Origin of the sequence: Citrobacter sp. Cf088 (assembly GCF_030334295.1) — a bacterium.
GTDB classification, from domain to species: domain Bacteria; phylum Pseudomonadota; class Gammaproteobacteria; order Enterobacterales; family Enterobacteriaceae; genus Citrobacter; species Citrobacter freundii.
In genome coordinates this window covers 226,554-284,224 of sequence record NZ_JAOWEE010000053.1, presented here as the reverse complement: position 1 = coordinate 284,224, position 57,671 = coordinate 226,554, and the positions used below count along the sequence as shown (strand labels likewise).

Genomic DNA, 57,671 nt, shown 5'->3' with positions numbered 1-57,671 from the left:
AATCACCATTCCGTGGTTTGCCATCCTGTTCATTGTGGTCGCGATTTTTAACTCGTTCCACTTTCTGCCGCAGTCGGTAGTGAACATGCTGGTAACACTGGATACCATTTTGCTGGCAATGGCGATGGCCGCACTGGGGCTGACCACTCACGTTAGCGCCCTGAAAAAAGCCGGTGCTAAACCGTTACTGATGGCCCTGCTGCTGTTTGTCTGGCTGATTGTGGGCGGTGGCGCGATTAACCTCGCTATCCACGCGCTGATGGCATAAACGAGCACGACTCACCTCCATTAACCCGCTATACTTCCTCCTTTTGCATTTGAGTATGGCGGGTTTAATTTATGAAATACATCGGAGCGCACGTAAGCGCCGCTGGCGGTTTGGCTAACGCCGCTATTCGAGCCGCAGAAATCGAAGCGACCGCATTCGCCCTGTTCACCAAGAATCAGCGTCAGTGGCGTGCCGCGCCGCTGACCACCGAAATCATTGATGATTTCAAATCTGCCTGCGAGAAGTATCACTATACTTCCGCGCAAATCCTGCCTCACGACAGCTACCTGATTAACCTCGGTCACCCGGTCAGCGATGCGCTGGAAAAATCGCGTGACGCGTTTCTTGACGAAATGCAACGCTGCGAACAGCTTGGCTTATCCCTGCTTAACTTTCACCCGGGCAGCCATTTGATGCAGATTCCGGAAGATGAATGTCTGGCGCGCATTGCGGAATCGATCAATATCGCCCTCGCCCAGACCCAGGGCGTTACGGCGGTCATTGAAAATACCGCCGGACAGGGCAGCAACCTTGGCTTTAAGTTTGAGCACCTGGCCGCCATTATCGACGGCGTAGAAGATAAATCCCGTGTCGGCGTCTGTATTGATACCTGCCACGCCTTCGCGGCCGGTTACGATTTGCGTTCCGTTGAGGAATGCGAAAAGACCTTTGCGGAATTTGAACGAATTGTCGGCTTCAAATATCTGCGCGGTATGCACCTGAACGACGCCAAGAGCACGTTTGGCAGCCGCGTTGACCGTCACCACAGCTTAGGTGAAGGCAATATTGGCCACGATGCCTTCCGTTGGATCATGCAGGACAATCGTTTTGACGGCATTCCGCTGGTGCTGGAAACCATTAATCCAGATATTTGGGCAGAAGAGATTGCCTGGCTGAAAGCCCAGCAAACTGAAAAAGCGGTGGCCTAATCATGAACGACAGGGAAAAGCAGATCCTTAAGATCCTGCGCCGCAATCCGTTGATTCAGCAGAATGAAATCGCCGATATTTTGCAGATCAGCCGTTCACGCGTCGCTGCGCATATTATGGATTTAATGCGTAAAGGCATGATAAAAGGTAAAGGTTATATCCTTACCGAACAGGATTATTGCGTGGTTGTCGGTGCTATCAACATGGATATCCGGGGTGTTGCAGACATCCATTATCCGCAGGCAGCCTCTAACCCTGGCAGCATTCATTGCTCAGCAGGCGGTGTAGGACGTAACATCGCCCACAACCTGGCGCTGTTGGGCCGCGACGTACATTTAATTTCCGCTGTTGGCAGTGACTTCTATGGCGAAACATTGCTGGAACAAACGCGTCAGGCTGGGGTTAACGTTTCCAGCTGCATTCGTCTGCATGGACACAACACCTCAACCTACCTGTCGATCGCTAATCAACAGGAAGAGACCGTACTGGCCATTAACGATACCCATATCCTGCAACAATTGACGCCGCAGTTGCTTAACGGTTCGCGAGATTTGATTCGCCATTCCGGTGTCGTACTGGCCGATTGCAATCTGACCGCCGAAGCCATTGAGTGGGTCTTTACTATTGCCGATGATATTCCGGTATTCATTGACACCGTTTCAGAGTTCAAAGCGGAAAAAATGAAAACCTGGTTTACGCGTATTCATACGCTAAAACCCACGCAGAAAGAGCTTGCGATTTTATGGGGCCAACCTATTCATACTGATGCGGATCGCGTACTGGCCGTCAATAGCCTGCATCAGCAAGGGGTAAAACGCATTTTTGTCTGCCTGGAAGATGAATCCGTTTTTTGCAGCGAAAAGGACGGCGAACAGTTTTTATTGACGCCGCCTGAGCATACGGTGGTAGACAGTTTTGGTGCCGATGACGCTTTTATGGCGGGATTACTGTACAGCTTTCTGGAAGGCAGTGGGTTTCGTGAAAGCGCGCGCTTTGCCATGGCCTGCGCAGCATTATCGCGGGCCAGCGTCAGTATCAACAACCCAACGCTCTCTGCGGATAACGCTCTGTATTTGCTGCAAACAGCTTGAATGTCTGCCGGATAGCGCTACGCTTATCCGGCCTACAACTTTATTTTATGCCAGTCCGATAAAGAAACCGGCTATTGTGGCGCTCATCAGGTTTGACAGCGTTGCTGCTGCCAGCGCACGCATTCCAAGTTGCGCGATTTCCGGCGCACGCTGTGGCGCAATCGCCGAAAATGCCCCGACCACGACGCCAATCGAACCGAAGTTCGCGAAACCACACAACGCAAACGAGATAATCGCGATGGTCTTCACGTCCAGCGTTCCGCCCGTTTGCAGATACGGCGAGAAGTTGAGATAAGCGACAAATTCGTTGATCGCCAGCTTCTGTCCAATCAGACTACCTGCCAGCGTCGCATCGCTCCAGTCCACGCCCATAATCCACGCCAGCGGGGCTAACGCATAGCCAAAGATCCCTTCCAGAGTGGCGTGGCCAAAACCAAACCAACCGCCAATTCCGCCGATAATGCCGTTAATCAGCGCGATAATGGCGACAAATGCCATTACCACCGTCGCAACGCCTGCGGCGATCTTCAGCCCGGTCATAGCCCCACTGGCCGCCGCTTCGATGATGCTTTTCGGTGGTGTTTCAGTAAATGACAGGTTTTCAAAGGTGACGCGAGATTCTTCCGTTGCCGGACTCAGCATACGCGCGAACAAAATACCGCCAGGGATTGCCATCAATGATGCCGCCAGCAAATAGTCAATCGGGACGCCCATTCCGGCGTAACCAATCATCATTGAGCCAGCAATCGAGGCCATCCCGCTACAAATAGCGGTAAACAGTTCATTACGATTAAGGCGGTCAATAAACGGTTTCACGATTGCCGGGATCTCGTTTTGCCCGAGGAAAATCGTGGTTACTGCGACAAATGACTCGATCTTACTGATGTTCAACGCCTTCTGGAAAATACCGCCGAGGATGCGGATCAATAGCCCCATCACGCCAATGTAATAGAGCAGACTGATGAGTGCGGTCACAAAAATGATGGCCGGGAGCACCCGGAAGGCGAAGATAAACCCTGCCCCGTCAAACAGCACATCCATTTTTGGCCCAACCAGGGAGCCGAAGATAAATGCGCTACCCGCGTCACTATATGACATCACCTTGTGGACGCCGAGCGCGGCCTGTTCAACCAGCCATTTTCCCGGCGGGAAATAGAGCATAATACCGCCGATGGCAATTTGCAGTACCAGCGCAGCCCCAACGGTGCGCAGACTAATACGTTTTTTATTTACTGACAGCAGAAACGCGATGGCCAGTAATACCACCATACCCACAACACTTCTCATTATATCCATAATGAAATTCCCTTCATGCCAGGAAACCCGGCGTTATCGCCAGGTTTTGGTAGGTTTGATATTCGCGGGCGACCGCATTCTGCCCGGGAAATTCTGTCAGGCGAGGCGTTGATACTCCTTCGCAATTTCACAGGCCAGCACTGCGTTGTTGAACACCAGTTGAATATTTGATTTCAGGCTGTCGCCACCGGTCAGCTCCGCAACTCGCGCCAGCAGGAACGGCGTACTTTCTTTACCCACGACGCCCTGCTCTTCCGCTTCTTTTACCGCCCGATCTATTGCCGCATTAATTTTCTCTTCTGCCATGGCAAACTGCTCCGGGATTGGATTAGCGACAACCAGGCCTCCATTAAGACCCGTTTGCCATTTCACCGCCATCGCGCGGGCAATCTCTTTAGCGCTGTCCAGACGGATACTGACTTCAAACGGACTGGTACGACAGAAAAATGCCGGTAACGCTTGGGTTCGATATCCAATTAACGGCACGCCAAAGGTTTCTAAATATTCAGTCGTTAAGCCAAGATCCAGAATAGATTTAGCACCAGCACAAATTACCGTGACATTGGTATGTGCCAGTTCCTGCAGATCCGCGGAAATATCAAACGTATGTTCAGCACCACGATGAACGCCACCAATTCCCCCGGTCGCAAATACTTTAATTCCAGCCAGCGCGGCAATAATCATCGTAGAGGCAACGGTGGTGGCACCATTTTTCCCTGCCGCGACCACAAATGGCAAATCACGACGACTTACTTTCGTAACGCTATGTCCTTCTCGTCCAAGCAATTCAATTTCATCTTTACTTAAACCTACTTTCATTATTCCGCCGATAATGGCGATGGTCGCAGGAACAGCGCCGTGCTTACGAATAGTCTCTTCTACTTCAATCGCTGTCTGAGCATTCTGCGGAAATGGCATTCCATGAGAAATAATGGTTGATTCAAGCGCAACAATCGGTTTTTTACTGTTTAATGCTTCCTGGACTTCTGATGATATTTGTAATAATTCAGAGGAAAGAGTTAATTCAGACATTCTGTGTTCTCCACTATTGAGCTAACATTCGCAACAGACAAATCAGGGTTATTGGTATATTCACAGGCTAATGCCATTGATGAACACCCCTGCGCAAATCGAACCGAATCAATAAAGGGCATGCCGTCTACCCAGCAGGCGGCCAGTCCAGCCATCATCGCATCACCAGCCCCTGTGACATTAATGACGCGAGTTTTAATGGGGAGCGACCAACCACAACTCCCCGCAATATCACTGTAATAAACGCCGTCGCCGCCCATGCTGAGCACCAGCCGGTTTAAGCCGCGATCATGAAACCACGCGGCGACTTTGCTAACGTCATCACGCCCAGAAAGCGCAATACCGCTGAGCGTTTCGGCTTCAAGGCGGTTTGGTTTGAGGGTGTGAATTTTTGCAAAGCGGCCGCGAATTTTTACGCACTTCCAGGCCGACACCGGGTCAACAAACACCGGAACATCTCCGGCGTTTTCCAGTACCCATGCCAGAGCGTCTTCGCTGATATTGCAATCGGCGATAATGACTTTTGCCTGCCTAATAAAATCAAAATGCTGTGATAAAAATTCTGCTGAAATATGCTCGGTGATACTCATATCATTAATAGCCACCAGCATTTCACCAGTATTATCAAGCAGCGATAAATAACTGGATGTATTCTCTCCGGAAACGATAAGACACTTGTCGACATGTACTCCTGATTGATTGGTTTGTGCCAATAATGATTGACCATAAAAATCGTTACCAACCGCTGTTAGCAACCAAGAATTTTTACCCAGCAGCGCGAGATTATGTGCGATATTGCGTCCAACGCCACCGGGAGTGAATTTTATCTTACCTGGATTCGAATCCGCATAATTTAGAGAAGCATGCGAATACCCAGCAACATCCATATTGGCCGAGCCAATCGTTACGATGTATTCCTTTTCACGCATAGCACGTCCCCTGGCAATTAATTTGCCACAAATGAGTTCGTTAAAAATAACCAACGCCACACATCATGCTATTAGAGCATATGTTCACTATCAAACATGTGTTCATAGTAGGCGTGTTTTTGACAAAGTAAATCCATCCACAAGCTATAAAGTCGATAGATATGAACAGAATCACAATTTTTTATAGATACAGTTTGTCAGGGAGAGAGAAAATGAGAGGTAGTACACAAATTGATCAGGTTAAAAAGCATCTTTGGTCATAACCGAAGGTTTTTCAGACGCGCCAGGCGAACTGGCGCGTATCAACTAAGTGAAACCAGATCCTCTGGCATATGGTTGTACAAAATCCGCCAGAAGTGCTCAGCGGTTTTATTCAAACGTGTATCCATTCTATAAATATAGGCCTGAATAGGCACCATCAACTCCGGCGTGTCCAGACAAACCAGGCGTTTATCCCGTAGTTCGTTCACGATCGTCCACGCTGGCAGCCAGGCAATACCATGCCCATCCAATGCCATATTCTTCAATAGCTCACTCATCGAAGACATAAACAGCGTACGCGCCGAAATACTCCCCACCTCCGCCAGGTGACGGTTGACCAATCTTCCCATGTAGGATGTGCTGGTATAGTTCAGTATCGGCACCTGCGGCTGATAGATATCAAACAACGCCTGACCCTGTGAATCCGCAGCACAGACGGGATACAGCTCAGACTCAAACACCTTCAAGCCGCAGAAAGGTGACTGCATTAAGTCTTCATCGCGAAAGGAGATAATGAAATCACTTTTCCCCTCGCGCAGCGTATTCACCGCCTGAACAACATCGATAGCTTCGACGTGGTACACAAACTCCTCGCCCCATGCCGACATTGAATGTACTAATCTGGGCAACATCGTCAGCGACAGAGAATGCGCTGCCGCTATTTTGATATTGGGAACGCCAAGCAGGTTGTGACCACTAAGCTCATCTAAGTTACATTCCAGCTGTTGCAGCAGGCTACGAGTCTGCGAATGGAATAACTTACCCTCCTCCGTCAGCTGCAGTGGACTCGTCGTACGGTCAAACAGCAACACCCCAACGGCGGATTCGAGCGCCTTGATCCGCCGGCTAAATGCCGGTTGGGATAGGTTGCGCTCCTCCGCGGCCTGGGAAAAATGACGACACACTTCCAGCGTCAAAAAGTCATATAACCATTTTGTCTCGATATTTTTCATGCCTGTCACGCGGATGTTTAAATATGTCAATTAGTCTTAAGCATCATGCCTGAATATGCTCAGAGATGATATTCAACATCAGCATCAGGTGATTCGTTTTTTGCATAACACCTTCGTTTTTGACATTAACCTGTTTCTTTACCCATCGACCACGACCGCTTATCGCCGCGGAATTTCAGACACCTGCCTGATTACTGGCCTGCTGAGGTGGCAAAAGAAACTGCACCCATGCAGTTTTTGCATTGAACCATACATTATTGCATTTCTCCTCACGACACACTGCTGTTAAACATAGACACCAGACACACACCAGCCCTGATATTAAATATCGGTAATAGAGGTATATATCGTGAAAGGTTTAATTGGCGTACTTGGTGGTATGGGACCTGCTGCAACCGTCGATCTTTTTAATAAATTCGTCACCTTTACCGCAGCGCAACGCGATCAGGAACATATCCCATTAATTATTTCATCCATCCCTGATATTCCAGATCGAACCGATGCGTTAATGCATCATGGTCATTCCCCACTTCCGGCAATGCGTGATTATATGCATAAACTGGAAGATGCTGGTGCGGAGTGTATTGTGATCCCCTGTAATACTGCCCACTTTTGGTTTAATGAATTAAAAGAGTGCTGTCATACAGAGTTACTCAGTATCGTTGAAACCACCATGAATGAAGTCAAAAACTGCGGAAAATCGCGTATCGGTTTACTTGCTACCAACGCCACCCTTTACATGGGACTCTACCAAAAAGGCATAGAATCTCTTGGCTTAACCTGTGTCAGCCCTGATTCATCCGGTCAGGAAAAAGTCATGGATAGTATTTATTGCTTAAAAGCCGGCGATCTTAAGCGGGCACAAACGCTGATGAATGAACAGGCTGAAATGCTCTTTTCACGCGGTGCAGAAGTCATTGTACTGGGATGTACTGAAGTCCCCGTCATTCTTGCCAACGCAGTCAAAAACTCCCCAGATAAATATATTGACTCAACCGGTTCATTAGTACGCGCTGGTATTAAATGGTACGAAAAACGGGTTGGTAAACATCATCTTCTGGCGCAATAACAGCCGTCACCAGATTAATAAAGCATTAAACAAACACTTATTTTAATAACAAATTATTCTCTGGCGGAGGCCATTATGGTTTGGTTAGAAATTATCGTCGTGTTAGGTGCAATATTTTTTGGTATCCGCCTCGGCGGAATAGGTATCGGTTTATGCGGCGGGCTGGGGCTGGCTATTTTAACGTTGGGATTTGATCTACAAATTGGTTCGCCCCCCGTTGACGTTATTCTCATTATTATGACAGTTGTCGTGGCAGCATCGGCGCTACAGGCCGCCGGAGGTATGGATTATCTAGTTCGCGTAGCCGGTAATTTCATGCGGCGTAATCCTAAATATATCAATATTATTGCACCGATTATCACCTGGTCGATGACCATTATGGCCGGAACAGGGTTCATTGTATTTTCTACCCTACCGGTGATTGCCGAAGTCGCCAAAGAGTCCGGTATCCGCCCTTCTCGTACGCTCGCCGGCTCCGTGGTCGCCTCTCAGGTGGCGATATCCGGTTCGCCGATCAGTGCCGCAATGGCGGCGATGCTGACCATTATGGAAGGCAACGGTGTCACCTTTATCCAGGTTATGGCGGTATGTCTGCCAGCTTCGTTTGTTGCCGCGATGGCCGCCGCTTTTATCGCCTCACGTCAGGGATGCGAGCTACAAGATGATGAAGTCTATCTTGAACGCCTGCAAAAAGGGTTGGTGCGTAAATATGAAGGGCAAAACAGCACTGTACCGGGTGCCAAACTCTCAGTCGCCCTGTTCATGTTGGCAACGGTCGTCATCGTATTCTTGCCGCCTGCCCGCAGCTACGCCCAGGATTTGATGCCGGCAACCCAATGAATACCCGGGATATCATCATTATTTGTATGTTATCTGCCGCTTGCCTGATGGTGGTGTTATGCAAAACATCAACCGATGCTATTGTCCTGACCTCCACATTTCGAGCAGGGATGAGTTCACTGGCCGTCATTCTCGGGATTGTTACATTGGGAACGACCTTCATTGATGCCCACTTAGCGGAGATTAAGGATATCGCAGGCGATATTCTACGGGCTTATCCGATGCTGTTGGCGCTGGTGCTGTTTGGTACCTGCGCACTTCTCTACTCGCAAGGCGCCACAACGCCGCTGATTATCCCTCTGGCCGTTGCGCTCGGCGTACCTACATGGGCGATTCTGGCCTCCTATGTGGCGGTAACCGGGGTGTTTGTTCTACCAACATACCCGACTTCGCTGGCGGCAATGGAGTTCGACACCACCGGGACAACACGCGTGGGCAAGTATGTCTTAAACCATCCGTTTATGCTGCCAGGACTGGGTGGGATCATTGCTGGCGTTGCCTTTGGTTTTATCATCGCGCCAATGATTGCCTGAACCGTTTTACATATCCATCTTCAGGCAGCAGTTAATCGATAAAAAAAGGGGCAGAGAAATCTCTGCCCCTGATGTCAGCATTAAATCATGCCGCTTTTGCCACAACCTCATCTTCCGGGCGCTTCAGCACCGCGTAGGAGAGACCGGCTACCAGCGTACCGGCAATAATGGCCAGCAGGTAGCCCAGTACCGGCGTAATTGCGCCTGGAATTAACAGGACGAAAAGCCCGCCGTGTGGCGCCATCAGCTTCGCACCCACTGCCATCGAGATAGCACCGGTAATCGCACCACCAACGATACAGCAAGGCAGAACGCGCATCGGGTCACGGGCTGCGAATGGAATAGCCCCTTCGGTGATAAAGCACAGGCCCAGTACCAGCGCAGCTTTGCCGCCTTCCTGCTGCGCTTTGTCGAACTTACGGCGCGCAACCAGCGTTGCTAAACCCAGAGCCAGCGGAGGAACCATACCTGCCGCCATGATGGCCGCCATCGGCGCATAAGTTTGCGTACTCAGCAGACCCACACCGAAAGCATACGCCGCCTTGTTAACCGGACCACCCATATCGGTACACATCATGCCGCCAAGAATCGCTCCAAGCAGCACCGCATTCGCCGTACCCATGGTTTGCAGCCAGTGGGTCAGACCTTCCAGAATGCCAGCCACCGGTTTGCCGATCAGGTAAATCATGGCCAGACCAACCACCAGGCTTGAGAACAGCGGAATGATCAGGATCGGTTTCAGCGCTTCCATACTCTGCGGGAGTTTCAACTTCGTGCTGATAAGCTTCGCCACATAACCGGCAAGGAAACCAGCAATAATCCCGCCAATAAAGCCGGAACCGGTGCTCACCGCCAGCATACCGCCGATAAGACCCGGCGTCAGACCAGGACGGTCAGCGATGGAAAACGCGATATAACCTGCCAGAACCGGCACCATCAGCGCAAAAGCTGAACCACCGCCAATCTGCATCAGCGCCGCCGCCAGCGTACCCTGCTCTTTAAACGCTTCGATACCAAAAGCGAACGAGAGTGCAATACACAGACCGCCAGCAACCACCATCGGCAGCATGTAAGAGACGCCCGTCAGCAGGTGACGATATGCCCCCGCGCTCTCTTTCTTACTTTCGGTTGCTGAAGTCTGCGCTTTACCGGTTGGCTGGTACGGTGTTGCTTCTTCCAGCGCTTTGTCCAGCTCCTGCTTGGTTTTCTTCAACGCAAGACCCGTAGAGGTGCGGTACATCGGTTTGCCGGCAAACTTCGCCAGATCAACTTCAATGTCAGCTGCCACAATCACCAGATCCGCCTGAGCCACTTCTTCCGGCGTAATGGCATTGCCTGCGCCAACAGAACCTCGAGTTTCGACCTTCACCCACCAGCCACGTTTTTTCGCTTCTGTTTCAATCGCTTCAGCAGCCATAAACGTATGAGCAACACCGGTCGGACACGCCGTCACTGCCACCACGCGTTTTGGACCACTGCTGGCCACAGGTGCTGTTGCAACCGGGGCACTGTAAGGTTTTGCATGGCCCTTCGCTTCGCTGAGGAACAGTTCAGGGTGCGCAACCGCACGACCAATGTCGCCCAGCCAGACTTTTTTGCCGTTCAGCGAACTGTCGGCAGGCAGCGTATCGCCCAGAACAATTGCCAGTTCGGCATCATTCGGATTATCAATAATTTCCAGATGTGCTTTCTGTGCCGCCGATCCAAGCAGGGTTTTCGCCATGTAAGCGCGAGCCTGGCCGAGATTAGCGTCAATAATCAGCAGCGTTTTCATTATGCCTCTCCTGCTGTCAGTTAAACGGTTTTAAGTCGACACGCGCCATCATTGCGGCCAACTGAGGACGATCGGTAATGCCTACATTACTTTGGCTTACTGCCAGGGCGGCAACAGCCGTCGCCAGACGCAGGGTATGTTCACTGGACTCACGCATCAGCAGGCCGTAAATCAGACCGCCAACCATTGAATCACCCGCGCCGACGGTGCTGACCACCTCAACTGACGGCGGTTTAGCAATCCACTCACCTGAAGCGTTAACCCACAGCGCACCTTCCGCGCCGAGTGAAATCACCACATGAGCAATACCCTGCTCGCGTAGCGCATGCGCCGCATCAATCACATCTTTCATTTCCGGCAGTTTGCGGCCTGCCCAGATTTCCAGCTCACGACGGTTTGGTTTCACCAGCCACGGTGCCGCTTTCAGACCCGCCACCAGCGCTTCACGACTACTATCAAAGATAATGCAAGGACACTGACTGCGCAGGCGCGTCATCCAGTCGGTGAAGGCTTCCGGGCTCACGCCGGTCGGCAAACTGCCGCTGACGCACACCATGTCGAACTGGCCCAGCCAGCTCAGCGAGTCATTCACAAAGCGTTCCCAGTCAGCCGGGGTGACTTCAAAGCCGGAGAAATTAAAGTCAGATACTTCACCGTCTTTTTCGGTCAGTTTGACGTTGATACGGGTACGCCCTTGTACAACCTGAAAACGGTTGGCTATACCCAGCTCGCTGAACAACTGCTGAAAACCATCCTGGTTGTCTTTACCCAAGAAGCCGCCCACAGTGACATCGATACCTAAATCCTTCAAAACCTTAGCGACGTTAATTCCTTTCCCTGCCGCGTGCAGACCGGTGGTTTTCACCAGGTTCACTTCACCACGTTCAATTTCAGGGCAGAAACCCACCAGGTCGTAGGCCGGGTTAAGGGTGATAGTCGCAACACGTCTGCTCATTACGCGCCCTCCCCAAGACCTGCCGCTATGGCTTCGCCAATCGCTTTCAGCGCCTGTTCAGCATCTTCACCCTGGGCGGTAAAGCGCAGGTGATGTCCTTTCTTCACGCCTAATGCCACAACTTTCATCAGACTGCGTCCATTTGCCGGTTTGCCGGTTCCATCGAGATTTGTCACGGTAATTTCACTGTTAAATTGTTTAATCGCATTCACCAGCATGGTGCCCGGACGGGCGTGTAAACCATGCTCATTGCGCACAATAAATTCGGCGCTCAGTACATCATCAGTTAAGGCGTCATCACTGGTCAGCAGCGCCAGTACCGTTGCCGCATCGGCTTTCAACAAACGGTCAGCTTTATTATTCAGCAGCAGATCGCCAAGACGCTTCAGCACAGCAACCGGTTGATCGTCATTCATGGCGACGGTCACCAGCAGGGCTGCCGCTTCACCTTCTACATCGAATGTTGTTGCTGCACGGCTGACCGCAACAGCGCTACGCACGTTGCCTTCAGCACAGTCATTCAGCCAGATCCCCTGACCGAGATTCATCGGCTGCTCATTGATTGCTCTGGCCACAAAGGTGGCGTCAACCGCACCGACTTCTTTCAGTCGTGCCGCGTTGAGTGCCTGCAGCGTCACCAGCGAGTTGGCCACGACATCCAGCGACAGCGTTTCGTTATCAAGCTTCAGCTGTTCGCTTTGCTTTTCGCCCATCAGCAGCGCACGCAGTTCTTCCGCCGTGGTCGCAGATTTCAGCTGTTCAGCGACGGAGTCATCGCTCAGCACGTGTGTCAGCTGACGCAGTAAACCGAGATGTTCATCAGAGCTTGCGGCGATGCCGATTGCCACATAAGCAACCTGCCCTTCGCCCCAGGTCACGCCCTGCGGAAACTGAAAAACTTGCACACCGGTTTTCAGCACCTGATCGCGCGTGTCCGTCGTACCGTGAGGAATCGCAATACCGTTGCCGAGGAACGTGGACGTCTGTTGTTCGCGCGCCAGCATGCCATCGACGTAGCCTTCCGCGACGTTACCCGCCTGCACTAAGGCAGCGGCAACCTGGCGAATAGCCTCTTCTTTATTCCCGGCCTGTTCGCCCGGGTGAATATCCTGAACAGATAACTGGAACATGGTTCTCCTCTCCCGCTGATTTGAAACGATTCAGCTAACATGAGAAAAAAGGCGTCACCTGACTCCATCAGTTATGGCGAGATGACGCTGAAACGTTTCAAGAAGTCTTGATCTTTTTTCTTCAGCACACAAGTAAAGTTGACAAATTACTTGCTGAATTTAGAGATAACGCACATTTTCTCTGCGAGGGAGAAAAAACTGCTGACGGAAAAACGGCGTCAGCTTGTCAGATTCAGCAACGTCAGCAAACAGCATTCTTTGACTGAAATGCTATTTTGATTTTTGATGCCGATTTTGATTTGGCTCCCTGTTTATTTTCTGACAAGCGGCGTAAACTCCGCGTCTCTTCACATCATTGATATCAAAACATGCATAACACCCCCGTAGCCGCCACACCCAAGGCGTTTGATTTAACGTCTTCGGCGTTCCTGCTCGTCGCATTTCTGACGGGTATCGCCGGTGCGTTGCAGACGCCAACGCTTAGCCTTTTTCTGACGGATGAAGTCCATGCCCGTCCCGGCATGGTCGGGTTCTTTTTTACCGGCAGCGCCGTGATCGGCATTTTGGTGAGTCAGTTTCTGGCCGGGCGCTCGGATAAAAAAGGCGATCGCAAAAACCTGATTGTGTTTTGCTGCGTGCTGGGGATGCTGGCCTGCGTGCTGTTCGCCTGGAACCGTAACTATTTTATTCTGCTGTTTATCGGGGTATTCCTCAGCAGCTTTGGATCGACTGCCAACCCGCAAATGTTCGCTCTCGCCCGTGAACACGCCGACCGCACAGGTCGGGAAGCCGTCATGTTCAGCTCAATATTACGTGCGCAGGTTTCGCTGGCCTGGGTAATTGGCCCACCGCTGGCCTACGCGCTGGCCATGGGGTTCAGCTTTACGGTGATGTATCTCAGCGCAGCGGTGGCGTTTGTTGTCTGCGGCGTAATGGTCTGGTTATTTTTACCCTCGATGAGTAAAAACGTGCCTCTCGCAACAGGCGCAGTTGAGGCCCCGCGCCGCAATCGACGCGACACGCTGCTGCTGTTTGTTATCTGCACATTAATGTGGGGCACTAATAGTCTCTATATCATTAATATGCCGCTGTTTATCATCAACGAACTGCATCTGCCGGAAAAACTGGCTGGCATCATGATGGGTACCGCAGCCGGACTGGAAATCCCGACCATGTTGATTGCTGGCTATTTTGCAAAGCGTCTGGGCAAACGTCTGTTGATGAGAATTGCCGTCGTCGCCGGGTTCTTCTTTTATGCCGGTATGCTGCTGGCTCACTCTCCGGCGATATTACTTGGCTTACAACTGCTGAACGCGATTTACATCGGCATCCTCGGCGGGATTGGCATGCTCTATTTCCAGGATCTGATGCCAGGACAGGCAGGCTCAGCAACGACCCTGTATACGAATACCATTCGCGTGGGCTGGATTATTGCCGGATCGCTGGCGGGGATTGCCGCTGAAATCTGGAACTATCACGCGGTGTTCTGGTTTGCGCTGGTGATGATCGTCGCCACCGTTGTGTGCCTGGCGCGCATCAAGGACGTTTAAGGCGCGGTCAGCGCTTCAAGCTCGATGAGATAAACCATGGCCTGGTGCGTCATCTGTCCGCACATTTCCGCACTGGGCTGTAAACCGCCGCACACTTTTGGTCGTAGCGGCGAAGCAAAAATTTTGCAACGCAGGGATTCATCCAGCTGAACGCATGGCGTATTAGCAGGTTTGCCATCAGGCATGCCAGGGATGGGACTGGAGATTGAAGGCGCGGTGCAGCATGCACCACAATCCGGACGGCATTCCATACAGTACTCTCTTTATCGTAAACCATCGGATTGTGCGGGAAGCGCACAGTACCACCTTTTTGGCACCAGCAAAAGCATGAATTCCGCTTGCCTGAATGCCCCGGCGCGAGTAGTTTTACGCGATATTTTAGACACTCCTCACTACAGGATTTTTTCGATGCCAAGAGCGAACGAAATTAAAAAAGGTATGGTACTAAACTACAACGGCAAGCTGCTGATTGTAAAAGATATCGATATTCAATCACCATCCGCACGTGGTGCAGCTACGCTGTACAAAATGCGTTTTTCTGATGTGCGTACCGGTCTGAAAGTTGAAGAACGCTTCAAAGGCGACGATATCGTGGATACCGTCACCCTGAGCCGCCGCGGGGTTGATTTCTCCTACGTCGATGGCAACGAATACATCTTTATGGATAAAGAAGACTATACCCCGTATACCTTCACCAAAGACCAGATTGAAGAAGAGCTGCTGTTCATGCCGGAAGGCGGTATGCCGGATATGCAGGTACTGACCTGGGACGGCCAACTGCTGGCGCTTGAACTGCCGCAGACCGTAGACCTGGAAATCGTTGAAACCTCACCGGGTATTAAAGGTGCTTCAGCGAGTGCGCGCAACAAGCCAGCAACCCTGAGCACCGGTCTGGTGATCCAGGTTCCTGAGTATCTTAGTGCGGGTGAAAAAATCCGTATTCATATCGAAGAACGTCGCTATATGGGCCGTGCAGATTAATCTCCTGTCGTTACAGGTGAACCAAAGATAATGGCATGTTATCTCTGGCAAAATGTTCCGTTCACTTTAGTGGTATCACTTCTCTGAAACCATACTGCCTGTGAACGTGTTAAGGGTACTATCGCCGTACCCTTAACAATCCCGGCTCCCGGCGGGAAAATTGCCACTTCGTGGTTCCCTCCGCTTATTCCTCCAGGCTACCGGGCCGGGCGCGAGGTAGCGTCCCTGCAAAACGCGCCCTGAACCCGCATCCATGCGGGTTCTCCCGGCCTTACGGAAACACGTCGGCAATTTTCAGCCGGACCAGCCCACACCTGACCATCTGCGTTTTTTTTGAATATATCTGAACAGCAAATCAGATTTAACTGGAAGTCAGAGCATTACAGCGATGACCCCGGTCCGGCTGAAAATCGATGAGGCGTTGACGGCTGACCGGGGCTGCCCGCAGGGATGCGGGCAGAGGGGACGGCCTGCAAGGATGCAGGCTCGGCACCGACCCGACAGGCAGACGGCATAAGACGAATAACTCGCGCAGCGACGATTTTCCCGCCGGGAGCCTGGGATGCAAGGGAGGCGGCGGTGAGCCTCCCTTGCACGTTCACGGGTAACGGCGTTTCAGAGAAATGACTCCACTGAGGTGAACGGAACCCTATGCCGCAATCAAATATTCTCCATAATGCTTTACTGACTGGCATTACAGCGCAGGCTGTCCCTTTGTCATTTTTAGCGCTGACTGCTGAAATAAAAATCATCCATCAGCAGCGACTCCAGATACTGTTCATCCTCTTGCATAAAACGCACTATCAGATTAACCGCCTGAGGATAAAACCCCTCGTTATCCCGCACCAGACAAGCGTCGCAAAATAACGGTGCCCAGCACAGAATATGATGATGCAAAAAGTAATACTGCGCGGAGAATTTCTCCTCTTTAGCAACCATCCTCGCCATTAATGCCAACTGTACGGCAATATGATCGGAGGGTTCATTCTCCCGCGCCGCCAGCCCTTGCTCAACCAGCAGCACATTCATTTGCAGACGTTCTTCTGCCGCCGTCGTGTGTGGATAGTGCCCCGCATAGGGAGAAACACTAGCCGGCGGGGCCAGCAGAAACAACGAGGCAAAATCTGCGGCCAACTCCAGCTGTCGGGAGTCGCGCCGCAGAACCCGACCCAGGCTACGCTCAAAACGTTTAACATTGGCAGATAATCCGGGGATCGCCTCAAGTGAGGCAATCCATGCCTGGCTATTGCCATTTTCCAGACTGGCGAGCTGTTTTTCATCCAGCTCACGAAATAACAGTTGCGAAAACCACTGGTACACAGCCGCCCGCTGCTGATGAATTTGATTATGCTGCACTGGTCCCCTCCTCTTTCACAATCTGCGGACCACCGAAAGCCGTCACCTGAGGGGCTTTCTGCTGATAACGCTCGACCTCCACCAGCACGGTATGTGCTGAAGGCCCCTGGGCCAGCTGTGAAGTACCGATATCCGCACTCAGCACGTTCGGGTCGCCATAGGTGCATAATGTCCCGGCTTTCCCCCCTTCCTGCGGGGAGTACCACGCGCCTTCATGAATACGGACCACGCCAGGGGTAAAATCCGGACTGATTACCACGCCAGCCAGTACCTGACCACGAGCGTTAAAAACGCGGGCGATATCACCGGCTTTTAAGCCACGAGTGGTGGCATCCTGTTCGCTGATATAAAGCGGCTCTCTTCCGGCAACTGCATAGGTGTTGCGAAACGCCTCGCTTGAGCACAACTGGGAATGCAGACGTTTATCTGGATGGCAGGATTGCAAATGCAGCGGGTATTTATCTTTTTTGCCGCTATGGGTACGCTCAAAGGGTTCCATCCATACCGGATGCCCCGGACAATCATCATAGGCAAAACCCGCGATGGTTTTGCTATAGATTTCAATAAGACCTGACGGCGTTCCCAGCGGATTCAGGTCTGGCTGCTCACGAAACTCGCCGTGACGTACCCACGGCTGACCCGGCGGATATTCAATATATCCGTCACCCTGCCAGAACGTTGTGAAGTCCGGTAAGGTAACACCGAGCGACGCCCCCATCTTCACACCTTCGTCATAAAGAGCCTGTATCCACTGCATTTCATTCCGGTTTTCGCGGTACACCGCTTCCTTATCAAATCGCTTACACAGCCCGGCAAAGATGTCAAAATCATGCCGCGCTTCGTATTGCGGTTTAACAATCTGATGCAACGCCATCAGCCCTTTATTCGAATGCGTGCCAAACTGCTCAATATCGTTACGTTCAAAACGGGTAGTCACAGGCAGAACGATATCGGCAAAACGGCACGACGCGGTCCATTGGTGCTCTAACACCACCACGGTTTCCAGCTTCTTCCATGCCTCAATCATACGGTTCCTGTCCTGCTGGGCGTGGAATGGATTGGCCGCACTGTAGATCGCCATTTTGATGTCAGGATACGTTAACGTCTCACCGTTGAAGGCAATCTTGTTACCTGGCGCAAGCAGGCAGTCAACGATACGCGAAGTGGGGATATGCTCCGATGCGCCGCGAAAATCCGCTTTGTACTTCGCCTGCTGGGGATTAGTAATACTCCCCAGCCCGGAGAGCACTGGCCCGGTCGATGTTACCGTTCCACCGCCGTTATAGTGCCAGCCAAATCCGACCCCGCCGCCGGGCAAACCAATTTGACCGACCATGCTGGCCAGTACCACCAGCATCCACGGATACTGCTCACCGTGGTGCATGCGTTGTACGCACCAACCACCCATAAACTGTGTCCGGCCTTTCACCAACAGGCGGGCGAAGTCTCGGATCTGCTCTGCTGTCAGCCCGCAGATTTCTGCCGCCCATTCGGCATTTTTCGGCTGTTTATCACTCTCGCCCAGCAGGTACGGTAAAAACCGTTCAAAGCCGACGGTGTAATCGGTAATAAACGCCGTGTCATACAGTTTTTCTTCGTACAGGGTATGCGCCAGTGCCAGCATTAACGCGACATCGGTTTGTGGCCGCAACGCCAATTGCTCGCAGCCAAGATAGTTTTGAGATTTGCTACGCACTGGATCAACGCTGATAACGCGCATCTTATTCTGCGCTACCGCCTCTTTAATCTGCTGCCAGTAGCCAAACGCATCGTGATCGGGAACCAAAAACTCGATCTGCAAGTTCTTGATCGGATCGCAACCCCACAACACGATAGTATTGCTGTTTTGAATCACCAGCGGGAATGACGTCTGCTGCTCATAAACTTCCAGTGAACCAATCACATGCGGTAAAATGACCTGGGCCGCCGCCGCAGAATAGTCGCCGACAGTTGTCACATAGCTACCATGCAGGCCAAGTCCCCGGTCCATCGCCCCGCCCGCTTTATGGTATTTGCCTACCATTTGCCAGTCAGCAAGCCCGGTAAATACGCCTGATGAACCATAGTTTTTTTGCACCCGCTCCAGCTCTTCGTAAAACAAATCCAGCGCCTGATCCCAACTGACCCGTACAAAACGGTTATCTCCGCGCTGGCTGCGATCCGACTTCTCACGTTTAAGCAGCCAGTCCAGACGCACCATCGGGTAGCGCACCCGCGACGGGTTGTAGACCACTTCACGCACCGCGTTCAGCATATCGCAGGGATATTTGTCATGTTTGAACGGACGGGTTTCGGTCCACTCACCGTTGACCACTTTGGCTTCAAAAGCGCCATAGTGCGAACCTGATTGAATCCACTGTTCGGGATTTTCCCCCGCCGCCCACACTTTTGATATCAGCGGATTAGGCGCCAGTGCGCTGGCAGCACCCACCGCCAACATACCGCTGAGAAAACGGCGGCGGGACGGATTAAAGTCATGAATATCCATACATTATCCTTACTTTTTGTTGGTGTCAGACACATCGCTGGCGTGGGTCTGGAGGTATTTCAACAACGTACGTTCCTCCACCGGATTAAGCCGGTAATAGGTCGACATGGCTTTCAATCCAGCGATCCAGCCATTAGCGGTATATCGGGTCGTAGGAGGAGTGCTATGACAGGCGCTACAGGTGGATTGCAGCATTTGATCTGAGTACTCCCAGATTGGCGCAAGTGTGCTGATAAAGTTCTGATCGGTGGTCCAGGCGGTGACGCTCACCTGCTGCCATTCCTGATGTGAATCAGGATCGACCTGGGTTTGTAGCACTTTTACGTTCGCCATCAGGGGCTCATCGAGCACGGCGGAGAAAACGCGTTTCCCCATATACTGGGTGATCACCCGTCCACGCCCTTTGCTTTCACGCCAGCCCGTAATTTCGAGCTGGACGTTACTGCCTTCTTTTTTCAGCACCTTGGCCTCGGTGGCGGGAAATAACAGCGCCTTCCCTGCCGGACTTTCTGCCGTTGCCGCCAATGATTTTTCGCTTAATGAGAACAGTGTGGACGCATCCGTTGGCGTATCTCCCTGACGCTGTAGCTGCTTAAAGCGATCGCGAAAACCGCTGCTCATATCGGGTTTGTGATGGGCTATTCCTTTGTGGCAATCGATACAGTTACTGTCTTTTGCTGCCGCCGCGGTCATTTGCGCCGCCGCATTTGCCGATTGCTTGCCATGATCCATTGCCTCATAGCTATGGCAGGATTTACACGCCGCTGAATTATTCGCGCTCATGCGCGCCCACTCCCGCTGGGCCAGCTCCGAGCGTTTGGCTGCAAACTTTTCCGGAGTGTCGATAGAAGGAGAAATAAAGGTGTGATAGAGATCGTTTAAGGCTTCAGTTTTACGAATAAGCGTTGGAACAACGCCCGGTGGAATATGACAATCCTTACACTCAGCCCGCACGCCAGACGCGTTGCGAAAATGCACGCTGGTTTTATATTCCTCTCCAGCCGTGCGCATCGAGTGACACGATAAACAAAATTCGGTGGTACTGGTGTAATGAACGCCTTGCCACGTTCCCCAAATAGCCAAGGCCATTACTACCGCCCCGACGAATGCGCACCACAATGCGTTCTTTCTTATCCACGACATGCTTGCCTCCATTTTTTAATAGCGACACGCTAAGGGATAATAAAAATCAAAAATAGAGACAGCGAAAGCAGATTATAGGAACAGCAGCCACTCTATGAGGTGAGTCAAATAGTAAAGATCAGAAATTCGTAATATAGTGACCATCTGTAAATAAGGAATTTCTTATGCTAACACTGACGCTCAATAGAGAAAGCCGTACTCCGCTGCAACTGCAGATATTTCAATTTTATTTCCAGGCAATTCAGCAGGGTGATTTGCTTTGTGGAGACAAACTCCCCTCTATTCGCGAGCAGGCTCAGGTATTGCACGTTGCTAAAATAACGGTAGTGATGGCCTATGATAAGCTGATGGCGGCTGGGTTAATCAAGAGCCGACACGGCATTGGCTATGAAGTGATATTCACCACCCCTGTACGTATAACCCCAACTCATGTGCCCGTAACCCAAGGCTCCCCACCGGTAAAACCTAAAGCTGCCGGGGTCTCTACCGATGTTTACGCCGAGCCTGGACGAGAGTGCTACTGCCGGATGGGCGTCCCCGATCCCAACGCTTTTCCCTGGTCAAGCTGGCGGAAATGGAATAATGCTCCAAGCATACTTAAAGAACAATTATTTACCCGGTATCATTCACCAAATGGATTATTTTCACTACGTGAGCAACTGGTCAGATACCTTAATTTATCCCGCGGAATTAATACCCGAGCAGAGAACATCATCATTACCAACGGGATTCAGGAAGGATTATCACTGCTCAGCCAAATATTTACTATTCATCATGCTGTCAGTCAGCAAAAAAAGTGCCATATTGTGACCGAATCCCCTTGTTATTCTGGCGCATGGCATCTTTTTAATTATTACGGTGCAGACATTACGTCAATTGCCGTAGATAACCACGGGCTGCAAACAGATAATTTACCCGAGTATGAAACCCAGCTTTGTTATGTTACTCCAGCTCATCAGTATCCGATGGGAAGTGTGCTTTCGCTGGAGCGCCGTCAGTCATTATTAACGTGGGCGCAACGCGTCGGCGCTTACATCATTGAAGACGATTACGATGCCGTTTTTACCTATGGGGACAATCCCCTTCCCGCGCTGAAAGCCATGGATTATCACAACCGGGTTATCTATATGGGGACATTTTCTAAAACACTGGGGCCAGGCGCACGGCTTGGCTATCTTATTTGCCCTGATGAACTGCTTCCGGCGGTACAGAACATGAAAGCGCTCAATAACAACGGCAGTCAGTGGTTGTTGCAGCAATTTTTAGCCGAACTGATGCAAAATCAGGTTTTTTATACGCATATCAGCAAGCTGGCCTGCAGCTATGCGACGCGCCTCACTCTGTTACGCGATGGCCTGTCCACTCTGTTTCCCGAAGGGAAAATCGCTGGCGCAACGGCAGGTCTGCACCTCTCGTTACGCATTGCCAGACATACCGAATTCATCGCCAGGTTGCAACAAAGCTGCCTGTTGGCTGGGATCCGTTTCGACACTCTGCCGGATATAGAAAATGGATCAGAAGCCGCATGGCGCAAAGAAAACAGCGATGCTGTTATGTTTTTTGGATTTGGTGGATTGCAGATACAGCAGATCAATAAAGTGCTGACAGTGCTGGAGCAGGCGCTCGCGCAGCCTTGATGAATAACAGGGATTGCGCCTGTAGCGCAATCCCTGTTGTTAGACTTACAGCAGGTCGCGGAACTGCGTTTGTTTCAGCGCCAGCTCAACGCCGCGGACTTCTGCCAGTCCTTTCAGGCGACCAATCGCCGAGTAGCCCGGATTGGTTTTCTTGTGCAGATCGTCAAGCATCTGGTGTCCATGATCCGGACGCATCGGGATAGGACGCAGGTCGCCCGCCTTTTTACGCCGCTGCTCTTCGCTCAAAATGGCAGCCACCACCGATACCATATCCACATCACCCTGCAGGTGCGCACCTTCGTGGAACGTTTTCGGGTTATCTTCACGACAGGTCGAGCGCAGGTGCGTGAAGTGGATACGATCGCCAAAGGTTTCGATCATTTTCACCAGATCGTTATCAGCGCGCACGCCGTAAGAACCGGTACACATGGTGAAACCATTATTAATACTGTCGACGGTTTCTTTCAGCCACTGCATATCTTCGATAGTCGAAACGATACGCGGCAGGCCGAGGATCGGGCGCGGCGGATCGTCAGGATGCACGGCCAGACGCACACCGACTTCCTCTGCCACTGGCACAATCGCCCGCAGGAATACCGCCATATTTTCGCGCAGATCGTCTTTACTGATGCCGTCATATTCAGCAAGGCGAGCACGAAACTGATCCAGCGTATAGCCCTCTTCTGCGCCAGGCAGGCCAGCAATGATATTGCGTGTCAGCTTTTCAATTTCTGCATCGCTCATGGCATTGAAGTAGTCCAGCGCCTGGCGTTGTTCTTCGTCGGTATAATCCGCTTCAGCTCCCGGGCGTTGCAGAATGTGCAGCTCGAAAGCCGCAAAGGCAATCTGGTCAAAACGCAGCGCTTTGGAACCATCCGGCAGCTGATATTCGAGGTCGGTACGCGTCCAGTCGAGGATCGGCATGAAGTTATAGCACACGGTATCGATACCGCAGGTCGCCAGATTACGGATACTCTGCTGATAGTTGGCAATCCACGTTTGATATTGACCTGAACGCGTTTTGATATCTTCGTGGACAGGGATACTTTCCACCACCGACCAGGTCAGCCCTTTTTCAGCCAGAATGGCCTGACGCTGTTGAATTTCTTCTACCGGCCACACTTCACCGTTAGGAATATGGTGCAAGGCGGTTACAACACCCGTTGCGCCAGCCTGACGCACATCATCAAGCGATACCGGATCGTTAGGTCCGTACCAACGCCAGGTTTGTTCCATTGTTTTACCTCACAAGTTGTTATACCAAATTAAATCACCTTAATGACGACTACCATACAGGCATCCGTTAGATGATCAACACATTGCCGATGATTGGTTGATCAAGCTCACATTCCCCGGATAAATGAGGCACACCAATTCAATTTGCTGTCATATAACTTTATACTGCCATTGTTAATTAATGGTTAACCAGGTGTATTTAATGAAAACTATTGCCTCAGCGCCACTGGCGGAAAATGTCATGATGCCACAGTACGACCGCCAGCAATTAAAAACGCGGATTGTACATTTTGGTTTCGGTGCTTTTCACCGCGCCCATCAGGCGTTACTCACCGACAGGGTGCTGAATGCGCAGGGTGGAGACTGGGGTATTTGTGAGATCAGTCTGTTCAGCGGCGATCGACTGATGAGCCAACTGCGCGAACAGGATCATTTATTTACCGTGCTGGAGAAAGGGGCCAACGGCAACCAACCGATTGTTATCGGCTCCGTCAACGAATGTCTCAACGCCAGGCTGGATTCACTGGCGGCTATTATTGAAAAATTCTGCGAGCCTCAGGTGGCTATTGTCTCGTTAACCATTACGGAAAAAGGCTACTGCATCGATCCGGCTACAGGCTCGTTAGACCTCAGTAATCCACGTATTGCTCACGATCTGCAAACACCGACTGAACCGCACTCTGTCCCCGGAATTATTGTTGAAGCGCTACACCGCCGGCGTGAACGCGGGCTACAGCCGTTTACCGTCCTCTCTTGCGATAATATCCCGGACAATGGTCATGTGGTAAAAAACGCCGTACTGGGAATGGCGGAAAAACGTTCACCAGAACTGGCAACCTGGATTCAGGAGCATGTCAGCTTCCCGGGTACCATGGTGGATCGCATTGTTCCTGCCGCTACCGAAGAGTCACTGGCTGAAATCGCACGCGAGCTGGGCGTTGCCGATCCTTGCGCAATCAGCTGCGAACCGTTTATCCAGTGGGTGATTGAAGATAATTTTGTGTGTGGCCGCCCACAATGGGAAACGGCGGGTGTTCAGATGGTCGAAAACGTCTTGCCGTGGGAACAAATGAAACTGCGGATGCTGAACGGCAGTCATTCGTTTCTGGCTTATCTCGGTTATCTGGCCGGGTTCCAGCACATCAGCGACTGCATGCAGGACAGCACATTTCGTGAAGCCGCCTACCGTCTGATGCTCAACGAACAGGCGCCTACGCTGCAAATTATCGACGTTGATTTAGACCAGTATGCCCTTAGCCTGTTGGAGCGTTTTGCCAACCCAGCGTTGAAACATAAAACCTGGCAAATTGCGATGGACGGTAGCCAGAAATTACCCCAGCGCATGTTGGAAGGGATCCGCGTACATTTAGCCCGCCAAAGTGAGTGGCCATTGCTGGCGCTCGGTGTCGCAGGCTGGATGCGTTACGTGAGCGGCGTTGATGACTCAGGCGCCGCAATTGATATTCGTGACCCACTAAGTGAGAAAATTGCCGCTCTGGTTAAACAGAGTACTGAATCAGAACGTGTCAGCGCCCTGCTTTCGCTGCGCGAAATTTTCGCTACCGATCTCGTCCAGAATCCGCAGTTTGTCGCAGCGATTGAAAAAGCCTGGCAACGTATTACTCAATACGGAGCACATCAGGCTGTCATTGATACGTTAAAAAGTTAACGATTTCTGCCATTAAACAGGACGAAGCGCGTCTTCGTCCTCTCGCCCCTTCTCTTTTCCCCCGTTTTTCGCCAGGATTGTTAAATGCCATTACGGTAATTTATGATTCTGGAGTAAATGTGACTAAAACCAATCTCATCACCGGTTTCCTCGGCAGTGGCAAAACCACCTCTATTCTTCATTTATTGGCAAACAAAGATCCTGCTGAGAAGTGGGCCGTGCTGGTTAATGAGTTTGGCGAAGTTGGCATTGATGGCGCGCTACTGGCTAACAGCGGTGCGCTGTTAAAAGAGATCCCCGGCGGCTGTATGTGCTGTGTTAACGGTCTGCCGATGCAGGTTGGTCTCAATACGCTGCTACGTCAGGGAAAACCTGACCGTCTGCTCATTGAACCCACCGGCCTCGGCCACCCTAAACAGATTCTGGATTTACTCACCGCACCAGTTTACGAACCGTGGATCGATCTGCGTGCGACCCTCTGTATTCTTGACCCGCGGCTGTTACTGGATGAAAAAAGCGTCGCCAATGACAATTTCCGCGACCAGCTGGCCGCCGCAGATATCATTGTTGCCAACAAAACCGACCGTGCCACGACGGAAAGCAAAAACGCCCTACAAAGCTGGTGGCAACACTATGGAGGTAATCGCCAGTTAGTTCATGCCGACCATGGACAAATTGACGGACAGCTACTGGATTTGCCCCGACTAAACCTGGTAGAGCTTCCTGCAAGCGCGGAGCACGCCCATAGTCATGCCGACAAAAAGGGGCTGGCAGCGTTGAGTCTACCCGCACAGCAGCGCTGGCGTCGTAGCCTCAACAGCGGACAGGGCCATCAGGCCTGCGGTTGGATTTTTGACGCCGATACGGTGTTCGATACTATCGGTCTGCTGGAATGGTCTCGTCTTGCTCCTGTTGGACGTGTGAAGGGGGTAATGCGTATTAAAGAAGGACTGGTACGCATTAACCGCCAGGGAGACGACTGGCATATAGAGACGCAAAACGTCGCGCCACCAGATAGTCGTATTGAACTCATCGCCGATACCGAGACCGACTGGAATGCGCTGCAGAGCGCATTGTTGAGACTTCGTTTAGGCGCTAGCGCGTAAGGTTGCCTTCGTTTTTTAGCAATGGTAAACGACGATGAAAACCCGATACCCTCTAATCCTCCTGCTTAATATTGTGGGCCTGGCACTGTTTCTGTCCTGGTATATTCCAGCCGGGCATGGGTTCTGGTCTTCACTGGATACGGGCGTTTTCCGCTTCTTTAACCATAAACTGGTGGAAAGCCCGCTGTTCTTATGGGTTGTTGCTATAACCAATAACCGGGCATTTGATGGCTGCTCATTGCTGGCAATGGGCGCATTGATGCTGCACTTTTGGCTCAAAGAGACATCGGAAGGTCGCCGACGCATTGTGGCTATCGGTTTGGTTATGCTGCTTACCGCAGTGATATTAAATCAGCTGGGCCAGGCGCTTATTCCCGTTAAACGTGCCAGCCCAACTCTGATGCTGGATAATATTTATCGCGTCAGTGAACTGCTGCATATTCCGACCAAAGATGCGTCGAAAGACAGTTTTCCTGGCGATCACGGCATGATGTTGCTTATTTTTTCCGCATTCATGCTGCGTTATTTCGGAAAAGTCGCAGGAATAATCGGCCTTATTATCGCTGTGGTTTTTGCCTTCCCACGCGTAATGATTGGCGCCCACTGGCTCACCGATATCGTGGTTGGTTCCATGACGGTGGTCCTGATTGGCCTTCCCTGGTGGCTAATGACGCCATTAAGCGACCGCTTAGTCACTCTGTTCGTGAATTATCTACCCGGCAAAAACAAACAATTTTTAAACAAATAACGCAGAGTAATTAACATCATCAGGGATACTTCTGATTCCCTGATGATGCCTGGCAATATTTCATCATTCTGATTGTCATTCTCCTGTCATCTTATTCATGTTTAAAATGAGTAAGTTGCGTATTTTTTACCCTGATTGTTCTTAATTTAGACAATGCCGTTTATTCACTTTCTGTATCAATTTTTCTTATAAGAAATCACGTAAAATCACTCGCATTGACCGGAACGATCGGGTAATCTCGAACACGTTTTGCCTCGCGGGATAATTATTCCCTTTCAGAATAAATTTGTGCGTTCTGCCACAGATTTGACCTTAAGGAATTGTCTCATCGTGCGATGGTAATTAGTCTCGTCACGTTTGGCATTTTTTATAACGATATTTATCGTTAAGGACTTCAAGGGAAAACAAACAAAATGGTCAAATCTCAACCGATTTTGAGATATATCTTGCGGGGCATACCCGCGATAGCAGTTGCGGTTCTGCTTTCTGCATGTAGCACAACGAACACCGCCAGGAATATGCATTCTGAGACGCATGCTGTGGGCAATGGAGATAACTCTTCACTGCAAGCCTCTCAGGATGAATTTGAAAATATGGTACGTAATATCGATGTTAAATCACGTATTATGGACCAATATGCTGACTGGAAAGGCGTGCGTTACCGCCTTGGCGGCAGCACCAAAAAAGGTATTGATTGTTCAAGCTTCGTACAGCGTACGTTTCGTGAGCAATTTGGTTTAGAGCTTCCTCGCTCAACCTATGAACAACAGGAAACGGGTAAATCCGTTTCGCGCACTAATCTGCGTACAGGCGATCTGGTTCTGTTCCGTGCTGGCTCTACTGGCCGACACGTCGGTATTTATATCGGCAACAACCAGTTCGTACATGCCTCGACCAGCAGTGGCGTTATCATTTCCAGCATGAACGAGCCTTACTGGAAAAAACGTTACAACGAAGCTCGCCGGGTTCTGAGCCGCAGTTAATTTCGTTTGGCAGCTATCCCTTGGCTATCCTGATGAGACATATAAAAAAGCACTGCTACGGCGGTGCTTTTTTTTGCTTTGCCCTTGTGACTAAGAAAAATCTCACAACATGAGTCATTTCAGGTTATATTCATACAGGATAAGTGGTTACTTCAGGTAAACATAAGGAACTATGTTAAGGCGCTCCTCTTCTTCCGATCGGAAACTCCTGCTCACCTGCGTTATAACGGGGATAGTCGTCGCGTTACTCGTCAGCTCACTGCAGTTTTTTATGTCATGGCATCAACGAAACGCAAAGTACGACACGCTAACGTCTAACATACAAAACTATATTGAAAGTTTCTTCGCTGACCTTGAAACCACCACCAACACACTACAACCTCTGGTAAAAGACACCTGCTCGCAAGCTTCAGCTCAACTCACTTCCAGCGCCGCGTTTAGCCTGAATGTGCGGGCCTTTTTGCTGGTAAAAGACGGTATCGCTTTCTGCTCTTCAGCAACCGGTTCAATGAATACGCCTCTTCAGCAATTGGTTCCCGTGCTGGACATGACGAAAGATATCGATATGGATCTCCAGCCCGGTACGCCAATGATGCCGAATAAACCGGCAATACTCATTTGGTATCGCAATCATTCATTACAGAACAGCGGCGTTTTTGCCACCCTGAATGTTAACCTGGCACCCTATCTTCTCTATAACGCCCGGCAAGATGATTTCAACGGTGTGGCACTCATCGTCGGGAAGACGGCTATCACCACGTTTTCCAAACAATTAATCCCCGTGTCTGAACTCCCTGCTCTCCCATCATATAATGCAACCTTGTCTACATTCCCGTTGGAGGTGCGTTTTTACGCGGATCGGTGGACGTATAAAGATGTGGGATACGCCATCATGCTCGGATGCATGGCCGGGATCATGACCGCTCTCCTTCTTTGGTACTACATCTATGCCGTCCGTTTACGCCCGGGGAAAGATATCCTTAACGCCATCAAACACAATCAGTTTTATGTGGTGTACCAGCCCGTGGTAGAGGTGCAAACGCTGGAGGTGAAAGGTGTTGAGGTACTATTACGCTGGCATCACCCTACCACCGGTGAGATCCCACCGGATGCCTTTATTCATTACGCAGAATCACAGAAAATGATTGTGCCGCTAACCCAGCACCTCTTTAAGTTGATAGCCCAGGACGCGCCGATGCTGCAAAAAGTATTGCCCGAGGGCGCAAAACTGGGGATCAATATCGCGCCAACGCACTTACACGGCGAGACGTTTAAAGATGATATTCAACGCCTGTACGCCTGCCTTCCCGCGAACTATTTTCAACTGGTGCTGGAAATCACCGAGCGGGATATGCTGCATCAAAACAAGGCAATCGAACTATTTGAATGGCTGCATTCAGCAGGTTTTGAGATTGCTATTGATGATTTTGGCACCGGTCATAGCGCACTTATTTATCTGGAACGCTTTACCGTTGACTACCTGAAAATCGATCGCGGCTTTATTAACGCCATTGGGACGGAAACCCTGACCTCTCCGGTTCTGGACGCCGTGTTGACACTCTCTAAACGTCTTAATATGCTGACGGTTGCTGAAGGGGTAGAAACACCTGAGCAAGCCCGTTGGCTGCGCGAACGTGGAGTACATTTTTTCCAGGGATACTGGATTAGCCGACCATTAAAGCTTGCTGATTTCGTGCGTTGGATGGCACAGCCCAATAAGCCGACGTGGTAATCGCAGTATGCGATTCATATACTCTCACTCGCCACTACATCCCTTATCTTTCAGGCATGATGCCCGTCGGGTTGTGGCAGGAAAAGGAAATCGCTTTTATATGATCCCTCGCGTACTGCTTCTGTTTATCACCCTCATCGGGTTTAACGCTCAGGCGCAATCCATCAAAGAAAGCTATGCTTTTGCTGTACTGGGTGAACCTAAGTACGCATTTAACTTTAATCACTTCGATTATGTTAATCCCGCAGCCCCTAAAGGTGGTCAAATCACCCTCTCCGCCATTGGCACATTTGACAACTTTAACCGCTATGCAATGCGCGGTAATCCAGGCGCACGTACCGAAACGCTTTACGATACGCTGTTTACAACCTCTGACGATGAGCCTGGTAGCTATTACCCGCTCATTGCCGACAGCGCACGCTATGCTGACGACTATTCCTGGGTAGAAATTGCCATTAATCCACGAGCGCGTTTTCACGATGGATCACCCATTACCGCCCGCGACGTCGCATTCACCTTCCACAAATTTATGACTGAAGGCGTGCCACAGTTTCGTCTGGTCTACAAGGGAACAACGGTAAAAGCCATTGCGCCATTAACCGTACGCATTGAATTAGCCAAACCGGGTAAAGAGGACATGCTCAGCCTGTTTTCATTACCCGTGATGCCAGAGAAGTACTGGAAAGACCATAAGCTCAGCGATCCCTTATCATCGCCACCGCTCGCCAGCGGCCCTTATCGCATTACCAAATGGAAGATGGGCCAGTATATTGTCTATTCGCGCGTCAAAGATTATTGGGCCGCTAATCTACCCGTCAATCGTGGACGCTGGAACTTCGATACCATCCGCTACGACTATTATCTGGATGATAACGTCGCCTTTGAAGCGTTTAAGGCCGGTGCGTTTGATCTGCGTCTTGAAAATGATGCCAAAAACTGGGCGACGCGTTATACCGGGAAAAATTTTGCGAATCATTACATCATCAAAGATGAACAAAAAAATGAATCCGCCCAGGATACGCGCTGGCTGGCTTTTAATATTCAGCGTCCGGTGTTCAGTGACCGACGGGTGCGGGAAGCCATCACGCTGGCCTTTGATTTTGAATGGATGAATAAAGCCCTGTTCTATAACGCCTGGAGCCGGACCAACAGCTATTTTCAGAATACCGAATATGCTGCGACAAAATACCCCGATGCAGATGAACTGGTGGTACTCGCGCCCTTGAAAAAAGATCTCCCTCCTGAGGTCTTCAGCCAAATCTATCAGCCGCCAAAATCAAAAGGCGATGGCTACGATCGTGAGAACTTGCTGAAAGCCGATACCTTGCTGGAACAAGCCGGATGGGTACTCAAGGGGCAGCAGCGCGTAAACAGCGTCAGCGGTAAACCTCTGAGCTTTGAACTATTGCTCCCGGCGGGCAGCAACAGTCAGTGGGTGTTGCCGTTCCAGCACAACCTGCAACGCTTAGGCATTACCATGAACATCCGCCAGGTTGATAACTCACAAATTACCAACCGCTTACGCAGTCGCGACTATGACATGATGCCAAGGTTGTATCGCGCAATGCCGTGGCCGAGTTCAGACCTGCAAATTCTGTGGTCTTCTCAATATATTGACTCCAGCTATAACGCCCCCGGTGTGCAAAGCCCGGTTATCGATAAGCTGATCGGTCAAATCATTGCCGCGCAAGGTGATAAAGCCAAACTGATCCCACTCGGCCGGGTACTGGACAGAGTTTTAACCTGGAATTACTACATGTTGCCGATGTGGTTTATGGCCGAGGATCGTATCGCCTGGTGGGACAAATTTTCGCATCCGGCTATTCGCCCAATTTATACCATTGGCCTCGACAACTGGTGGTATGACGTCAACAAAGCGGCGAAACTGCCCGCAGCCAGACGGCAGGGAGAATAGATGGGCGCTTATCTGATTCGACGTTTGCTGCTGGTGATCCCAACGCTTTGGGCCATCATCACCATCAACTTTTTTATCGTGCAAATTGCCCCCGGCGGTCCGGTTGAACAGGCCGTCGCCGCCATTGAGTTCGGGCAAAGCGGGGCATTACCTGGCGCGGGTAGCGAAGGCGTTCGCGCCAGCCATGCGCAAACCGGCGTTGGTAACATCAGCGACAGTAATTATCGCGGCGGCCGGGGTCTGGACCCGGAAGTCATCGCGGAAATCACTCGGCGCTACGGGTTCGATAAACCCATTCATGAGCGTTATTTCAAAATGCTTTGGGACTATATTCGTTTCGATTTCGGCGACAGCCTGTTTCGTAGCGCCTCTGTGCTGACGCTTATCAAAGACAGCCTGCCGGTTTCCGTTACGCTGGGCCTATGGAGTACGCTCATCATCTATCTGGTGTCGATACCGCTTGGGATCCGCAAAGCGGTTCACAACGGCAGTCGGTTTGATGTCTGGAGTAGCGCATTTATTATTATTGGCTATGCCATTCCGGCCTTTCTGTTTGCCATTTTGCTGATCGTCTTTTTTGCCGGAGGCAGCTACTACGACCTGTTCCCGCTGCGCGGGCTGGTTTCCGCCAATTTTGACTCCCTGCCCTGGTATCAGAAAGTGACCGACTACCTTTGGCATATTACCCTGCCGGTGCTGGCGACGGTAGTTGGTGGGTTTGCCGCGCTGACTATGCTGACCAAGAACTCATTTCTGGATGAGGTGCGCAAACAGTATGTCGTCACCGCACGCGCTAAAGGAGTCAGCGAGAAAAATATTCTGTGGAAACATGTGTTTCGCAATGCCATGTTGCTGGTGATCGCCGGCTTCCCGGCGACGTTTATCAGCATGTTTTTTACCGGTTCGCTGCTGATTGAAGTGATGTTCTCGCTTAACGGTCTGGGACTACTGGGGTATGAATCCACCGTATCACGCGACTACCCGGTAATGTTTGGCACACTCTATATCTTCACCCTGATCGGTCTGCTGCTGAATATCCTCAGCGACATCAGCTATACGCTGGTCGATCCCCGTATTGATTTTGAGGGACGCTAATGTCGCGATTAAGCCCCGTCAATCAGGCCCGCTGGGCGCGCTTTCGCCACAACCGTCGCGGCTACTGGTCGCTGTGGATTTTTCTGGTGCTGTTCGGTCTTAGTCTGTGTTCAGAACTGATTGCCAATGATAAGCCGTTACTGGTGCGCTACGACAATAGCTGGTATTTCCCCCTGTTCAAAAACTACAGTGAAAGCGACTTCGGCGGACCGCTGGCGACCCGGGCTGATTATCAGGATCCGTGGCTACAGCAGCGCCTGGAAAACCAGGGCTGGATCCTGTGGGCACCAATACGCTTTGGGGCCACCAGCATTAACTTTGCCACCGATAAGCCCTTCCCTTCCCCGCCTTCTGCACAAAACTGGCTGGGAACAGACGCCAACGGCGGTGATGTACTGGCACGGATCCTCTACGGCACACGTATTTCGGTCTTATTTGGCTTAATGCTCACCCTGTGTTCGAGCGTGATGGGCATTATGGCTGGCGCAATACAGGGCTATTATGGCGGCAAGGTGGACCTGTGGGGGCAACGATTCATTGAAGTTTGGTCCGGTATGCCAACGCTGTTTCTCATCATTCTACTGTCGAGCGTTGTCCAGCCTAACTTCTGGTGGCTGCTGGGTATTACGGTGTTGTTTGGCTGGATGAGCCTGGTTGGCGTGGTGCGCGCGGAGTTTTTACGTACCCGAAACTTTGATTATATTCGTGCCGCTCAGGCGCTAGGCGTGAGCGATAGCAGTATTATTCTGCGCCATATGCTACCCAATGCGATGGTTGCCGCTCTGACCTTTTTACCGTTTATTTTGTGCGCCTCGATAACCACTCTAACCTCGCTGGATTTTCTTGGGTTTGGCTTACCGCTTGGCTCGCCATCGCTCGGAGAACTTCTGTTACAGGGTAAAAACAACCTGCAGGCGCCGTGGCTTGGCATCACCGCGTTCATCTCCGTTGCCCTGCTCTTATCGCTTCTGATCTTTATTGGTGAAGCGGTACGCGACGCGTTCGATCCCAACAAGGCGATTTAAGATGACACAACCTCTGTTAGCTATTGACAATTTATCGGTAGGTTTTCGTCAACAAGAGACCGTGCGCACCGTGGTCAACAGTCTGTCACTGCGCGTTGATGCCGGACAAACGCTGGCGCTGGTGGGTGAGTCCGGCTCAGGTAAAAGCGTGACCGCGCTATCTATTTTACGGTTATTGCCCTCCCCTCCAGTCGTCTACCTTTCCGGCGACATCCGTTTTCATGGTGAATCATTACTTCACGCCGATGAGCAAACGCTTCGCGGTGTGCGGGGGAATAAAATCGCCATGATTTTCCAGGAACCAATGGTGTCACTGAACCCGCTTCACAATCTGGAAAAACAGCTTTATGAAGTGCTGTCGCTGCATAGGGGAATGCGTCGGGAGGCCGCGCGAGCAGAAATCCTGACCTGTCTGGATCGCGTCGGCATTCGTCAGGCGGCCAAACGTCTCGCAGACTACCCGCACCAACTGTCCGGCGGGGAACGCCAGCGCGTGATGATCGCCATGGCATTGCTAACACGACCGGAGCTGCTGATTGCCGATGAACCGACTACCGCGCTGGACGTTTCCGTTCAGGCACAGATCCTGCAACTGCTGAGGGAACTACAGCGCGAGCTGAACATGGGATTACTGTTCATCACCCACAACCTCAGCATTGTGAAAAAGCTGGCCGATACCGTGGCGGTCATGCAAAACGGTCAGTGCGTTGAGCAAAATAAAGCAGCACAGTTGCTCACTGCGCCCACGCATCCCTACACGCAGAAGTTGCTAAACAGTGAACCTTCCGGCGACCCGGTACCTTTACCGGCCGGACAAGCCCCGCTGCTGGAAGTGGAAAAACTGCACGTCGCCTTCCCCATCCGCAAAGGTATCCTGAAGCGTGTGGTGGACCACAACGTCGTGGTTAACAATATCAGTTTCTCTCTGCGGCCCGGTGAAACGCTGGGGTTGGTAGGTGAGTCTGGGTCGGGGAAAAGCACTACCGGACTGGCGCTCCTGAGGTTAATCTCCTCACAAGGAAGTATTGTGTTCGATGGTCAGGCGCTGCATACCTTAAATCGTCGCCAGCTGTTGCCGGTCCGTCACCGTATTCAGGTGGTATTTCAGGATCCCAACTCCTCGCTTAACCCACGCCTGAGCGTGCTACAGATTATCGAGGAGGGGTTACGCGTTCATCAGCCAACCCTGTCAGCCGAACAACGCGAGGCGCAGGTGAAAGCAGTGATGACGGAAGTGGGACTGGATAGCGAAACGCGGCATCGTTACCCGGCTGAGTTTTCCGGCGGTCAGCGTCAACGTATTGCCATCGCCAGAGCATTGATTCTCAAACCTTCCTTGATTATCCTGGATGAGCCAACATCATCGCTAGACAGAACCGTACAGGCGCAAATCCTGACGTTATTAAAGTCCTTACAGGAAAAGCATCGGCTGGCTTATATTTTTATCAGCCATGATTTGCACGTAGTACGCGCGTTATGCCATCAGGTTATTGTGCTACGTCAGGGAGAGGTCGTGGAGCAAGGGCAATGCGAGCACGTATTTAACGCGCCACAGCAAGCCTATACGCGTCAGCTGCTTGCGCTAAGCTGACGCTCAAAACGGATTGTTATTTGAAAACGGCTCTGCGATGGCCACGCCGAAGTTTTTCAGTCTGCAGGTCGCGGCAAATTCATCCTGGCGATTCACAAACAGGCACGGCTCCCCTTCGCATTCCAGTACGGAACAAGGTACCTCAATGTCGCTGAGGGCCTGGCTGAGCTTATGCATGACTGACCATGCGCTGTCACCATCAGGGCTGAGCAATTTGAGCGCCACCAGGCTGTTCTCATTGCTCTGACCGTTTTGCGGAATCGGTTCAACCTTTGAACCTGCGAAACCCACCGACCAACGATAGCTCTGCGGCAGACGATGAACGATTGAGAGTTGTAATGTCATCACTTTCTTTCCCTGGAAGCACAATCACTTCACAATTATTTTACATCAATATTAACACATCATTGACAATACGTCTTCAGACAGTTGGTAAACGTTTACACCCTGTCTTTATGCCGTTTTCCGAACCAGGTAATTAAAATTATTCAATGGTTCTGGCATATTTCCGGGCTATATGTACTCGTTTCTGCGATCTAACTCAACCTTTTTAACTACAATGATGTGACTTTTTACATAAATTGATTTTACATAAAATAAACATAACCAGGGGAAATGATAGATTTGCGGTTGATGTATATCAACTCTGGAGGCCTTAAGGCCTCCAGGATGTGTAATAGATCACCGTTTTTGGGCGCGACTGGCGTAAAGACAGAAGAGAATTGAACAGGTAGCGCAAAATGCGATCGACCATATCATTGGCCAGGCCGAGTTAAAGGTCGCCAGAGACAACAGCGCCCCAACGATGGCACCAATGCCGAAGCGGAATGTCCCTGCCAGCGATGACGCCGTTCCTGCCATATGTGGAAATTCATCCAGAATAACCGCCATAGCGTTAGATGACACCATCGACACACAGCCAACAAACGCGGCAACGCCCACGACCAGGGCCCAGAACCCCAACCCAAACAGTGTGCTAAAGACCATCCAGCCTGCCATCACGAACTGGATCCACAGACCGGTACGGAACATATTCAATGCTCCAACCCGACGCACAAAGCGGCTGTTGATGATAGTCATCACGAACAGAAATACGATGTTCAGTGCGAAGTAATAACCGAAATGTTGCGGTGAAACGTGGTTGATCTCAATGTAGACAAAGGGTCCGGCGCTCAGAAACGAGAACATCCCGGCAAAACTGAATCCGCTGGCCAGCATATAACTCAGCACACGTTTATGACGAAACAGCGAGGCAAAGTTGCCAATAGTAGTACGCAGGCGAAACGGCTGGCGACGCTCTACCGGCAGAGTCTCTTTGATCAGTGTAAGGATCATCACCGACGCCAGAATAGCCGCCATGGCGAGGATCCAAAAGATATAGTGCCAGCTCAGCCATACCAGCACCCAGCCACCGATAATCGGTGCCATTAATGGCGCAATTGTCGTGACCAGCATGACGAATGACATCATGCGCGAAAACTCTTCTTTCGGATAGATATCACGCATCAGGGCGTTGATAACCACGCTCGCCGCCGCCGCAGCCAGGCCGTGGAAGAAACGCATCACGATCAGTTGATCGATGGTTTGCGCCAGTGCGCAGGCCACTGCCGCCGCCGCAAACACCAGCGTCCCGCCCAGGATCACTGGCTTGCGTCCAAGGCTGTCTGCCATTGGACCATAGAACAGTTGCCCCACTGCGAACCCCAGAATATAGGTACTGAGGGTCATCTGCGCGCTACCTGCTGGCACACCAAACTGTTCAGAGATAACAGGCAGCGCCGGAAGATACATATCAATCGACAACGGCATCAACATGGCTAACAAGCCAAGGATAAAGACAATGGCAATTGACGAGTTCTGCCGGGTGGTCACATTTAGCTCCTGAAATTAACGCGGGGTTAAGTTAACGCTGGCGATTTCTTCTTCAGTCAAAGGACGGTATTCACCTGGCGCCAGATCCTCATCAAGCCTGATGTCACCAATCCGTTCACGGTGCAGTTCCACAACGTGGTTACCCACCGCGGCAAACATACGTTTGACCTGATGATAGCGCCCTTCGCTGATGGTCAAGCGCACCTGAGTTGGCGTAATCACTTCCAGCACGGCCGGTTTGGTCAGGTCTTTCTCATTGTGCAACTGTACGCCATGGGCAAACTGTTCGGCGGTATCATCTGCCACTGGCGACTCCAGCGTCACCAGATAGGTTTTCTCACAATGGTGACGAGGAGAGGTGATGCGATGCGACCACTGTCCGTCATCGGTCATCAGCACCAGTCCAGTGGTGTCGATATCCAGACGCCCTGCCGCATGCAGTTTGTAGGCAACCGGTTCATCAAGGAAATAGAGCACCGTCGGGTGATCGGGATCATCCGTTGAGCAAACATAACCCTGAGGCTTATTCAGCATAAAATAGCGCGGGCCATTTTGTTGAACCAAGGAATTACCGTCATATTCTACGTCGTGTTCTGGCAGCAGCTTAAAAGCGCTATTTCTGACGATTTCACCGTCGACGGTAACGCGGTTAGCACGGATCTCACGCCCGGCAATAGCGCGGCTGACGCCGAGTTGCTGAGCGATAAATTTATCAAGTCGCATGTGTGTGATTTTGCCTGTAAAAATACGAGAATCGGGTTTACGCCCGAAAAGTGGGACCGTTATCCGCCCAGTATAGCGGCGTTACACCATCCCTCAAGAGAAATGATTCATGGCATACTACTCCTTGTTATTGTTTATTATAGTGAGCCCATGATTTTTACTCTTCGCCCGTACCAAAAAGAAGCCGTGGATGCCACGCTCAACCATTTTCGCCACCACCGCACCCCGGCGGTTATCGTCCTGCCAACCGGCGCGGGCAAAAGTCTGGTGATTGCCGAGCTGGCCCGCGTGGCGCGTGGTCGCGTACTGGTACTGGCGCACGTCAAAGAACTGGTCGCACAAAACCATGCGAAATATTGTGCGCTGGGGCTGGAAGCCGATATTTTTGCCGCAGGCCTGAAGCGTAAAGAGAGCCACGGAAAAGTGGTATTTGGCAGCGTACAGTCGGTAGCGCGTAATCTGGACGCCTTTCAGGGAGAATTCTCCCTGCTTATCGTCGATGAATGCCATCGCATTGGCGATGATGAAGAGAGTCAGTATCAGCAAATCCTCACTCACCTGACCAAAGTAAATCCTCACTTACGCCTGCTCGGACTTACCGCCACACCTTTTCGTTTGGGCAAAGGCTGGATTTATCATTTTCATTATCACGGAATGGTGCGCGGCGATGAAAAAGCACTGTTTCGCGACTGCATTTATGAATTACCGCTGCGCTACATGATTAAACACGGCTACCTGACGCCGCCAGAACGCCTCGACATGCCGGTAGTGCAATATGACTTCAGCCGCCTGCAGGCGCAAAGTAACGGCCTGTTTAGCGAAGCGGACCTGAATCAGGAGCTGAAAAAGCAGCAGCGAATAACGCCGCATATCATCAGCCAGATTGTCGAGTTTGCCCAGACGCGTAAAGGGGTGATGATTTTCGCCGCCACAGTTGAACACGCCAAAGAAATTCTGGGTCTGCTGCCTGCTGACGACGCCGCACTTATCACCGGAGACACGCCTGGCGCCGAACGCGACGTGCTGATTGAAGAGTTCAAAGCCCAACGTTTTCGCTATCTGGTGAATGTGTCGGTCCTGACCACTGGCTTCGATGCCCCGCACGTCGACCTTATCGCCATTCTGCGCCCGACCGAGTCAGTTAGCCTTTACCAACAAATTGTCGGTCGTGGGCTGCGCCTGGCGCCGGGTAAAACCGACTGTCTGATCCTCGATTACGCTGGTAACCCGCACGACCTGTACGCGCCGGAAGTTGGTGCGCCGAAAGGGAAAAGCGACAACGTTCCAGTACAGGTGTTCTGCCCAGCCTGCGGGTTTGCCAACACCTTCTGGGGCAAAACAACGGCCGACGGCACGCTGATTGAGCACTTTGGCCGCCGCTGTCAGGGATGGTTTGAAGATGATGACGGCCATCGCGAACAGTGCGATTTTCGTTTCCGTTTTAAAAACTGCCCGCAGTGCAACGCGGAAAATGACATCGCCGCCCGCCGTTGTAGGGAGTGCGACGCGGTACTGGTTGACCCGGATGACATGCTGAAAGCCGCGCTCAGGCTTAAAGATGCGCTGGTTCTGCGCTGCAGCGGGATGGCGCTACAAAATGGGCAGGATGAAAAAGGCGAATGGCTGAAAATTACCTATTACGATGAAGATGGCGCTGACGTCAGCGAACGCTTTCGCCTGCATACTCCCGCGCAGCGTACAGCCTTCGAGCAACTGTTTATTCGCCCGCATACCCGAACGCCTGGCATTCCCTTACGCTGGATAACCGCCGCCGATATCCTCGCCCAGCAGGCGCTGTTACGTCATCCTGATTTCGTGGTCGCGCGCATGAAAGGTCAGTACTGGCAGGTCCGTGAAAAGGTCTTCGATTATGAAGGACGCTTTCGTCGGGCACATGAATTACGCGGTTAATCGTACTTTTGATTGATGTACCAGCCGTTTGAGTATAGAATCTCGCCCGCTTTTGCATACGCAAAGCAGATCACTTACCTGTTGCTGGGTCGCCTGTAGCAGGAATTATTAAAGAGAGATTTAAATGTTTACTATCAACGCTGAAGTACGTAAAGAGCAGGGTAAGGGTGCGAGCCGCCGCCTGCGTGCCGCTAACAAGTTCCCGGCAATCATCTACGGTGGCGCAGAAGCCCCGATTGCTATCGAACTGGATCACGATGCAGTTATGAACATGCAAGCTAAAGCTGAATTCTACAGCGAAGTTCTGACCATCGTTGTTGACGGTAAAGAAGTTAAAGTTAAAGCTCAGGCTGTACAGCGTCACCCGTTCAAGCCGAAGCTGTCTCACATCGACTTCGTTCGCGCGTAATCGCAAACAAGTTGAAGAAAAACCCCGCCAAGGCGGGGTTTTTTTATGGGATTTTGTAATCGATACTGATGGTTCTCGTCGACCGGATAAGGCGTTTACGCTCTCACCCGGCAAACGGTTTATTTCCCGCCCGACGTGCGACGCTGCAGCTGGTCGCGCAGGTTCGGCGGCGTACCTTTGATGGTCAAGGTGTCCGTCGCCGGATCCCAGAAAATACGTTCACCCAGTAGCATGGCGTCGAAGTTGATGGTTAACCCACCGCCGCTTCCGGCAAATTTGGTTAACTGACGCAGCGTACTGCGATCCGCCGGGAAACTCTCTTCCAGCTCGTAGCCTTTATCAGCGGTAAATTCGCTGAAGCTAACTTCACTAACGCCGGAAAGCTCTTTGGACAGCGACTCCAGCTCGATCTCTTCACCGGCTTGTAGCTGTTCGTTGCAGTAGCTGTACACCTGCTGACGCACGTTCTGGCGTTCAGCTTTATCGAGCTGCGCCTCGGCAGTAAAGTCATCGACCGCCTGCAGTAGGCCACGGTTTTGCGCTTTGGCGTTCAGACCTTCGCTGGCACCGAGGAAATCCATAAAGAAATCGGCAACTTTGCGCCCAACCCGCCCTTTCAGGAACGTCAGATAGCGCGTGGACTCCGGATTGGTTTCCCATTCGGTTAAATCAATACGCGCCACGATATCCGCATGATTGATGTCCAGATAGTGCGTCGGATTGATATCCAGATTTTCATTGACGCGCATGCTGCTTAAATTGTTCAGCACGGCGACCAACAGATACTCTACCGCCAGATAGCGGTAATGGCAGAACAGGACAATGCCGCCGTCGGCAAAAGGATATTTCGCCAGCTCGTCCCGCAAGCGTCCGGTCGCGGCACGACTAAATGCCAGAAAATCCTCTTCGCCCTGACGCTGTAAACGCAGCGTTTGTGCCAGTTCACTCTCTTCGCTAAACAGGCCATAAGCTTTATTCTTGGCGCTATATACCCGATGCAGCTCAGCCATCATATCGACAACCGTCGCTGTCGGTTCCAGTAATGAATCGCGCAAGACCAGCTCAAGGTTCTGCTCGTCACGTTTGATAAGCTGGTGCAGGGCAATCTGGTTGATATCCAGACTCATGATAAACTCTCCTTTTAGACCGGGCGGTATTCAACCACCTGCCGGGCAGTGACGCAATAGAAGATAAAAAAGCAGAAAAAAAACTGTCTGTACGGTAATATGTTGCCCTTTCATGAACAGACTGATTTCGATTTATGCCACAAATTTCCCGCTATAGTGACGAACACGTTGAACAACTGCTGAATGAGATGCTCAACGTACTGGAAAAACATAAGGCGCCGACCGACCTTTCCCTGATGGTACTGGGAAATATGGTGACTAACCTTATCAATACAAGCATCGCACCGGCCCAGCGCCAGGCGATTGCCAACTCTTTTGCCCGCGCATTACAGTCTTCGGTAAACGACGACCAAGCGCATTAAGAGCCTGCTCCGGGGAAACGAACAACAGTTTATGGTAACTCATCGTCAGCGCTACCGTGAGAAAGTCTCCCAGATGGTTAGCTGGGGGCACTGGTTTGCCTTGTTCAACATTCTGTTGGCCGTGGTACTCGGTAGCCGTTACCTGTTTGTCGCCGACTGGCCGACAACGCTTGCAGGTCGTATTTATTCCTATGTAAGCCTGGTCGGACATTTTAGTTTTCTGGTGTTTGCCACCTATCTGCTAATCCTGTTTCCCCTGACGTTTATCGTCATGTCCCAGAGGCTGATGCGATTCTTATCAGCTATTCTGGCGACGGTGGGCATGACGCTGTTGCTAATCGACAGCGAAGTTTTCACCCGCTTCCATTTGCACCTCAACCCGATCGTCTGGGAACTGGTCATCAATCCTGACCAGAATGAAGCGGCGCGTGACTGGCAACTGATGTTTATCAGCGTGCCAGTGATTTTGTTAATTGAAATGCTGTTTGCGACCTGGAGCTGGCAAAAGCTGCGTAGCCTGACGCGTCGTCGCCACTTCGCCAAACCATTAGCCGCATTCTTCTTCATTTGCTTTATCGCCTCGCACGTGGTGTATATCTGGGCGGATGCCAATTTCTATCGCCCGATTACCATGCAGCGCGCGAACCTGCCGCTCTCCTACCCGATGACGGCGCGTAAGTTCCTGGAAAAACATGGTCTGCTGGATGCGCAAGAGTATCAGCGTCGCCTGATCGAGCAGGGGAATCCGGAAGCAGTTTCCGTGCAGTACCCGCTGAGCGAACTGCGCTATCGCGATATGGGCACCGGCCAGAACGTCCTGCTAATCACCGTCGACGGCCTGAACTATTCACGCTTTGAAAAGCAGATGCCTGCGCTGGCTGAATTCGCCGGGCAGAATATCTCCTTTACGCGTCACATGAGCACTGGCAACACCACGGATAACGGGATTTTTGGCCTGTTCTACGGCGTCTCACCAAGCTACATGGATGGGATTTTATCGACCCGAACGCCTGCGGCGTTGATTTCCGCGCTGAACCAGCAGGGTTATCAGTTAGGGCTATTCTCCTCGGATGGCTTTACCAGCCCGCTTTATCGCCAGGCGCTACTGTCAGATTTCTCTATGCCAAGCGTGCAAACGCAATCTGACGAGCAAACTGCCAGCCAGTGGATTAACTGGCTGGGACGCTACGCGCAGGAAGATAACCGCTGGTTCTCGTGGGTCTCCTTTAACGGGACGAACCTTGATGACAGCAACCAGAAGAACTTTGCCAAACGCTATGCCAGCGCCGCTCAGGATGTGGATGCCAACATCAACCGCGTTATTAGCGCCCTGCGCGACTCCGGCAAACTGAACAACACGGTGGTGATTATTACCGCAGGTCGGGGCGTGCCGCTGACGCAGGAAGAGAACAACTTTGCCTGGTCGCGAGGCCATCTGCAGGTTCCTCTGGTTATTCACTGGCCGGGAACGCCTGCACAGCGCATCAATAGTCTTACCGATCATACGGACCTGATGACAACGCTGATGCAGCGCCTGTTGCACGTCAGTACACCTGCTAACGAATACTCGCAGGGGCAGGATCTGTTCAATGCAACTCGCCGCCATTACTGGGTTACTGCCGCTGACGGCAGCACGATGGCCGTTACCACACCCGAGATGACGCTGGTGCTGAACAACAACGGTAATTATCAGACCTATAATTTGCGCGGCGAGAAAATAAAAGATCAGAAACCGCAGCTAAGTCTGCTGTTACAGGTTCTGACGGATGAGAAGCGATTTATTGCTAACTGATTAATTATAAATCAGTTAGCGAGACATGCTCTTGCATTCGTAGCGGAAAGCAGTAGTATTAGCAGCCATAGCGTCGGCACGTAGCGCAGCCTGGTAGCGCACCGTCATGGGGTGTCGGGGGTCGGAGGTTCAAATCCTCTCGTGCCGACCAAAAATCCTCGAAGAACCAGCCTGTTACGGCTGGTTTTTTTATGCCAGTTTTCTAAGTGGGGAAGCTCTGGGGAATGAATGGGGAGAAACACCGCTCAAATATAGAATTTGCCAGGCATGGTAGCTGCTGTGTGTAGTCGATGATGAAAAACCGGGTGCCTGCTGACATCCACAGACACCCGTAATCACACAGCAGTGCATATTGGATACGCTATATCCGTAGCGAGTGGGTAGATTTATAGTCATTTCAAAGACAATTGTCATTAAATCTTTGTGATTGATATCTAATATTTTTAACTAAAATATTACCAATTTCATGAGTGGTTAAATAACCATCAAACAAGCATAATTATCCTTTCCCATTGGTGTGTTTCTATCTACATAATCGGGCAGTCATCAAACTCCGCGTTCCTGGCATCATTAATGATGTACGTGATAACTCCAAATATTGCGCGTGAGGAATTGTAGCCATCACCATCTTCTGGCAGCGCTCCCGTTCTCCAGATTTATTAGGTGGGGCTGAAGGTGAGTTCGGTATCGCTTGCACATATCAGCAGCGAACCATCACAGGCTGAAAGCGACGCATCCACAACAAGTAGCGCCCCTGGATTATCCCTTCCCTGAAATGTGAACGCGATGCCCGCATGAAATAAGTCGCTGCGGGCTGGCTGATTAGCGGCTGATCGAGGGAGATCCTTGTTTCAACGTAATCACTGGCAGGTGAAGGGAAGCCCATGGCTATAGTCCTCCGTTTGGATTGAACAGCTGAAAGGTACGGTTCTCCCCTTCCTGCGTTGATACATCGGGAATGTTCTTACATACCACTCGATCCATTCGTTAGCCTGCTTCATTGTCCAGTTCCAGCTGACCTTGCTCAGTTCCTGGACAAACCGCTATGTGGTGACGGTCTTCCGGCCACTAGGTTCTTTCTGTATCGAAGCATGCCAGGCCATTTCAATATCGCTGCGTCGTGGCATCAATTAACCCCTCTTGAATACCGGATAAAAACACAGTATAAATACTGTATATACATCCAGCAAAAAAAGGCTACAAGCAATGTTCGTGGAACTCGTTTATGACAAAAGGAATTTTGATGGTTTGCCCGGAGCAAAAGATATCATTCTGGGAGAATTGACCAAGAGGGTTCAGCGGATCTTCCCCGATGCTGATGTCCGGGTTAAACCGATGATGACACTACCGGCGATCAATACTGACGCCAGTAAGCATGAGAAGGAGCAGATAAGCCGTACTGTTCAGGAAATGTTTGAAGAGGCTGATATGTGGCTGGTTTCAGATTAAACGCCTTGAACCGTCATATTGCTTAAGTACAATCCGCCGTGACTGGCAATCATTCAATACTCGCACTATCGAACGTTCGCCAGTCGGCCGCAATCATGCTCTTGCATACGGTGTGGTTGCGGCAACTCTCGTTACGACTCACCATCAATTGGCCAGCCAGGTCATCTTTAATGATTTCCGTTATTACGCCAAATATCGGCAAAGGAACACTGCTTGATATGATTCAGCAACCTATGGTTGTCATATATTAGAACAAAGCGACAATTTTAAAAAAAATAATACCAATGAAAATCATTCACCATTGAATAATCCTTTGCAACAACCAGTTATAGTAGGTGGCTTCAGAAATACCGGCCTCCCGGCAGACATCTTGAACGGTTCGTCCGGATTCAACCGATTTAATTACGGCAATGATCTGATGCTCAGTAAAACGGGCTTTACGCATAGTGATCTCCTTTGTTGGCAGATTGATTATGCCGAAGGATCTCTAAATATGAATGGCACGATTATGTGGGATACTTACATCTGTACAGGTTTTACTACTTACCCATGCACAAATTGGGGTAAAATTTATCCTCTCATCAGCGTGATGAATGTGGACGATTGATGCGCTGAAAACAATAATGATACTAATAAAAACTCAGGAGAATAGTATGCCTGAAGCAACGCCTTTTCGGGTGCTGATTGTTGACGACCACCCACTGATGCGGCGAGGAATTAGTCAATTATTGCAACTTGATCCCGCCTTTAATGTAGTCGCGGAAGCGGGTGATGGCGCCAGCGCTATCGACCTGGCAAACCGCCTGGACCTTGATGTGATCCTACTGGATCTCAATATGAAAGGGATGAGCGGACTGGATACCCTGAATGCGCTGCGTCGGGACGGCGTCACCGCGCAAATTATTATTCTTACCGTATCGGATGCCGCCAACGATGTGTACGCTCTAATTGATGCCGGCGCGGATGGTTATTTACTTAAAGACAGCGATCCTGAAGTCCTGCTGGAGGCTATTCGCAGTGGTGCCAAAGGTGGTAAAGCCTTTAGTACCCGCGTCAGCGAATATTTGCGCGAGCGCGACCTGTTTGGCGCTCAGGAAGACCCATTCAGCGTTCTCACCGAACGCGAACTGGATGTGTTACATGAACTTGCTCAGGGGCTGTCGAACAAACAGATTGCATCAGTGCTGAATATTTCTGAACAGACGGTGAAGGTGCATATTCGCAATCTGCTGCGCAAACTCAACGTGCGTTCTCGTGTAGCTGCCACCATTCTATTTTTACAAACACGCGGCATGCAATAATCAGATATTGCCCGATGGCGCTACGCTTATCGGGCCTACAAGTCACGTGCATCAGTAGGCCGGATAAGACGCTTTGCGTCGCCATCCGGCATCTTCCACTCTTACTTCTCCTGCGGCGTTAGCTGCTCCATCGCCTGCTTAATGCTGCGTTCTATCACCGCCCGACGGGTATCATTGGCCGGTAATAATTTCAGCATCATCTCCCATGCCGCAACCGCCTCGCCAAAGCGCTGCTGTTCAAAAGCGTTAAACGCATACATGCTGAGAACCCGCACGTTGGCATGTTCGCCGCGTACCAACTGGCGTAGCAGCTCCCCTCCTCGACGGTTATCGTCAGGATCGGAAGAACGGGTCAGCGCTTCCGCATAGCCCAGCGCAGCATCGCTGTTTTTCGGATCCAGTCGATAAGCATTGGCATAGGCTTCAGTGGCCGTACTGGCGTTACCAAGTACCATGCCAATGCGCCCAAGCATGATCCAACCTTCAACGTTGGTAGGATCGGCTTGTAAGCGAGTGCGCAAACCCAACGCCAGACGCGTCATATCTTCTTCATTGAGCGGATCAGCTTTTGGATCCAACGCCCGTTCCAGCAGCGCCGGAGCCTGAGCGGTGGCCTGTTGCCAGACCTGAACCTGCTTATAGTTGCCGGTTTCATAATAGCTCACTGCGCCAACCCCCAGCGCCACCACGATGCCGGGCACAAACAACCCGAACCCACCGCGCTTGCCATCCGGGATAACGTCATCAGGAAACTCTTCCTGTTTTACCCGGACACGTCGGCGAGTACGGGCGAAAATAATCCAGCCACCCAGACCAATCGCGACCACCGGCATCACCCACAAAAGCACAGTAAGCGGCGTCAACGGCGGATCGTAAGTGACGAAGTTGCCGTAGCGCGCCACCATGTAGTCGACAATCTCTTTCTGACTTTTTCCTTCCTGCATCAGTTCGTACACTTTCTGACGCAGGTCGGTGGCAATCATCGAGTTAGAATCGGCAATACTGTTGTTCTGACATTTAGGACAGCGCAACTGTTCGGTAAGCTGACGGAACTGCTGCTCCTGCGCTTCATCCTTAAACTGCATCACATCGATGGTCGCAAGCGCGGATCCCGAGATAACCAGCATCAGCAGGCCCAGTAAAAATCTCATTGCGCAGCCTCCTTACTGTACTTATCCCACAACGGTTTGATCTCGCTCTCCCACACCCTGGCATTCAAATCACCGGCGTGGCGATAGCGAATAATACCTTTACCGTCGATCAGGAACGTCTCCGGCGCGCCGTACACGCCAAGATCCAGACCAAGCATACCGTCGCCGTCAAACAGGCTTAATGAGTAAGGATTGCCCAGCTCTTTCAGCCAGACAATGGCTTTCTGACGATCGTCTTTATAGTTCAGACCCACTACCCGTACGCCCTGCGCAGACAGCTGATTCAGGTACTGATGTTCGGCGCGACAGGTCGGGCACCAGGTCGCCCAGACGTTCAGCAGTACCGGTTTGCCCTGGGTCAGCACATCGGCCTGATAATGCTGACCCGGATTTTCCAGCGACTCCAGGCGGAATGTCGGAACGGGTTTGCCGATCAGCGCCGACTCCAGATTAGTGGGATCGTCCCCCTGAGCGTTACGCGCCAGCTGCCACAGCAGCGCCGCCGCAATGATCAGAAAAATAATAAACGGAATTAACAGTGCGTTGCGCTTCATACAGCCTCCGACGCATTTTTTTGCACCGCGGCGCGAGGACGCGTGCGCTGACGATAGCGTGGATCAAACAGGCAGAACAATCCGCCCAGCGCCATCAGCAATCCTCCGGCCCAAATCCAACGAATAAACGGTTTGTAGTACAAACGCACAGCCCATGCGCCGTTATCCAGTTCTTCACCCAGCGCAGCGTACAGATCGCGTGTGAATCCGCCGTCAATTGCCGCTTCGGTCATCATCGAACTGGTGCTGTTATAGAAGCGTTTTTCCGCATGCAGCGTGGCTTCTGGTTTACCATCTCGGGTAACGCCAATAATGGCGACACCGCCCCGGTAGTTAGGTCCGGTAATATCTTTCACTTCGCGGAACGTGAACTGATAGTTATGGATACTGACGCTATCACCTGCCTTCATGCGCACATCACGTTCAACACTGTAGTTCTGGCTAAAGGCAATACCGACAATAGTAATCGCCAGCCCAACGTGGCCCGACACCATGCCCCAATAGCTTGGTGTTAACTTCGTTCCGCGGGAAACACGCAGGAACGCTTCGGACACCGCCAGCACAAATATCCAGCATGCCATCGCCAGACCCACCACCGTCATAGCGGCAATGCGATCCTCAAACAGCCACGGCAGCAGCAGCGACATAACAAGCGTGGTGACAAACGCGACAAGCAATAGTGTTTTCAGCTTACGCGGTCGGTCACGGCCCCAACGCACTAATGGCCCTATTCCCAGCAACAGCGCGAACGGTGCCATCAGCCAGGTAAACATGGTGTTGAAGAACGGCTCGCCAATCGAAATGCTACCCAACCCCAGCTGTTTGTGCACCAGCGGCAGCAGCGTACCCAATAGCACCACCAGCATGGCGGCAATCAGCAGAACGTTGTTGCCCAACAGCAGAGATTCACGCGACCACAGCGCGTTGTTTACCCGTGAGCGGACCTTGTGACCGCGAACCGCAAACAGCAGCAGGGAGCCGCCAATCACTAATACCATAAAGGCCAGAATAAACATCCCGCGCGACGGATCGGAGGCAAAAGCATGCACCGACACCAGCACGCCGGAGCGCACCAGGAAAGTCCCCAACAGGCAAAGCGAGAAGGCGCAGATTGACAGCAGCAGCGTCCAGGCTTTAAAGCTGGCACGCTGTTCGGTGACCGACAACGAGTGCATCAGCGCCGTTCCCACCAGCCATGGCATAAACGAGGCGTTTTCAACTGGATCCCAGAACCACCAGCCGCCCCAGCCCAGCTCGTAATAGGCCCAGGCGGAACCGAGCACAATACCCAGCGTCAGGAACACCCACGCCGCCAGCGTCCACGGACGCGAAAAACGGGCGAAGGTACTGTCCAGTCGGCCACTCATCAACGCGGCAATCGCAAACGCAAAGGCCACGGAGAAACCGACATACCCCATGTACAGCAACGGCGGATGGAAAATCAGCCCCGGATCCTGCAACAGCGGGTTCAGGTCGCGCCCTTCAATAGGGAAGTTGGGCAACGTACGGGCAAATGGATTGGAGGTAAACAGAATAAACAGCAGAAAGCCAACGCTGACCATCCCCATCACCGCCAGCACGCGGGCGACGATGTCCAGCGGCATACGCTGGCTGAATGCCGCAACGGCGAACGTCCAGCCGCTCATCAGCAGTACCCACAGCAGCAGAGAGCCTTCATGCGCGCCCCAGGTTGCTGCCACCCGATACCAGACCGGAAGCTGGGTATTGGAATTGCTGGCGACGTAGGTGACGGTAAAGTCATTAACCACGAAGGCGTTGACCAAAATCAGGAACGCGCCCATCACACAGATAAATAACACCCAGGCAAAGGGCCGCGCGGAAGCCATCATCCGCACATCGCCGCGCGCTACGCCCCACAGCGGATAGACCGACAGCAGTAACGCCACGCCTAGCGCAAGGCACAACAGCGCATTGCCAATTTCAGGCATCATGACGTTTTATCCTTATACACGCTTTCCGGACGACGATGGTTTTCCTGCATCGCTTTTTCAACTTCCGGCGGGGTGTAATTTTCATCATGTTTGGCCAGAACCTCTTTGGCCTGTACATGATTTCCCCCGTCCAGTTCGCCCTGAACAACAACACCCTGCCCTTCGCGGAACAGATCCGGCAGAATACCTTCATAGGTTACATCCACCACACCTTCGGCGTCATAGATGCTGAAATTCACCTTCAACGACTGCGGATCGCGCTTTACGCTACCGGGCATCACCATACCGCCCACGCGTAGGCGCTGACCGACTTCAGGCATCTGCTGCGTTTCGCGCTTACCGTAGAGTATCTCTCCCGGCGTATAGAACAGGTCAATATTGGAACGCAGCGCATAAAGCACCAGCGTAATGGTCAAAGCCAGACCCGCCAGTACCGCACAGGCTATCCATAACCGATTTTTACGTCGAATATTCACGCCGCCTCCCGTTGCACTTGCGCCGCACGCATACGTGCTTCTCTCGCCCGCTGCTGCGCTACACCGCGTAAAATTGCGCGATGCTGTAACGTGGAATGCACTACCAGCACCACCAGCGGGATAACACTCATCGCTACGGCAAGCCAGACATACAAGGCGTAGCCGCCCATCGCGAAAAAATCACTCCATGATGCAAATGCAGGGGTCATTGGCGGCCTCTTTTTAAGATCAGTTCGCTCACCCACGGGCGGCGTTTTTCCATCATCAAAATCAGGTTACGCATGCGCATCAGCGCCAGCGTGACAAACAGTAACAGGTAGCCGACGATCGCCAGACGCAGCGGCGTACGCATCGCCGGATCGATGCTTTGCTGCATGCGGGTAGAACCCTGATGCAGCGTATTCCACCACTCAACCGAGTAGTGAATAATCGGTAAGTTGACCACGCCAATCAGCACCAGAATACCGGCGGCACGACCTGCCAGACGGCGGTCGTCAAAGGCATGCCACAGCGCAATGGCGCCAACGTAGAGAAACAGCAGCACCAGTTCAGAGGTGAGTCGGGCATCCCAAACCCACCAGGTTCCCCACATCGGCTTGCCCCATGCGGAACCTGTCACCAGCGCAATAAAGGTAAACACTGCACCAATCGGCGCCATCGCAGCCAGCGCCAGATTGGCCATTTTCATCTGCCAGACCAGGCCGATAAACGCGGCAACGGCCATCGAGGCGTAAATGCCCATCGACCAGATTGCCGCCGGAACGTGCAGATAAATAATGCGATAGCTCTGCCCCTGCTGATAGTCTGCAGGCGCAAAACCAAAGCCCCAGATCCATCCCGTTATCAGTACCACCGCGCTGGCAATCGCCAGCCACGGGATAAACCAGCCACAGATCTGATAGAGCCGAGGGGGCATCGCCAATTGATGAAGTGTTTTCCACATAGTTCAGTCACCAGACTCCATAAATTAAAATCCGTTGTGCCGGAGCGCCTTGCCCGGCCTGCACATCTAATTCTCGTTACTGCACGCTTATCCGTAACGCCGCGGCTGTGGCAAACGGGCTTAACGTGGCGCTGCCGACCAGCAACGCACCCAGAATCGCCATGTACCCTTCAACCGGTAAGTGCATAGAAGCCGCATCCATCGCGGCGGTCGCAAAAATCAGTAAGGGTATGGTGAGCGGAAGTACCAGCACGCTTAACAGCACGCCGCCGCGCTTTAAGCCCACCGTCAACCCTACGCCCGGCGCGCCGAGAAAACCCAGCGTCGGCGTTCCGAGTAACAAGGTCAGCGCCATAATTTTCCAGCCGTACATATCCATGCCCAGCAGCAGCGCGACCAGCGGCGAGAGGATCAGCAACGGCAGACCTGTCACGACCCAGTGCGCCATCACTTTCGCCAGCACCACGGCCGGTAGCGGTAACGGCAGCAGCATCAGTTGCTCAAGGCTGCCGTCCTGCAGATCATCACGAAACAGGCGTTCCAGCGCCAGCAATGACGCCAGCAGCGCCGCAACCCAGATGATGCCCGGCGCTATGCGCGCCAGCAGCTGTGGCTCCGGCCCAATACTCAGGGGGAACAGCGTAATAACAATCAGGAAGAACCATAAAGGATTAGCAATTTCCGCACTATGACGAAACGCAACTCGCAGTTCTAAACGAAAGATTCGCCACATCATTGCGTTGCCCTCTCACTGGTCAGCGCAATGCGTCGCACTTTATCGGTCTCGACATTGAGCGGTTGGTGGGTGGTGAGAATAACAATACCGCCCTGCTCCGTATGCTGCGCCATACGCTGAGTCAGTCGCTCAACGCCGTTCACATCAATGGCGGTAAAGGGTTCATCGAGGATCCACAGTCGGGCGCGGGTTAGCCACAAACGGGCCAGCGCCACGCGCCGCTGTTGTCCGGCGGAAAGTTGGTTCACTGGGATATCTTCATATCCGGCAAGTCCCGCCTGCGCCAGCGCAGTCAAACACTGCGCGATGTCTCCGTCATGATGGAAGAAACGCAGGTTCTCCAACGCCGAAAGCCGGGTTTTTATCCCCGGCTGATGTCCGATCCACAGTAGTTGCTGATGGTAGCTGTCCCGCACGTGATGCAGCGGTTGCTCTTGCCAGCAAACCTCCCCTGCGTCGGGACGCGCCAGCCCGGTAAGCAACCGCAGCAGAGTGGTTTTCCCTGCGCCGTTGCTGCCGGTAATTTGTACCCATTCCCCTGCGTTGACGCGAAATGACAACTCGCTGAACAGTATTCTGTCATCCCGCTCGCAAAGTAATTCTCTGGCTTCAAGCATACCTGGTTATCTACATCCTGTTAAAAGCCCGGTTTGACTTCGCGCATATCAGGCAGTTTGTGCGCTATCCCTTTATGGCAGTCAATACAGGTTTGCCCGTCTTTCACGGCCTGGTCGTGCATTTTGGCCGCGACGCCTTTCTGGGCGGTTAAATCCATAAACTCGAAGTTGTGACAGTTTCGACACTCTTGCGAATTGTTATCTTTCATACGCCGCCACTCATTTTGCGCCATCGTTAAACGATGGTCTTCAAATTTCTGCGGTGTATCTATTAACCCCAGTGCTTTCGCGTACAGCTCTTTACTGGCCTTGATCTTACGGATCATTTTCGGGCCCCACTCGTGTGGGACGTGACAATCAGGGCAAGTCGCTCGCACACCACTGCGGTTGTTGTAGTGTACGGTTTCCATGTATTCCTGGTACACCGTATTGCGCATTTCGTGACAGCTAATGCAGAACTCTTCTGTATTGGCCTTTTCCATACCGGTATTAAAGCCGCCCCAGAAAATAATGCCGCCCACAAAGCCGATTAACAACAGCGTGCCGAGCGCCAGACGGCTGGGGCGACGCCACCATTGCCAGACGCGCTTAATCCAGCCTGGTTTACGGTTAGAATTTTCCATAATGACCTCTTATTTCCCGTAACCTTTCGAGGGGGTGAAGGTATTTTCAACAATCGGCGCGGCGTCAGCCTGCGGAACGTGACATTGCAGGCAGAAATAACGACGCGGCGCAACCTCAGCCAATACCTTGCCGTCGCTGTCCATAAAGTGCGTCGGACTGATGCGCGGCGCACCGGTGGTGCGATAGCTTTCCACACCGTGGCATTGCAGGCAGCGGTTAGTGTTCGTCGTTACCTGATACCCTTCAACGCTATGCGGAACCATCGGCGGCTGATTCACATAGTTCAGCGGCATGCGCTCTTGCTCTTTCGGCATGCGAATCGCCCCTTCCTGTGTTCCTGAGACTTCCGGTGACTGGCTCAGATCCACTCCGTTTGCAGCCCAAACTGCCCCACTGACTAGCAAGGCCAGCGCGGCCATCCATTGACTCAGCGCTTTAATCAGGTCATGGCTTTTCATGATTTCGCTCCCGAACTCCATCGTGTTGTTATTGTAAAAACATCCTCAGAACAGACATCCACACAGCGACCGCAGGCCATGCAATCGCGACTGGTTACCTGCACCGGACTTTGCTCATCCAGCACCGGCGCACGTAGCACATGCGGTTCCGGGCAAACATGAAAACAATCCATACAGCGGTTACATCTGTTACGTTCTTTTGCCGAAACGGTTAATGCACCTTTGCTTCCCACCACGCTATACAGCGCACCCAGTGGGCAGAGATGCCCGCACCAGCCATGCTCAACGACCAGTAAATCAAATAAAAACAGCGCGAGGATCAGCAACGCTCCGCTACCGAATCCCATTACCAGGCTACGTCCCAGCAAAGAAACCGGGTTTATCCACTCCCACAGCAGCGTACCAGTCAGCGCTGAACCGACCAGAATGACTACCAGCAGGACGTACCGTATATGGCGCGGCAGGGTTGCGGACTGATTCAGGTCAAACCTTCTGCGCAGCCAGCTGGCTAAATCGGTGACCGGGTTCATGGGACAAACCCAACTGCAAAACAGTCGCTTACCGGCCAGGGCATACAGCACCGTAATGATGGCTGCCCCCGTTAATGCCACCGTCGCTGGCAGATGCCCACTGGCCAGGCTTTGCAGAGTAATCAGCGGATCGGTGAACGGGATAGCGTCCAGCAACAGGCTGCTACTGTAGTTGCCATGCAGGATCCAAACACCTAGCCACGGGCCGCTAAGGAACATCGCCAGTATCAGAAACTGACTCAGACGACGCAGCAGCAGCCAGCGATGACTCCTCCACCATCCTTTTTTTGCCTGCGCTTCACGCCCGGCATCACGTTTACGATTTGCCATTGTTCCCCTCCAGCCAACCGAAGCGGTAATGGTGTCCTAACTCCCCTTTCGCCAGCGACAACGGCAGCACTTTTATTGCTGGCTGCTCCAGTACGCAGACTTTTTCGCATTTCCCACAGCCGGTACAGGCATCGCTGTGCACGGTAGGAATAAACCGCGCATGCTTGCCGGTACGCATGTTACGGTCCAGCTCCAGGGTGATCGCCTCATCGATTTTCGGGCACTCGCGATAGCAAACGTCACAGCGTAATCCCTGATAGTTGAGGCAGTTTTCGTGATCCAGCAGTACCGCCAGCCCCATACGCGAATCGTCAATGGATTCAATTTCTCTGTCCAACGCGCCGCTGGGGCAGACTTTGGCGCACGGAATGTCCTCACACATTTCGCAGGGAATATCACGGGCGATGAAATATGGCGTACCAGCCGCCAGCCCGGAGGCCAGCGTCGCCAGCTTCAGCGTGTCATACGGACATGCCTGAACGCACTGACCGCAACGTACGCAAGCGCTGGCAAATGCCTCCTCGCTTAGTGCACCTGGCGGGCGCAACCGCACGCCAGTTGCGCGTGCGGTTTGTTGTTGCAACCCCAGCGCCACGCCAACGACGGCCAGCCCGCCTGCTGCGCGAACCATATCGCGCAGAAAGCGGCGGCGGCCATTTTGGGGTTTTGCTGACCGGGACATAACGCGTTACACCTTCGCCAGTTTCACGGCGCACTTCTTGAAATCCGTCTCTTTGGAGAGCGGATCCGTCGCATCCAGCGTCAGGTTGTTCACCAGCTGTGCGGCGTCGAAGAACGGCATGTACACCAGCCCCTGCGGCGGACGGTTACGACCGCGTGTTTCAACAATCGAAATCACTTCGCCACGACGGGAAATCACTTTGACCTTATCGCCACGACGCAGATCGCGTGCTTTTGCATCCAGCGGGTGGATAAACAGCACGGCTTCCGGGAAAGCGCGGTGCAGTTCAGGCACACGACGCGTCATACTGCCGGTATGCCAGTGTTCCAGAACACGTCCGGTGGATAGCCACAGGTCATATTCTTTATCCGGCGCTTCAGCAGCAGGCTCAAACGGCAGCGCGAAGATAACCGCTTTACCGTCCGGTTTACCGTAGAACTTGTAGCTTTCACCTGCTTTCACGTAAGGGTCGTTGCCTTCGCTGTAGCGCCACTGGGTCTCTTTGCCTTCAACGACCGGCCAGCGTAAACCGCGGGCTTTGTGGTAATCGTCAAATGGCGCAAGGTCATGCCCGTGACCGCGACCAAACCAGGCGTACTCTTCGAACAACCCTTTTTGCAGATAGAAGCCCAGCTCGCGGGATTCATCATTCAGTTGATCTTCAGCCAGTTCAGTCACCGGAAATTTTGTCACTGCTGGCGTGGCAAACAGCACGTCATATAGCGTTTTGCCACGCAGCTCCGGTTTTTGTGCCAGCAGCTCTTCGGGCCACACTTCTTCTGTTTTGAAGCGACGAGAGAACTGCACCAGTTGCCACAGATCCGACTTCGATTCGCCCGGTGCTTTAATCTGCTGACGCCAGAACTGTGTACGGCGTTCAGCGTTACCGTAGGCACCTTCTTTCTCTACCCACATCGCCGTCGGCAGGATCAGGTCAGCAGACAAGGCGCTGACCGTCGGGTACGGATCGGAGACGATGATGAAGTTACGCGGATCGCGCCAGCCCGGCATACGCTCCTCATTGATGTTCGGACCGGCCTGCATGTTGTTGGTACACATCGCCCAGTAGACATTGAGCTTGCCATCTTTCAGCGCGCGGTCTTGCGCCACGGCGTGCAGACCGATTTTTGCCGGAATGGTCCCTGACGGAATATTCCAGTGCTTCTCGCAGATATCACGGTGTTTTTCGTTTGTCACCACCATGTCCGCAGGCAGACGATGGGAGAATGTACCGACTTCACGCGCGGTGCCGCAGGCGGAAGGCTGGCCGGTCAGAGAGAACGGGCCGCAGCCTGGCTGGGAGATTTTGCCAGTCAGCAAGTGCAGGTTATAGACCAGGTTGTTGGCCCATACACCGCGGGTGTGCTGGTTAAAGCCCATCGTCCAGTAGGAGATGACTTTTTTCTTCGGATCGGCATACAGCTGCGCCAGCTGTTCCAACTGATCTTTTGGTACGCCGGTCATTTCGGCGGTTTTATCCAGCGTGTACTCAGCAACGAAGGCTTTATAATCCTCAAAGCTCATCGGTTCAGAGGCATCGGATCCCGGGTTTTTCGCCGCTTTTTCCAGCGGATGGGTCGGACGCAGACCGTAGCCGATGTCCGTCACGCCTTTACGCAGGTTGACGTGCTTGCTAAAGAAATCCTGGTTAATCGCATTGTTTTGAATGATGTAGTTCGCGATGTAGTTGAGGATCACCAGATCGGTTTGCGGCGTGAAGACCATACCGTTATCCGCCAGCTCAAAGCTGCGGTGCTGGAAAGTGGAGAGAACTGCGACGTTGACGTTAGGATCGGACAGACGACGGTTGGTGATGCGCGACCACAGGATCGGGTGCATCTCTGCCATATTCGCGCCCCACAGGACGAAGGCGTCTGCATGTTCGATATCGTCATAGCAGCCCATCGGTTCATCCATACCGAAGGTACGCATAAAGCCGACTACCGCTGAGGCCATGCAGTGACGTGCGTTCGGGTCGATGTTATTGGAACGGAAACCCGCTTTAAACAATTTGGCAGCGGCATAACCTTCCCAAATCGTCCACTGGCCAGAGCCGAACATGCCGATAGATTCCGGGCCTTTCTCTTTCATCGACGTTTTGAATTTCTCTTCCATCACGTCAAAAGCCTGGTCCCAGCTAATCGGGGTGAACTCGCCTTCTTTGTGATATTTGCCGTCTTTCATGCGCAGCATCGGCTGCGTTAAACGGTCTTTTCCGTACATGATTTTCGGCAGGAAGTAACCTTTGATGCAGTTAAGCCCACGGTTAACCGGCGCATCTGGATCGCCCTGGCATGCCACAACACGCCCTTGCTGCGTTCCGACCAATACGCCGCAGCCCGTCCCGCAAAAACGGC

General features: G+C 52.0%; 51 protein-coding genes, 1 tRNA gene and 4 pseudogenes (2 of these 56 cut by a window edge). 25 read left to right on the top strand and 31 right to left on the bottom strand.

Features of this window, described 5'->3' with window-relative positions; all coding sequences use genetic code 11:
* The 3 genes from OGV71_RS14215 to OGV71_RS14205 all read left to right on the top strand — a co-directional run.
* Positions 1–268: the end of a YeiH family protein gene (locus tag OGV71_RS14215; protein ID WP_003027424.1), read on the top strand. Its footprint begins 782 nt before the window's first position; only the last 268 of its 1,050 coding nucleotides appear in the window; the start codon falls outside the window, past its left edge; the stop codon is at positions 266–268.
* A gap of 71 nt (positions 269–339) precedes the next feature.
* Complete coding sequence (gene nfo / locus OGV71_RS14210) at positions 340–1,197, top strand: deoxyribonuclease IV (RefSeq protein WP_003027428.1); 858 nt, start codon at positions 340–342, stop codon at positions 1,195–1,197.
* A gap of 2 nt (positions 1,198–1,199) precedes the next feature.
* Positions 1,200–2,288, top strand: coding sequence for a sugar kinase (locus tag OGV71_RS14205; protein WP_204583434.1), 1,089 nt, complete (start codon positions 1,200–1,202; stop codon positions 2,286–2,288).
* 45 nt (positions 2,289–2,333) lie between these two features.
* On the opposite strand, the gene OGV71_RS14200 is transcribed toward OGV71_RS14205, so the two are convergent.
* From OGV71_RS14200 to hypT, 4 genes are all read right to left on the bottom strand, one after another.
* Positions 2,334–3,584, bottom strand: a complete 1,251-nt coding sequence (locus OGV71_RS14200) for a NupC/NupG family nucleoside CNT transporter (protein WP_003027431.1) — start codon at positions 3,582–3,584, stop codon at positions 2,334–2,336.
* A gap of 96 nt (positions 3,585–3,680) precedes the next feature.
* Complete coding sequence (locus OGV71_RS14195) at positions 3,681–4,616, bottom strand: pseudouridine-5'-phosphate glycosidase (protein ID WP_086504344.1); 936 nt, start codon at positions 4,614–4,616, stop codon at positions 3,681–3,683.
* Positions 4,604–5,545: a pseudouridine kinase gene (locus tag OGV71_RS14190; RefSeq protein ID WP_003027434.1), complete on the bottom strand. Its 942-nt coding sequence runs from the start codon at positions 5,543–5,545 to the stop codon at positions 4,604–4,606. Before OGV71_RS14190 ends, OGV71_RS14195 begins: the two co-directional genes overlap by 13 nt.
* Positions 5,546–5,847: 302 nt before the next feature.
* Complete coding sequence (gene hypT, locus OGV71_RS14185; RefSeq protein ID WP_204583433.1) at positions 5,848–6,759, bottom strand: hypochlorite stress DNA-binding transcriptional regulator HypT; 912 nt, start codon at positions 6,757–6,759, stop codon at positions 5,848–5,850.
* 349 nt (positions 6,760–7,108) lie between these two features.
* Here hypT and cuyB point away from each other — a divergent pair, with 349 nt between their 5' ends.
* Positions 7,109–7,828 carry a cysteate racemase gene (cuyB, locus tag OGV71_RS14180; RefSeq protein ID WP_003027440.1) on the top strand — a complete coding sequence of 240 codons (720 nt, stop codon included), beginning with the start codon at positions 7,109–7,111 and terminating at the stop codon, positions 7,826–7,828.
* Positions 7,829–7,903: 75 nt separating this feature from the next.
* Positions 7,904–9,201 (top strand): annotated as a pseudogene (locus OGV71_RS14175) (anaerobic C4-dicarboxylate transporter).
* 85 nt (positions 9,202–9,286) lie between these two features.
* Here OGV71_RS14175 and fruA read toward each other — a convergent pair.
* The 3 genes from fruA to fruB are packed head-to-tail and all read right to left on the bottom strand — an operon-like array spanning position 9,287 to position 13,060.
* Positions 9,287–10,975, bottom strand: coding sequence for a PTS fructose transporter subunit IIBC (fruA, locus tag OGV71_RS14170; protein WP_204583432.1), 1,689 nt, complete (start codon positions 10,973–10,975; stop codon positions 9,287–9,289).
* A 16-nt stretch (positions 10,976–10,991) separates the two neighbouring features.
* Positions 10,992–11,930: a 1-phosphofructokinase gene (gene fruK, locus OGV71_RS14165; protein WP_003027446.1), complete on the bottom strand. Its 939-nt coding sequence runs from the start codon at positions 11,928–11,930 to the stop codon at positions 10,992–10,994.
* Entirely contained in the window at positions 11,930–13,060 is a 1,131-nt protein-coding gene (fruB, locus tag OGV71_RS14160; RefSeq protein ID WP_204583431.1) for a fused PTS fructose transporter subunit IIA/HPr protein, read from the bottom strand. Before fruB ends, fruK begins: the two co-directional genes overlap by 1 nt.
* Before the next feature lie 368 nt (positions 13,061–13,428).
* Here fruB and setB point away from each other — a divergent pair, with 368 nt between their 5' ends.
* Positions 13,429–14,610 (top strand): sugar efflux transporter SetB, encoded by a 1,182-nt coding sequence (setB, locus tag OGV71_RS14155; RefSeq protein ID WP_016150664.1) that lies wholly within the window; start codon positions 13,429–13,431, stop codon positions 14,608–14,610.
* Here setB and OGV71_RS14150 read toward each other — a convergent pair.
* Positions 14,607–14,861 (bottom strand): YkgJ family cysteine cluster protein, encoded by a 255-nt coding sequence (locus OGV71_RS14150; RefSeq protein WP_204583430.1) that lies wholly within the window; start codon positions 14,859–14,861, stop codon positions 14,607–14,609. The genes setB and OGV71_RS14150 overlap by 4 nt on opposite strands.
* A 157-nt stretch (positions 14,862–15,018) precedes the next feature.
* Between OGV71_RS14150 and yeiP the strand changes: the two genes are divergently transcribed.
* Positions 15,019–15,591, top strand: a complete 573-nt coding sequence (gene yeiP, locus OGV71_RS14145) for an elongation factor P-like protein YeiP (protein ID WP_003027452.1) — start codon at positions 15,019–15,021, stop codon at positions 15,589–15,591.
* 723 nt (positions 15,592–16,314) lie between these two features.
* Here yeiP and torD read toward each other — a convergent pair.
* Genes torD through torC form a run of 3 tightly spaced genes read right to left on the bottom strand, consistent with a single transcriptional unit; the run spans position 16,315 to position 20,578 of the window.
* Entirely contained in the window at positions 16,315–16,947 is a 633-nt protein-coding gene (gene torD / locus OGV71_RS14140) for a molecular chaperone TorD (protein WP_204583429.1), read from the bottom strand.
* On the bottom strand, positions 16,937–19,435 hold the full coding sequence (torA, locus tag OGV71_RS14135) for a trimethylamine-N-oxide reductase TorA (protein ID WP_204583428.1): 2,499 nt from the start codon (positions 19,433–19,435) through the stop codon (positions 16,937–16,939). Before torA ends, torD begins: the two co-directional genes overlap by 11 nt.
* A gap of 9 nt (positions 19,436–19,444) precedes the next feature.
* A complete protein-coding gene (gene torC, locus OGV71_RS14130) occupies positions 19,445–20,578 on the bottom strand; it encodes a pentaheme c-type cytochrome TorC (RefSeq protein ID WP_220393141.1) in 1,134 nt (377 codons plus the stop codon).
* Between the two features lie 164 nt (positions 20,579–20,742).
* Between torC and pdxR the strand changes: the two genes are divergently transcribed.
* Complete coding sequence (gene pdxR, locus OGV71_RS14125; protein WP_136396984.1) at positions 20,743–22,215, top strand: MocR-like pyridoxine biosynthesis transcription factor PdxR; 1,473 nt, start codon at positions 20,743–20,745, stop codon at positions 22,213–22,215.
* A gap of 45 nt (positions 22,216–22,260) precedes the next feature.
* On the opposite strand, the gene uxuA is transcribed toward pdxR, so the two are convergent.
* Positions 22,261–23,451 carry a mannonate dehydratase gene (gene uxuA, locus OGV71_RS14120; RefSeq protein WP_003845159.1) on the bottom strand — a complete coding sequence of 397 codons (1,191 nt, stop codon included), beginning with the start codon at positions 23,449–23,451 and terminating at the stop codon, positions 22,261–22,263.
* Positions 23,452–23,653: 202 nt separating this feature from the next.
* On the opposite strand from uxuA, the gene OGV71_RS14115 reads away from it, so the two are divergent.
* The 9 genes from OGV71_RS14115 to yejF all read left to right on the top strand — a co-directional run bounded on the left by OGV71_RS14115 (position 23,654) and on the right by yejF (position 35,315).
* Positions 23,654–25,120 carry a mannitol dehydrogenase family protein gene (locus OGV71_RS14115; protein WP_204583427.1) on the top strand — a complete coding sequence of 489 codons (1,467 nt, stop codon included), beginning with the start codon at positions 23,654–23,656 and terminating at the stop codon, positions 25,118–25,120.
* 119 nt (positions 25,121–25,239) lie between these two features.
* Positions 25,240–26,226 carry a CobW family GTP-binding protein gene (locus tag OGV71_RS14110; protein WP_204583426.1) on the top strand — a complete coding sequence of 329 codons (987 nt, stop codon included), beginning with the start codon at positions 25,240–25,242 and terminating at the stop codon, positions 26,224–26,226.
* 34 nt (positions 26,227–26,260) lie between these two features.
* The gene (locus OGV71_RS14105; RefSeq protein WP_003840063.1) at positions 26,261–26,974 is read left to right on the top strand and encodes a phosphatase PAP2 family protein; all 714 of its coding nucleotides are present in this window, start codon (positions 26,261–26,263) and stop codon (positions 26,972–26,974) included.
* Positions 26,975–27,387: 413 nt separating this feature from the next.
* Positions 27,388–27,957 carry a bifunctional murein DD-endopeptidase/murein LD-carboxypeptidase gene (gene mepS / locus OGV71_RS14100; RefSeq protein WP_003027474.1) on the top strand — a complete coding sequence of 190 codons (570 nt, stop codon included), beginning with the start codon at positions 27,388–27,390 and terminating at the stop codon, positions 27,955–27,957.
* A gap of 172 nt (positions 27,958–28,129) precedes the next feature.
* Positions 28,130–29,689 carry a cyclic di-GMP phosphodiesterase gene (locus OGV71_RS14095; RefSeq protein WP_204583425.1) on the top strand — a complete coding sequence of 520 codons (1,560 nt, stop codon included), beginning with the start codon at positions 28,130–28,132 and terminating at the stop codon, positions 29,687–29,689.
* 100 nt (positions 29,690–29,789) lie between these two features.
* A complete protein-coding gene (locus OGV71_RS14090) occupies positions 29,790–31,604 on the top strand; it encodes an extracellular solute-binding protein (RefSeq protein ID WP_204583424.1) in 1,815 nt (604 codons plus the stop codon).
* Positions 31,605–32,699: a microcin C ABC transporter permease YejB gene (locus OGV71_RS14085; RefSeq protein WP_003834575.1), complete on the top strand. Its 1,095-nt coding sequence runs from the start codon at positions 31,605–31,607 to the stop codon at positions 32,697–32,699.
* Positions 32,699–33,724 (top strand): ABC transporter permease, encoded by a 1,026-nt coding sequence (locus OGV71_RS14080; RefSeq protein ID WP_003840055.1) that lies wholly within the window; start codon positions 32,699–32,701, stop codon positions 33,722–33,724. The genes OGV71_RS14085 and OGV71_RS14080 overlap by 1 nt, the downstream gene beginning before the upstream one ends.
* Position 33,725: 1 nt before the next feature.
* The gene (gene yejF / locus OGV71_RS14075) at positions 33,726–35,315 is read left to right on the top strand and encodes a microcin C ABC transporter ATP-binding protein YejF (RefSeq protein ID WP_044701144.1); all 1,590 of its coding nucleotides are present in this window, start codon (positions 33,726–33,728) and stop codon (positions 35,313–35,315) included.
* A 3-nt stretch (positions 35,316–35,318) separates the two neighbouring features.
* Here the strand turns inward: yejF and OGV71_RS14070 are convergent, their stop codons facing one another.
* The 3 genes from OGV71_RS14070 to rsuA all read right to left on the bottom strand — a co-directional run bounded on the left by OGV71_RS14070 (position 35,319) and on the right by rsuA (position 37,910).
* On the bottom strand, positions 35,319–35,663 hold the full coding sequence (locus tag OGV71_RS14070) for a YejG family protein (RefSeq protein WP_085951589.1): 345 nt from the start codon (positions 35,661–35,663) through the stop codon (positions 35,319–35,321).
* Positions 35,664–35,996: 333 nt separating this feature from the next.
* Entirely contained in the window at positions 35,997–37,187 is a 1,191-nt protein-coding gene (locus OGV71_RS14065; RefSeq protein ID WP_003027494.1) for a Bcr/CflA family multidrug efflux MFS transporter, read from the bottom strand.
* A 15-nt stretch (positions 37,188–37,202) separates the two neighbouring features.
* A complete protein-coding gene (gene rsuA, locus OGV71_RS14060) occupies positions 37,203–37,910 on the bottom strand; it encodes a 16S rRNA pseudouridine(516) synthase RsuA (RefSeq protein WP_003027496.1) in 708 nt (235 codons plus the stop codon).
* 150 nt (positions 37,911–38,060) lie between these two features.
* Here rsuA and radD point away from each other — a divergent pair, with 150 nt between their 5' ends.
* Positions 38,061–39,821, top strand: a complete 1,761-nt coding sequence (gene radD / locus OGV71_RS14055) for a DNA repair helicase RadD (protein WP_044701147.1) — start codon at positions 38,061–38,063, stop codon at positions 39,819–39,821.
* A 124-nt stretch (positions 39,822–39,945) separates the two neighbouring features.
* Entirely contained in the window at positions 39,946–40,230 is a 285-nt protein-coding gene (gene rplY / locus OGV71_RS14050) for a 50S ribosomal protein L25 (RefSeq protein ID WP_003027502.1), read from the top strand.
* A 119-nt stretch (positions 40,231–40,349) separates the two neighbouring features.
* Here the strand turns inward: rplY and yejK are convergent, their stop codons facing one another.
* Entirely contained in the window at positions 40,350–41,357 is a 1,008-nt protein-coding gene (gene yejK, locus OGV71_RS14045; protein ID WP_003027504.1) for a nucleoid-associated protein YejK, read from the bottom strand.
* 134 nt (positions 41,358–41,491) lie between these two features.
* Here yejK and OGV71_RS14040 point away from each other — a divergent pair, with 134 nt between their 5' ends.
* The 3 genes from OGV71_RS14040 (at position 41,492) to OGV71_RS14030 (ending at position 43,662) form a co-directional block, all read left to right on the top strand.
* Complete coding sequence (locus OGV71_RS14040) at positions 41,492–41,719, top strand: YejL family protein (RefSeq protein WP_003027506.1); 228 nt, start codon at positions 41,492–41,494, stop codon at positions 41,717–41,719.
* A 31-nt stretch (positions 41,720–41,750) separates the two neighbouring features.
* Positions 41,751–43,511 (top strand): LPS biosynthesis-modulating metalloenzyme YejM, encoded by a 1,761-nt coding sequence (gene yejM / locus OGV71_RS14035; protein ID WP_194857557.1) that lies wholly within the window; start codon positions 41,751–41,753, stop codon positions 43,509–43,511.
* A gap of 74 nt (positions 43,512–43,585) precedes the next feature.
* Positions 43,586–43,662 (top strand) — tRNA-Pro (locus tag OGV71_RS14030).
* Between the two features lie 376 nt (positions 43,663–44,038).
* On the opposite strand, the pseudogene OGV71_RS14025 reads toward OGV71_RS14030, so the two are convergent.
* A pseudogene (locus OGV71_RS14025) lies at positions 44,039–44,397 on the bottom strand (HumD family translesion DNA polymerase).
* Between the two features lie 145 nt (positions 44,398–44,542).
* On the opposite strand from OGV71_RS14025, the pseudogene OGV71_RS14020 reads away from it, so the two are divergent.
* Both OGV71_RS14020 and OGV71_RS14015 read left to right on the top strand, forming a co-directional pair.
* Positions 44,543–44,623, top strand: a pseudogene (locus tag OGV71_RS14020) (DinI family protein); the annotation flags it as partial.
* Positions 44,624–44,717: 94 nt separating this feature from the next.
* Complete coding sequence (locus tag OGV71_RS14015) at positions 44,718–44,960, top strand: DinI family protein (protein WP_003845150.1); 243 nt, start codon at positions 44,718–44,720, stop codon at positions 44,958–44,960.
* A 322-nt stretch (positions 44,961–45,282) separates the two neighbouring features.
* Here the strand turns inward: OGV71_RS14015 and OGV71_RS14010 are convergent.
* Positions 45,283–45,405, bottom strand: a pseudogene (locus tag OGV71_RS14010) (transposase); the annotation flags it as partial.
* A 208-nt stretch (positions 45,406–45,613) separates the two neighbouring features.
* Here OGV71_RS14010 and narP point away from each other — a divergent pair.
* Entirely contained in the window at positions 45,614–46,261 is a 648-nt protein-coding gene (gene narP, locus OGV71_RS14005; RefSeq protein ID WP_003027518.1) for a nitrate/nitrite response regulator protein NarP, read from the top strand.
* 101 nt (positions 46,262–46,362) lie between these two features.
* Here the strand turns inward: narP and OGV71_RS14000 are convergent, their stop codons facing one another.
* From OGV71_RS14000 to napA, 13 genes are all read right to left on the bottom strand, one after another.
* A complete protein-coding gene (locus OGV71_RS14000) occupies positions 46,363–47,412 on the bottom strand; it encodes a cytochrome c-type biogenesis protein CcmH (RefSeq protein WP_003845145.1) in 1,050 nt (349 codons plus the stop codon).
* The gene (dsbE, locus tag OGV71_RS13995) at positions 47,409–47,966 is read right to left on the bottom strand and encodes a thiol:disulfide interchange protein DsbE (RefSeq protein WP_003834613.1); all 558 of its coding nucleotides are present in this window, start codon (positions 47,964–47,966) and stop codon (positions 47,409–47,411) included. Before dsbE ends, OGV71_RS14000 begins: the two co-directional genes overlap by 4 nt.
* Positions 47,963–49,918: a heme lyase CcmF/NrfE family subunit gene (locus OGV71_RS13990; protein WP_003027529.1), complete on the bottom strand. Its 1,956-nt coding sequence runs from the start codon at positions 49,916–49,918 to the stop codon at positions 47,963–47,965. The genes dsbE and OGV71_RS13990 overlap by 4 nt, the downstream gene beginning before the upstream one ends.
* Positions 49,915–50,394 (bottom strand): cytochrome c maturation protein CcmE, encoded by a 480-nt coding sequence (gene ccmE / locus OGV71_RS13985; RefSeq protein WP_032949674.1) that lies wholly within the window; start codon positions 50,392–50,394, stop codon positions 49,915–49,917. Before ccmE ends, OGV71_RS13990 begins: the two co-directional genes overlap by 4 nt.
* The gene (gene ccmD / locus OGV71_RS13980) at positions 50,391–50,603 is read right to left on the bottom strand and encodes a heme exporter protein CcmD (RefSeq protein WP_003027536.1); all 213 of its coding nucleotides are present in this window, start codon (positions 50,601–50,603) and stop codon (positions 50,391–50,393) included. The genes ccmE and ccmD overlap by 4 nt, the downstream gene beginning before the upstream one ends.
* The gene (locus tag OGV71_RS13975; RefSeq protein WP_032949675.1) at positions 50,600–51,337 is read right to left on the bottom strand and encodes a heme ABC transporter permease; all 738 of its coding nucleotides are present in this window, start codon (positions 51,335–51,337) and stop codon (positions 50,600–50,602) included. Before OGV71_RS13975 ends, ccmD begins: the two co-directional genes overlap by 4 nt.
* 76 nt (positions 51,338–51,413) lie before the next feature.
* Positions 51,414–52,073 (bottom strand): heme exporter protein CcmB, encoded by a 660-nt coding sequence (ccmB, locus tag OGV71_RS13970; RefSeq protein ID WP_003027542.1) that lies wholly within the window; start codon positions 52,071–52,073, stop codon positions 51,414–51,416.
* Positions 52,070–52,690, bottom strand: a complete 621-nt coding sequence (gene ccmA, locus OGV71_RS13965) for a cytochrome c biogenesis heme-transporting ATPase CcmA (protein ID WP_204583422.1) — start codon at positions 52,688–52,690, stop codon at positions 52,070–52,072. The genes ccmB and ccmA overlap by 4 nt, the downstream gene beginning before the upstream one ends.
* Positions 52,691–52,710: 20 nt before the next feature.
* Positions 52,711–53,313, bottom strand: a complete 603-nt coding sequence (gene napC, locus OGV71_RS13960; protein WP_003027548.1) for a cytochrome c-type protein NapC — start codon at positions 53,311–53,313, stop codon at positions 52,711–52,713.
* A gap of 9 nt (positions 53,314–53,322) precedes the next feature.
* Complete coding sequence (gene napB / locus OGV71_RS13955; RefSeq protein WP_003027550.1) at positions 53,323–53,772, bottom strand: nitrate reductase cytochrome c-type subunit; 450 nt, start codon at positions 53,770–53,772, stop codon at positions 53,323–53,325.
* Positions 53,769–54,632 carry a quinol dehydrogenase ferredoxin subunit NapH gene (gene napH / locus OGV71_RS13950; protein WP_003839440.1) on the bottom strand — a complete coding sequence of 288 codons (864 nt, stop codon included), beginning with the start codon at positions 54,630–54,632 and terminating at the stop codon, positions 53,769–53,771. Before napH ends, napB begins: the two co-directional genes overlap by 4 nt.
* A complete protein-coding gene (napG, locus tag OGV71_RS13945; RefSeq protein ID WP_003027555.1) occupies positions 54,619–55,314 on the bottom strand; it encodes a ferredoxin-type protein NapG in 696 nt (231 codons plus the stop codon). The genes napH and napG overlap by 14 nt, the downstream gene beginning before the upstream one ends.
* A 6-nt stretch (positions 55,315–55,320) precedes the next feature.
* On the bottom strand, positions 55,321–57,671 hold the 3' portion of the coding sequence (napA, locus tag OGV71_RS13940) for a nitrate reductase catalytic subunit NapA (RefSeq protein WP_003027558.1). The gene runs 136 nt beyond the window's last position; only the last 2,351 of its 2,487 coding nucleotides appear in the window; the start codon falls outside the window, past its right edge; it ends in the stop codon at positions 55,321–55,323.

Bases quoted from the DNA above. Each gene is read 5' to 3' on its own strand.
- nfo (WP_003027428.1), top strand. From the start codon at position 340: ATGAAATACATCGGAGCGCACGTAAGCGCCGCTGGCGGTTTGGCTAAC.
- OGV71_RS14205 (WP_204583434.1), top strand. From the start codon at position 1,200: ATGAACGACAGGGAAAAGCAGATCCTTAAGATCCTGCGCCGCAATCCG.
- OGV71_RS14200 (WP_003027431.1), bottom strand. From the start codon at position 3,584: ATGGATATAATGAGAAGTGTTGTGGGTATGGTGGTATTACTGGCCATC.
- OGV71_RS14195 (WP_086504344.1), bottom strand. From the start codon at position 4,616: ATGTCTGAATTAACTCTTTCCTCTGAATTATTACAAATATCATCAGAA.
- OGV71_RS14190 (WP_003027434.1), bottom strand. From the start codon at position 5,545: ATGCGTGAAAAGGAATACATCGTAACGATTGGCTCGGCCAATATGGAT.
- hypT (WP_204583433.1), bottom strand. From the start codon at position 6,759: ATGAAAAATATCGAGACAAAATGGTTATATGACTTTTTGACGCTGGAA.
- fruA (WP_204583432.1), bottom strand. From the start codon at position 10,975: ATGAAAACGCTGCTGATTATTGACGCTAATCTCGGCCAGGCTCGCGCT.
- fruK (WP_003027446.1), bottom strand. From the start codon at position 11,930: ATGAGCAGACGTGTTGCGACTATCACCCTTAACCCGGCCTACGACCTG.
- fruB (WP_204583431.1), bottom strand. From the start codon at position 13,060: ATGTTCCAGTTATCTGTTCAGGATATTCACCCGGGCGAACAGGCCGGG.
- setB (WP_016150664.1), top strand. From the start codon at position 13,429: ATGCATAACACCCCCGTAGCCGCCACACCCAAGGCGTTTGATTTAACG.
- OGV71_RS14150 (WP_204583430.1), bottom strand. From the start codon at position 14,861: ATGGAATGCCGTCCGGATTGTGGTGCATGCTGCACCGCGCCTTCAATC.
- yeiP (WP_003027452.1), top strand. From the start codon at position 15,019: ATGCCAAGAGCGAACGAAATTAAAAAAGGTATGGTACTAAACTACAAC.
- torA (WP_204583428.1), bottom strand. From the start codon at position 19,435: ATGGATATTCATGACTTTAATCCGTCCCGCCGCCGTTTTCTCAGCGGT.
- torC (WP_220393141.1), bottom strand. From the start codon at position 20,578: ATGTCGTGGATAAGAAAGAACGCATTGTGGTGCGCATTCGTCGGGGCG.
- pdxR (WP_136396984.1), top strand. From the start codon at position 20,743: ATGCTAACACTGACGCTCAATAGAGAAAGCCGTACTCCGCTGCAACTG.
- uxuA (WP_003845159.1), bottom strand. From the start codon at position 23,451: ATGGAACAAACCTGGCGTTGGTACGGACCTAACGATCCGGTATCGCTT.
- OGV71_RS14115 (WP_204583427.1), top strand. From the start codon at position 23,654: ATGAAAACTATTGCCTCAGCGCCACTGGCGGAAAATGTCATGATGCCA.
- OGV71_RS14105 (WP_003840063.1), top strand. From the start codon at position 26,261: ATGAAAACCCGATACCCTCTAATCCTCCTGCTTAATATTGTGGGCCTG.
- mepS (WP_003027474.1), top strand. From the start codon at position 27,388: ATGGTCAAATCTCAACCGATTTTGAGATATATCTTGCGGGGCATACCC.
- OGV71_RS14095 (WP_204583425.1), top strand. From the start codon at position 28,130: ATGTTAAGGCGCTCCTCTTCTTCCGATCGGAAACTCCTGCTCACCTGC.
- OGV71_RS14090 (WP_204583424.1), top strand. From the start codon at position 29,790: ATGATCCCTCGCGTACTGCTTCTGTTTATCACCCTCATCGGGTTTAAC.
- OGV71_RS14085 (WP_003834575.1), top strand. From the start codon at position 31,605: ATGGGCGCTTATCTGATTCGACGTTTGCTGCTGGTGATCCCAACGCTT.
- OGV71_RS14080 (WP_003840055.1), top strand. From the start codon at position 32,699: ATGTCGCGATTAAGCCCCGTCAATCAGGCCCGCTGGGCGCGCTTTCGC.
- yejF (WP_044701144.1), top strand. From the start codon at position 33,726: ATGACACAACCTCTGTTAGCTATTGACAATTTATCGGTAGGTTTTCGT.
- rsuA (WP_003027496.1), bottom strand. From the start codon at position 37,910: ATGCGACTTGATAAATTTATCGCTCAGCAACTCGGCGTCAGCCGCGCT.
- radD (WP_044701147.1), top strand. From the start codon at position 38,061: ATGATTTTTACTCTTCGCCCGTACCAAAAAGAAGCCGTGGATGCCACG.
- rplY (WP_003027502.1), top strand. From the start codon at position 39,946: ATGTTTACTATCAACGCTGAAGTACGTAAAGAGCAGGGTAAGGGTGCG.
- yejK (WP_003027504.1), bottom strand. From the start codon at position 41,357: ATGAGTCTGGATATCAACCAGATTGCCCTGCACCAGCTTATCAAACGT.
- OGV71_RS14040 (WP_003027506.1), top strand. From the start codon at position 41,492: ATGCCACAAATTTCCCGCTATAGTGACGAACACGTTGAACAACTGCTG.
- yejM (WP_194857557.1), top strand. From the start codon at position 41,751: ATGGTAACTCATCGTCAGCGCTACCGTGAGAAAGTCTCCCAGATGGTT.
- OGV71_RS14015 (WP_003845150.1), top strand. From the start codon at position 44,718: ATGTTCGTGGAACTCGTTTATGACAAAAGGAATTTTGATGGTTTGCCC.
- narP (WP_003027518.1), top strand. From the start codon at position 45,614: ATGCCTGAAGCAACGCCTTTTCGGGTGCTGATTGTTGACGACCACCCA.
- OGV71_RS14000 (WP_003845145.1), bottom strand. From the start codon at position 47,412: ATGAGATTTTTACTGGGCCTGCTGATGCTGGTTATCTCGGGATCCGCG.
- dsbE (WP_003834613.1), bottom strand. From the start codon at position 47,966: ATGAAGCGCAACGCACTGTTAATTCCGTTTATTATTTTTCTGATCATT.
- OGV71_RS13990 (WP_003027529.1), bottom strand. From the start codon at position 49,918: ATGATGCCTGAAATTGGCAATGCGCTGTTGTGCCTTGCGCTAGGCGTG.
- ccmD (WP_003027536.1), bottom strand. From the start codon at position 50,603: ATGACCCCTGCATTTGCATCATGGAGTGATTTTTTCGCGATGGGCGGC.
- OGV71_RS13975 (WP_032949675.1), bottom strand. From the start codon at position 51,337: ATGTGGAAAACACTTCATCAATTGGCGATGCCCCCTCGGCTCTATCAG.
- ccmB (WP_003027542.1), bottom strand. From the start codon at position 52,073: ATGATGTGGCGAATCTTTCGTTTAGAACTGCGAGTTGCGTTTCGTCAT.
- ccmA (WP_204583422.1), bottom strand. From the start codon at position 52,690: ATGCTTGAAGCCAGAGAATTACTTTGCGAGCGGGATGACAGAATACTG.
- napC (WP_003027548.1), bottom strand. From the start codon at position 53,313: ATGGAAAATTCTAACCGTAAACCAGGCTGGATTAAGCGCGTCTGGCAA.
- napB (WP_003027550.1), bottom strand. From the start codon at position 53,772: ATGAAAAGCCATGACCTGATTAAAGCGCTGAGTCAATGGATGGCCGCG.
- napH (WP_003839440.1), bottom strand. From the start codon at position 54,632: ATGGCAAATCGTAAACGTGATGCCGGGCGTGAAGCGCAGGCAAAAAAA.
- napG (WP_003027555.1), bottom strand. From the start codon at position 55,314: ATGTCCCGGTCAGCAAAACCCCAAAATGGCCGCCGCCGCTTTCTGCGC.